Origin of the sequence: Nocardia elegans NBRC 108235, assembly GCF_001612845.1 — a bacterium.
Lineage (GTDB): Bacteria > Actinomycetota > Actinomycetes > Mycobacteriales > Mycobacteriaceae > Nocardia > Nocardia nova.
Genome location: NZ_BDBF01000018.1, coordinates 1 through 57,413, shown reverse-complemented (window position 1 = coordinate 57,413; position 57,413 = coordinate 1). Strand labels below are relative to the sequence as shown.

The window sequence follows — 57,413 nt, the reverse complement described above, 5'->3', positions numbered from 1 at the left end:
GCGGTCCAGCGAATCGCCTCCGGCAGCCGTTCCGGGCCGAGAATCACCAGCGCGGCGACCACCAGGATCACCATCTCGGGCCAGCCGATGTTGAACATAAGACCAGGCTACTGGGGTGCTTGCGGGGCGTTCTTATCGGATTCCAGCGTCACCGGCACATCGACCTGACGGCCGTCGCGGATCAGTTGGAAATTCACCGTCTCGCCGATCTGGTGGGACTGGACGGCGACGGTGAGTTCGGCCGGTTCGGTGACCTGCCGATCACCCACCTTGACGATTACGTCGCCCTCGGCGATACCCGCCTTGGCGGCCGGGCTGTTGCCGACCACATCGGCCACCGCGGCGCCGCTCATGACGTCGTTCTCGACCTGCTTGGTCTTCGCGCTCACGCCGAGCCACGGGTGGTACATCACACCGTCGCGGATCAGCGTCTGCGACACCCGCTGCACCAGATCCACCGGAATCGCGAAGCCGAGGCCGACCGATCCGCCGCTTTCGCTGCGGATGGCGGTGTTGATCCCGATCAGCCGGCCCTCGCCGTCGACCAGGGCGCCGCCGGAGTTGCCGTGGTTGATCGCGGCATCGGTCTGCACGGCGTCGAAGGCGCCGGCGGTGTCGTCGCCGGCCTCCGGGCTCTCCTGGATCGCGCGATGCAACGCGCTGACGATGCCGGAGGTGACGGTCTTGCTCAGGCCCAGCGGCGAGCCGATGGCCAGCACGTCGTCACCGACCTGCACATCGCTCGACTTCCCGAGCCGGGCCACGGTGAGGTTCTTGACGTCGACCTTCAGGACCGCGAGGTCGGTCTTCGGGTCGCGGCCGACCAGCTGGGCCGGAGCCCTGGTGCCGTCGGAGAAGGTGGCCTGGATCTTGGCGCGCCCGGATTTGTCCTGTGCCGCCATCGAGATGACGTGATTGTTGGTGACGATATAGCCGTTGCCGTCGATGACCACGCCCGAACCGAGGGCGCCGTTGTCGCCGACGGTCTCGCGGATCGAGACGACCGAGGGCAGTACCGCGTCGGCCACCTTGGCGACCTGACTGTGCGGTTTGTCGGTGTTGCTCTCCTGCTGCAGCGCGATCTTGCGCGAGGTCAGCGCCCCGGTGTTCTCGGCCGTGAACCGGCCCACCAGGCCGCCGAGCACGCCGATGATCAGGGCGACCACACCCAGGACGGCCAACGCCTTGGGCGCCACCCTGCCGCCGAACAGCACCTCGCGGGCGCCGAGTTTGGTACCCGGCGGCAGCGGCTGCGGGGCGGGGGTGTGGATGGCGGGATCACCGAGTCGGGCCGCGGCGGCGGGATCGCGCCAGGGGTCGACCGGTGCGCCGCTATCGGGCGTGTCGGTTGCGGCGTCCGGATCGCGCTGCAGGCGCTCGTCCGAACCCGCGGGCCGTCCGAAGGCCTCGGCCAGCACCGCGTCCGGCGGGCGATTGACCAATTCGGGACTGTCGTGGCGCGGCGCGGACGCGGCCTGGGTGTGCGGTGCGAAGGATCCGGCCTGCCCCTCGGGGCGGCGGAAAGCGCGGGCGGTGTGTTTATCGATATCCGGGCGGTACACCGGGCGCGGCCCCAGCACGGGCGCGTCCGACGGCCTCAGGTTCCCCCTGGCCGCCGAATCCGATGAAGCGGACGGCGTCGATTCGGTGGTCACGTTCGCAAACTCTACTTGCGCCACCATCCCGTCCACCGCCTGCTCTCGAATCCCATTTCTCGATTCGAGGAGGAAGCGAAACGGAACGAATCCGCCCGCAGCCCGAGGAAACTCGCGCCGCGCGATATATCTTCGGTGCTACGTCCGGTCAGGTCGGCCAGCGGAATTCTGCTCAGCGTGTCCTGCAGGTCGGTCGGCGCGGAAATCTGCATTTGTGCCGCCCGGCGCAATGCCACCCGGGCCTGCTGCTGCGCCTCGACCTCGGCGGCGCATTCGGGGCAGCGGGACAGATGTTCGGCCGCGCGCAGATAGGCGTTCATTCTCAGCTCGCCGTCGACATATGCGACGACGGCCTCATTGGCCAGGTGTTCGGTGGGGGCGAAACGACCCTCGCCGGTCATACGGATGCACACCCTTCCGACGGACTACAGCTTCGCCGGGCACGGCCGCGGCGCTGCACCGCTGTTTACCCGACTTTCTCCTCAGCGGCGAACCGCTGCTGAGAACCATTATGCGCAAGGTATTCCCGCAGTGCCTGACGGCCGCGGTGGATCCGGCTGCGCACGGTACCCAACTTCACACCGAGGGTAGCGCCGATCTCCTCGTAGGACAGACCTTCGATATCGCACAGCACGACGGCCGCGCGGAATTCCGGCGCCAGCGCGTCGAGCGCCCGCTGCAGGTCCGGATCCAGCCGGGCATCGTGATAGACCTGCTCGGGCCCGGGACCTTCGGACGGCACCCGGTCGTAGTCCTCGGGCAGTGCCTCCATCCGGATGCGGTTGCGCCGGCGGACCATGTCGAGGAACAGATTCGTGGTGATCCGGTGCAGCCAGCCCTCGAACGTGCCGGGCTGGTAGTTCTGCAGCGAGCGGAAGACCCGGATGAACGTCTCCTGGGTGAGATCCTCGGCATCCTGCGGGTCACCGGTCAGGCGGTAGGCCAGCCGGTACACCCGGTCGGCGTGCTCGCGGACCAGTTCGTCCCAGGTAGGCATCATGGTGCGGTCGCCGGTGGCGTCGAAGGCGGCGGTACCGCTGAGCGCGTCGTCGTCCGCGGCCTCGCCCGCGACGGATTCGGTATCGTCGAAGTCGGCGCCGTTCGCGACGACGGCCCGGGCGTCGAGACCGACTTCGGCTTCCGGACGAACTTCGACTTCGGTACGGATATCGTTACGAGCGGCAGCGGGCAGCTCGTAATCGGCCGAGACGCCGATCGGCAGACTCGACTCGGGCAGGGTGGCGTACTCGCGCGCCGCATCGACCTTGTGGATGGGGTGACCTCCTACTCGGGACCGTGGAAGGCGCACGACGACTGGTGGTCGTCGCGTACCGGATACAACCCCGGACCCGAGTCCGGTGTTCCCGGGCGCCTTCCGGCGGTCGGCCGGCCCTTGCTTGGTCAATACTCTGGCGGTTCCCGATGTGCCGGTGGTATGGGGAGGCTGAGGGACACCTGAGAAAAACACCGGCCGTCGTCGCGCCCCCGGACAGCCACGCCGTTAGCCTCATATTCGTGAGCCACATCCCAGCGGCATCGGCCCTGCAGCGCAACCTCGCCTACGTGGAGGAATCCGTGGTCGAGGACGAGATCCTCATCGCCGCGCGGGAGCGGGCCACCGAACTGGGCGCCGCGCCGGTGCCGCCGTCGGTGGGAGCGCTGCTCAGCATGTACGCCCAGCTGCTCGGCGCCCGAGCGGTGGTCGAGGTCGGCACCGGCGCCGGAATCAGCGGCCTGTGGCTGCTCGACGGCATGCGCGAGGACGGCACGCTGACCACGATCGACTCCGAGCCGGAACATCAGCGTGCGGCCAAGGACGCCTTCCGCGCGGCCGATATCGCGCCCGCGCGCACCCGGCTGATCAACGGCCGCGCTCTGGACGTGCTGCCCCGGCTCGCCGACGGCGCCTACGACCTGGTGTTCATCGACGCGGCCCCGCTCGAGCATCCGCAATACGTCGAGCAGGCCGTACGTTTGCTGCGCGAGGGCGGGGCGGTGCTGATGTACAACGCGCTGCTGGGCGGGCGGGTGCCCGATCCGGCGCAGCGTGACGCCGCGACCCAGGCGGTGCGGGCGGCGACCCGGGCCGTGGCCGAGGACCCTGCCCTGACCAGCGTGCTGATCCCGGTCGGAGATGGGCTGCTCTGCGCCTCGCGCGGCTAGTCGCCGCTCCCGGTTCTCCGGCGGTTCGATCGAGCCGGTTCCGGAAATAGCTCGCTGAAAGCTGTCTACCTGCGCGTTCGGCTTCCGAAATTTGTCACGGACCGAGTCTTGCGTGCGGATTGAACGAGTGTTTAGTATATTGAACATGTGTTTAAGGGAGCAGCCGTACCGGAAGGATCCGCCTCGGATCTGAGCACGCCCGCCCGGATCCGGGACGCGGCGATCGTCGTCTTCGGCGAAGAGGGATTCGGGGTCGGGGTGCGGGCCATCGCCAAGGCGGCGGGGGTTTCGCCCGGCCTCGTCAATCACCACTTCGGTTCCAAGGACGGCCTGCGCGAGGCGTGTGATGAGCACGTACGTGCCGTCATCCGGGCCGCGAAGACGGAATACGTCCAACAGCCCTCGCCGAATTCGACCCTGAAGGCCCTCGCCGAAATCGAGGAGTTCGCGCCCTACACCGCGTATCTGATGCGCAGCTTCCAGGCCGGCGGAACGCTGATGACCTCGCTGTTCGATCAGATGCGCGCGGACGTGGAGTCCTACCTCGAGGTCGGTATCGAGGCCGGCACCCTGCGCCGGCCCAGGGACGTATCGGCGACGGCGAACTATCTGGCGGTGCAGAACGGCGGCGGATTCTTCTTCTTCCTGCAGCTCTACGCCGCCCGCCACGAAGGAAAGCTCGACTTTCGAAAAGCGTTGCGCGAGTACGCCGACCAGATGATGCTGCCGGCGGTCGAGGCCAACACCCACGGCCTGTTCGCCGATTCCTCGGTGCTCGACTCGTTGCTCGCCGAAATGTGAACCCTTATCTCACAAGGAGATTAGATGTCATCGGCAATCGAGGTCCGGAAGCTGCACAAGCATTTCGGATCGGTACGCGCCCTGGACGGCCTCGACCTCGAGGTCGCCGAGGGAGAGGTGCACGGCTTCCTCGGGCCCAACGGGGCCGGCAAGTCGACCACCATCCGCATTCTGCTCGGCATTCTGGCGCGTACCTCGGGGCAGGCCCGGGTGCTCGGGCGCGATCCGTGGACCGATGCGGTCGAGTTGCATCGCGATATCGCCTACGTCCCGGGCGATGTCACGCTGTGGCCGTCGCTGTCGGGCGGGGAGACGATCGATCTGCTGGCGCGGATGCGCGGCGGCATCGATACCGCGCGCCGCGCCGAGATGATCGAGCGCTTCGAACTCGATCCGCGCAAGAAGGCGCGCGCATACTCCAAGGGCAACCGGCAGAAGGTGGCACTCGTCTCCGCGTTCTCCTCGAACGCGCGACTGCTGTTGCTCGACGAACCGACCTCGGGTCTGGATCCGTTGATGGAACAGGTCTTTCGCGAATGTGCGCGAGAGGCGGCCGAGCGCGGTGCCACCGTGCTGCTGTCGAGCCACATCCTCTCCGAGGTGGAGGCGCTGTGCGATCGGGTCACGATCATCCGCGCCGGTAAGACCGTCGAGAGCGGCACCTTGGCCGAGATGCGTCATCTCAGCCGCACGTCCATCAAGGCCGAACTCATCGGCGACCCGGGCGATATCGGCGCCATCGCGGGCGTCGAGGACGTCACGATCGAGGACCACACCCTGCACTGCCAGGTCGACAGCGAACATCTCGGCGAACTGATCCGGGTGCTCGGCGACGCCGGAGTGCGCAGCCTCGTCAGTCAGCCGCCGACGCTGGAAGAGCTGTTCCTGCGCCACTATTCGCTCGACGGCGACGCGCCGGCCGATGCCCGGCGACCCGCGCACACGTCCGGGTCGCGGGACGAGCAGGCATTGAGCGAGGCGACGAAATGACCACCGCGACCCTCGACCGCCCGCATGGCGGATTCGCCGAACGCTCCACTCGGTCCTCGGATCTCACCGGCACCGGGCAGCTACTGCGCCTGTATCTGCGGCGGGACCGCATCGTATTGCCGCTGTGGGTGCTGCTGCTCTCGGCGCCGCTGGGCAGCGTCTACGTCTCCAGCGTGAAGAATCTGTACTCGTCGCCGGCCGATCTGCAGAATTTCGCGCACACCATCCTGTCCAGCCCGGCGCAGCTGGCGTTGTACGGCCCGATCTACAACACCAGCATCGGTGCGGCCGGCGTGTGGAAGGCAGGGGCGTTCTACACCCTGATCGGCATCGCCACGATTCTCACCGTCATCCGGCACACACGCGCCGAGGAGGAGACCGGACGCGAGGAGCTGCTCGCCTCGACCCGGGTGGGCCGCTTCGCCGCCCTGACGGCGACCCTGTTGCTGACCTGCGCCGCCTGCGTGGCGGTCGGAATCGTCGCGACGCTGAGCATCGCCTCGGCGGGAGTGCCGTTCGACGGTTCGCTGGCCTTCGGCGCGGCGCTGGCGGCCTCGGGCATCGTCTTCGCGGCCGTCGCCGCGGTCGCCGCGCAACTGAGTGCGAGTGCCCGGCTGGCCCGCGGCATCGCGCTGGCGGTGCTCGCGGCGACCTTCACCCTGCGCGCCATCGGTGACGCGCGGGCCGGAGACGGTCCGACCGACATCTTGACCTGGCTGTCGCCGCAGGGCTGGTCACTGCAGGTCCGTCCCTTCGCCGGCGATCGCTGGTGGGTGCTGTTGCTGCATGTGGTGACCACCGTCGTGCTGGTCGCGGTCGCCTACACGCTGCTGCGGCGGCGCGACATGGGGGCCGGACTGATCGCCGACCGGCCCGGTCCCACCGCCGGATCGGCGCTGCTGAGCGGGCCGTTCGGGCTGGCCTGGCGGTTGCAGCGCGGCACCCTGGCGGCGTGGATCGTCGGGCTCGCGCTCTACGGCCTGATCATCGGCAGCGTGGTTCACGGCATCGGCGACGAGATCGGCTCCAGTCAGACGGTCCGCGACATCATCGCCCGGCTCGGCGGTTCGCAGGGGGTGGAACAGGCCTTCCTGAACACCGCCTTCTCGATGGTCGGCCTGGGCGCGGCGGCCTTCTCGATCTCGGCCGCGCTGCGGATGTACGCGGAGGAGAGCGACGATCGCGCCGAAACCGTCCTCACCGGCGCCGTCGGCCGAATTCGCTGGGCCGCAAGCCATCTGATCTTCGCATTCGGCGGTCCGGTGGTGGCGCTGTTCGCCTCCGGTGTGATCGGCGGCCTGTCCTACGGGATCGCCGCGTCGGATATGGGCGGCAAGTTCCCGCAGGCGCTGGAAGCGGCGATGATCCAGATTCCCGCGGTGTGGGTGTTCACCGCGATCACCGTGCTGCTGTTCGGACTGCTGCCGCGCTGGACTCCGGTGGCGTGGGGTGTGTTCACCGCGGGGGTGGCGATCTATCTGCTCGGCTCGATCTCCGGTATGCCGCAATGGGTTCTGGACCTCAACCCCTTCGGTCATCTGCCGAAACTGCCGGCGGAGGACTTCCGCGCGATGCCGGTGATCGTGCTGCTGCTGCTCGCCTTGGTGATCACCGCGATCGGACTCGCGGGCTGGCGCCGACGCGATCTGCGCTGATCCGCAAGGCATTTCGCCGCCCGGTCGCTCCCCTCCCGGAGCGCCGGGCGGCACTTTCCGTGGCCGGGACCACCGGACTGCCGATACCATTGGCACAGTGGGTAATTCGGCGGTACCGGGAGGCGGGGAGTGTACGAGCGCGGAATCCTGATCGAGGTCGCGCCTCGCGGGTGGCTGGTCCTGGCTCTCGTCAGCCTCGGCGCGGCGGTCTTCGTGGCACTGCTGGTGATGCTGCTGGTCAGTGACGACAAGTTCGACGATCCGTCGAGATATCCGAGAGTGCCGCACGGTACCTGTGCGCCGTTCTGCTACACGCCGGAAAGTCCGGGAGTCACCGAACCGGCCCCGCCGCCGCAGTATCCGATGCCGGGCCGCTGAGCGGGCTGCTCACCCCGACATCGGGGGCTCAGACCCAGACGCCCTTGCCGACGGTGACCACGCCGCCGTTGCTCACCGCGAACCGCTCGCGGTCGCGGTCCAGATCGACGCCGATGATCTCGCCCTCGCCGACCATGACGTTCTTGTCCAGGATCGCGCGCCGCACCACCGCACCGCGGCCGATCCGCACTCCGGGCATCAGCACACTGCCCTCCACGGTCGCCCCGTCCTCGATGAACACATTCGAGCTCAGCACCGAATTGCGCACCGTCGCCGCGGACAGGATGCTGCCCGCGCCCACGATGCACTCCTGGGCGAGCCCGCCCTGCGCGAATTTCGCCGGTGCCAGATTCTCGGCCGTGCCTCGAATGGGCCAGTGCTTGTTGTAGAGATTGAAGATCGGGTGCACCGAGACCAGATCCATATGGGCTGCGTAGAAGGCGTCGATCGTCCCGACGTCGCGCCAGTAGCCGCGGTCGCGGTCGGTGGAACCCGGAACGTCGTTGCGCGCGAAATCGTAGACACCGGCCTGCCCCTGGGAGACCAGCGCCGGGATGATGTCGCCACCCATGTCGTGATCGGAATCGACATCGTCGGCATCGGCACGGATCGCGTCGACGAGAACCTTCGTGGTGAAGACGTAATTGCCCATCGAGGCGAAGGTCATATTCGGATCGTCGGGTGTGCCGGGCGGATGGACCGGTTTCTCCAGAAATTGCGTGATGCGGCCCGATTCGTCGGAATCGATGCACCCGAAGGCACTGGCCTCGCTGCGCGGCACCCGGATTCCGGCCACGGTCACCCCCGCACCGGAATCGATGTGATGGGCGACCATCTGTTCGGGATCCATGCGATAGACGTGGTCGGCGCCGAACACCACGATGTAGTCGGGATCCTCGTCGTAGATCAGATTCAGCGACTGCATGATCGCGTCGGCGCTGCCGGTATACCAGCGCGGTCCCAGCCGCTGCTGGGCCGGGACCGGAGTGATGTATTCGCCGCCGAAGCCGGACAGCCGCCAGGTTTGGGAGATGTGCCGGTCCAGGGAATGCGATTTGTACTGGGTCAGCACACAGATGCGCAGATAACCGGCGTTGACGAGGTTGGAGAGGACGAAGTCGATCAGGCGGTACGCGCCCCCGAACGGGACCGCCGGCTTGGCGCGGTCCTTGGTGAGGGGAAAGAGTCGTTTGCCCTCACCACCGGCTAGCACTACTCCGAGTACGTGCGGCTGGCTCCTCACGGAATTCAACCTACCGTCCCAGGCCACGGCGTGTCCGATGCCGGTTCACTCCGGCGTGGCCGGGCAGGTGTGGTGGGGCGGGGGCGTACCGATTAGGTTGGACCGGTGAGTTTCGCGGATGGCGGCCGCGAGCCGATATCGCCTGCCGACCCCGACCGGCTCCGGGTCGCGATGTTGACCCGCGAATATCCCCCCGAGGTGTACGGCGGGGCCGGCGTACACGTGACCGAACTGGTCCCGCAGTTGCGTCGGCTGTGCGACGTGACGGTGCACTGCATGGGCGCCGAACGCGGTGATGCGGTGGTCCATCAGCCCGATCCGATGCTCTACGCCGCCAATTCCGCCCTGCAGATGATGTCGGCGCAGTTGCGCATGGCCGATGCCGTCGGCGCGGTCGACGTCGTTCACTCCCACACCTGGTACACCGGGCTCGGGGGACATCTGGCCGCGAGTCTGTACGGCATCCCGCACGTCCTCACCGCGCATTCGCTGGAACCGCGCCGGCCGTGGAAGGCCGAACAACTGGGCGGCGGTTACCGGTTGTCGTCGTGGTCGGAGCGCACCGCGATGGAGAATGCCGACGCGGTGATCGCGGTCAGCGAGGGCATGCGCCACGATGTGCTCGATGCCTACCCGACCGTGGACCCCGGGCGAGTACACGTCGTGCACAACGGAATCGACACGCGGGCCTGGTTCCCGGGCGGGCCGGTGCCCGAGGCCCGCGATGTCCTCGCCGAACTGGGGATACGCGACGATGCGCCGATCGCGGCGTTCGTCGGCCGCATCACCCGGCAGAAGGGGGTCGCCCACCTGCTCGCCGCGGCGCGCGATATCGACCCGGGGATTCAGCTGGTGCTGTGTGCCGGCGCACCGGATACGCCGCAGCTGGAGGCCGAGGCGGCCGCGGCGGTGCGCGAACTCGCGGCGACACGCGGCGGCGTGTTCTGGGTCCGCGATATGTTGCCGACCGAGCAGGTGCGCCAGATCCTCTCCGCCGCAAGCGTTTTCATCTGCCCCTCGGTGTACGAGCCGCTCGGGATCGTGAATCTGGAGGCGATGGCCTGCGGTACCGCGGTGGTCGCCTCGGACGTCGGCGGGATTCCGGAAGTGGTTCTCGACGGGCAGACCGGACGACTGGCGCATTACGACCCGCAGGCGCCGCGCGACTTCGAACGAGACCTCGCCGACCTGGTCAACGACCTCGCGGGGGACGCGGAGACCGCGGCGCGGTTCGGGGCGGCCGGCCGGGCACGCGCGACGGCCGAATTCAGCTGGGCGCAGGTCGCCGCCCGCACCACCGACCTCTACGACCGCATCCGCAAGGGCTGACGGCCGGGCAGGCAACGGTCGGCGGGCCGTAGCGCCCAGGACGTGACGGTCAGCGCGGTCATGACGCTCAAAATCCCGACTTCCGCGCGGGCGTACCCGGTGACCAGATGTGAGGCGATCGCGCCGGTGTAGACGAAAAACGTTCCGGCATAAGCCCATTCCTTGCACAGGGGGAGCCGGGGAGCGGCCAGCACGATCGCGGCCGGGATCTTCCACACGCCGAGCAACACCAGGAAATAGCGTGGATACCCGAGCTGGGTGACCACATCGGTCACGAACGGGATGCGGGCGAGATCCCAGATGCCGCCCACCCCGGCCTCGGCGACAATGGCCGCGGTGGCGACCCGATAACCGACGGTGCGGTAGCGGCCGTCGGCGATCGCGAGCACGGGTGAGCGGTCGCGGCGGGCAAGGTGTCCGATGGTGCCGGCCGACGTGGTCGTACCGGCCGGCGCGGAGCGGGAAAGACTGCGCATGGCTGCCTCCTGGCTGATGATGGTGAGTGGTCGCACTGATACGGCCACACTTGATACGGCGTAGCGCGTGGCGAGGATGTGACCGGCGTGAGCGAGCGCGACCAGGCCCTGCAACGGCTGCACGACCAGCGACCGCGATTACGGGCGCTCGCGCACCGCATGCTCGGCTCGGCGACCGATGCCGAGGATGCCGTCCAGGAGACCTGGCTGCGCGTGCATCGCAGCCCGCCCCGCGCGGTCGGCAACCTCGATGCCTGGCTCACCACGGCTGTGGCGCACACCTGCCTGGATCTGTTGCGCACCCGACGGTCTCGGCCCGAACACCCGAGCGGCACCCAGCTGCCGGATCCGCTGCTCGTCGCCGCCGACGGTCCCGCGGCGCCGGAAGAGCAAGTGCTGCTGGCGGATTCGGTCGGCCTGGCGATGCAGATGGTGCTGTCACAGCTGGATCCGGCCGAACGTATCGCCTTCGTTCTGCACGACAGCTTCGCGGTGCCGTTCGATCACATCGCCGCACTGTTGGACCGGACCCCGGCCGCCGCCCGCCAATTGGCCAGTCGCGCTCGTCGCCGGCTGCGGGCCGCGCCGACACGCGACGGGGACCTCGCCGACCAGCGCGCGGTGGTGGAGGCGTTCTTCGCCGCCGCCCGCCGTGGCGACTTCGAGGCTCTGGTGGCGCAGCTGGCCCCGGAGATCGTGCTGCGCGCCGACGCCGGTGCGGGAGTCGGTTGGGAAATTCACGGCCCGCGCGACACCGCCACCCGCGCCCTGCTGTTCGCCCGGCCGACCTCGGATGTGCGGCCGCTGCTGGTGAACGGCGCCGCCGGTGCGGTGATCATGTTCGACGGGCAGCCCGGGGTGCTGCTCGCCTTCACGGTGACGAACGGACGTATCGCGGAGATCTACGTCTATGCCGACCGGGAGCGGGTTGCGGCCTTCTTCCGGTGAGCAGGGTGGTCGCCGGTCAGCGGTGGTAGGCCGCGACGGTGACCGAGGCCGTCACCGGCATCGCTTCGGGGAGACCGGCGATCAGGTCGTCGCGGGATGCGGCGGCGTGATGAGCCGACGGACCCATGCCGACCACATTCGCGATCGCGGCGTGATCGAGGGTCATCTCGTATTCGACCGTGACGCGTCCGGCAGGCCGGAAATCCGTGGCCAGCGCGTCGGTCAGGCGTGAGTCCTTGTCCGTCTGCACGCCCACCATGTCCAGCGGGGCGATGAGTTCGGCCAAGTGGCGCGGCGTGGGTGTGACGACGACGAAGGCGCCGCCGGGGCGCAGCACCCGCGCGACCTCGGCCGGATTGCGCGGGGCGAAGACGCACAGCACCCGGTCGAGCGCACGATCCCGGATCGGCAGCCCCCGCCAGACGTCGGCGAGGATCGATGCCGCACGCGAATGGGCGCGAGCGGCCCGGCGCGCCGCCGGTTTCGAGACGTCGAGTGCGATGCCGTGCGCGGCGGGCGCCGCCTCCAGCCCGGCGGCCAGGTAGTAACCGGTGCCGGCGCCGATTTCGAGGATCGTGCCGGTCGGTGCGCCGTCCGCGACGACGTCGGCCGTCGCGCGCGCGATCGGGTCGAAATGGCCCGCGCTCTGGAATCGTGCCCGGGCGTCCAGCATGTCGGCGGTATCGCCGGTCATCTTGGTCGCGGCGCCGGTCAGCAGGCTGACATAACCCTGTTTGGCGATGTCGAAGCTGTGGCCCGACTCGCACACCAGGCGACGATCCCGGAGCTCGACGCCCGCACGACATTCCGGGCAGGCCACCGCGGATGCGATCGCGGCCAAGGGCGAGGCGTGGTCTGTGGGCGGCTCCGGCGTCGTGCCCTGTGCCGCCTGCCGTGTTCCGCGGTTCGGTCCGGTCATGCGATCCGCCGGGCATTCTCGGCCGCCCGGTCGAGGAGGCCGACGCGACGGGCGCAGATCCAGCCGGTGACCCGGCCGGATCTGCGCGCGCGGGTTCGCGCCGGCAATTTCATCACCGGTGTATTTCGTTGGGTCGAGCGGCTAGCTGGTGACCGCGGTGAGCTCTTTACCGAGAGCTGCCGCTTCCTCCGGCGTGAGCTCGACGACCAAACGCCCGCCACCCTCGAGTGGAACCCGCATGACGATTCCACGCCCTTCCTTGGTTGCCTCGAGGGGACCGTCCCCGGTGCGGGGCTTCATGGCCGCCATCCTCTGCTCCCTCCAGATCCGCGCGGTCTGCTGCGCACTTCTCGGAACTAATGTGTTGTCACCAACAGGCAGCCGCCGGACGCGACAGGCATGTCCGGTTGGGCTGCACCACGCCTATTCTTCCTTATCAGCGAACCGGCCGGGTACCTGAGTTCGAAAACCGACCGGCGTGGCGCGCGATCAACGCCGCAGATCGACCCAGCAATCGGCCAGATGGTCATCGACCATTCCGGTCGCCTGCATCAATGCGTACGCCGTGGTCGGACCTACGAACCGGAACCCGCGCTTCTTGAGTTCTCTTGCGAGAGCGACGGATTCGGGTGTGACGGCGGGCACGTCGGACAGTTCGCGCGGGCGCGGGCGAGCGGGCGGCGCGAACGACCAGAGCAGCTCGTCCAGCCCGGGGCTCAACTCCCGTGCAACCCGGGCATTGGCGACACAAGCAAGGATTTTGGCGCGATTGCGCACGATGCCTGGATCGGCCAGGAGCCGCTCCACATCGTCATCCCCGAATTCGGCCACCCGGTCGATGGCGAATCCGGCGAAGGCCACGCGGAACGCCGGCCGCTTGCGCAGGATCGTGATCCAGGACAGCCCAGACTGGAACGCCTCGAGACACATCCGCTCGAACAGCGCGTCGTCGCCGTGCAGCGGCCGGCCCCACTCGGTGTCGTGATAGTCCCGGTAGAGCCGCGAGGACTGCGACCAGCCGCAGCGCACCTTCCCGTCGTCCACCACCGCCTCGACGCTCATCGAAGCCCTCCGGCGGCCGGAGGGGGGTCTCCCGGTAACGGCGGCGGCGCCCAGCCGGTCGCGGGTGTCTCCGTCGCCGGGGCGAATCCGGTCGTCGAGTCCGGCCCGGAGGGAGCGATGTAACCGGTGGTTCCTGCCACTCCCGCTTCGCTCGTGTGCTCCGACTCGGGGCGGACGGTCGTCGACCGGTCGGTCGGCGCCACACCGTCGTGCCCGTCGGAAGCCTGCGGGGTGGTGCCCTGCTCGACGGAGCCCGATGCCGGTGCCTGCGCGGTGGCGTCGGTCGGTGAAGCGACACCGACCGTGCCCGGGGCCTGCCCGATGCTGCCCGGCCCACCGACAGCGGACCCGGTGGGCGTGGCGGTGTGGGGGCCCGCGACGGTCGGGGCGGTGCCGGTAGCCGGTGCGTATCCGTTCGCCGGGTAGCCGGTTCCGGGGAAGGCGGTGCCGGGGAGGGCGGTGCCGGGGAGGGCGGTGCCGGTGGGCATTCCCGACCCGGCGGGCAGGCTGCCGAAACCACCACCGGGGGCGAAACTCGCGCCGGGGGTGAAGCCGGTGCGGGAGCTATCGGCAGGACTCTGACCGGTCGCACCGCCGACAGCCGGGGTGCCTGGACCGGTCGAAGCCGGTCCACCTAGATCGTTGGGAGTCGCGATGCCGGGACCGGCCAAGGTGGCGCCGCCGGGACCGGCGAAGGTGGCGCCACCGAAGGAGGTTCCGGTGCTGAAGTTGGTGGTCGTACTGTTGCCGGCGGCCGGGGGCGTGTCCGTGGGAGGGAGCATGCTTCCCGTATTCGGTTGCGCCGGTCGGGTTTCCGGTTCTCCGGCGGCGGATAGGGAGGTGCTGCGGCTGCGCTCGAGTAGCATTTCCAGCTCGTCGATCCGGGCGGCCAATCGACTCAGCGCCCAGTCGACCTCGCCCGCCTTGTACCCCCGGAACACCTGCTGGAACCGCAACGCGCGCACATCCGAGCCGCGAATCCCCGCGGCGGGCAGCACCGTCACCGTCGTCCCCTCCGGCAGCGGCCCCAATTCCTCCCCGCGCCCGAACACCGCACTGGCCACCAGGAACAGCAACGCGGCCACCAAGCCGACGATGAGCACGTACAACAGCAGCGTGAGCATAGGTCGAGCTTAGGTGGCGACACCGACAGCGATCTCGGCAGCTGTGGCGGGCCGGTACCGCCCTACAGGTGACGGGTGGTGTCGATGCCCAGCGACATGCCCGCCAGCCCGCGGCGGCGCACCGCCAATTTATCGGCGATCCCGAGAAGGGCTTGTGCCGCGGGGTTTTCCGGGTCACTCAGCACGATCGGGGTGCCCTCGTCACCGGCCTCGCGCAATTCCTGGGTGATCGGGATCTGGCCGAGCAGCGGCACCTCGGCGCCGACCGCGCGGGTGAGCCGGTCGGCGACGGCCTGGCCGCCGCCCGAACCGTAGAGCTCCATGCGGGATCCGTCGGGCAGATCCAGCCACGACATGTTCTCCACCACACCGGCGATGCGCTGGCGGGTCTGCAGGGCGATGGCCCCGGCCCGTTCGGCGACCTCGGCGGCGGCCGGCTGCGGCGTGGTCACCACCAGGATCTCGGCGTTGGGAATCAGCTGAGCGATGGAGATCGCGACGTCACCGGTGCCGGGCGGCAGGTCCAGCAGCAGCACGTCCAGATCGCCCCAGAACACGTCGGCCAGGAACTGCTGCAGCGCCCGGTGCAGCATCGGGCCGCGCCACACCACGGGGGTGTTGCCCTGGGTGAACATGGCGATCGAGATGACCTTCACGTCGTGGGCGACCGGCGGCATGATCATCCGCTCGACCTGCGTGGGCCGCTGGTCCGTGCCGAGCATGCGCGGTACGGAATGGCCGTAGATATCGGCGTCCAGCACGCCGACCGACAGACCTCGCGCGGCGAGCGCGGCCGCGAGATTGACCGTGACGCTCGACTTTCCGACGCCGCCCTTACCGGAGGCGACCGCGTACACGCGGGTCAGCGATCCGGGCTGGGCGAACGGGATCACCGGGTCGGCGGAATCGCCGCGCAGCTGCTTGCGCAGTTCGGTGCGCTGCTCGTCGCTCATCACATCGAGGTCGACGGTCACGGCACCGACGCCGGCGACGTCGGCCACCGCCTTGGTGACCATCTCGGTGAGCTTGGTGCGCAGCGGGCAGGCCGCGGTCGTCAGATAGATCTCGACGTGCACACTGCTGTCGTCGCGGACCGAGACGCTCTTGACCATGCCGAGTTCGGTGATCGGCTTGCGGATCTCCGGGTCGTCCACCTTTGCGAGCGCGCCCCGCACATCCGTTTCCGTAACCACTGGCATAGCCGTGAGTCTAGCGACCGGAGCGACGAGGCCGGAGGCGGCAGCCTGCGTAACCCCGGAGGCCGCCGCGTAGGTCGCCATAGACACAGCGACCGGAGCGACGAGGCCGGAGGCGGCAGCCTGGGCCCGTCACCGTCCGGCTCAGATACGCGGCAGCTGGCTGGGCTTGGGCGCCACACCCGTGCGGTACGCGACCTCCCACGCCATCACATTGGCGACGTAGGCCATCGAGTTGTTGTAGCGCATGATCGCCTTGGACTGCTGCGACAGATCCGTCATGTCCAGCCCGCCCGAGCAGAGGTAGTTGCCCGCGGTCAGGGCGGCGTCGAACAGGTTCTGCGGATCGGCGATGCCGTCGCCGTCGCCGTCTCCGGCGAATTTGCGCCACGTCTCGGGCAGGAACTGCATCGGGCCGACCGCCCGGGTGAAGCCCTGCATGCCGCCGTCGAGGTCGTCGCCGTTCGCGTGCACGACGTTGTTGCCCGCCAGGCTGCCGTCGAGGACGGGCCCGTAGATCGGGTCGAGCGCGACACCCTTGGAATCGGCCTTGCCGTAGGCGTGATGCGATTCGACCTGTCCGATACCCGCAAGCACCGACCACGGCATGTGGCAGTCCGGTTCCTCCTGGGCCAGAATGCGTTCCGCGTTCTGGTACGCCGCGTAGGCGATGCCGGGCATACCGTTGGGCCCCGGCGGCAGATCGGCGGCGACCCGGCCTTCCGGCTGCGCAACGGTTTTCACGATCGGCGGGCCGGGATGCTTTGCGGCGCGCATCATTTCGTCCGGCGCGGCCTGCTGGTCGACGGCCTGCTGGGCGTCCGGAGTGTGTTGCGGCAGAGCCACAGCGGTGAATTCGCCGGTGTTGACCTCGGCGGCAGAGGCGCCGACGGCGACGAGTCCCGCGGGGACGAGTCCGGTCAGAGCGATAACGGATCCGCGCCGGACAGGGGTGGCCGGCTGCTTACGGTGACGTCCCACGATGTGGTGACCCTCCAATGCTCGCTGTGAGCTTTTCGTGACACAACGAGATCAGATTACCGCATCCGAGACCTTTTCGTTACTGCTTCGTGACCGCCTGTCCCGTTTACGTCGAAACCCCCGCCTCAGCGGGGGTTTCGGATCGCAGCGGGGGTATCGAGCGACTACTGCGGCGGCGCCGGCGGACCCGGCAGGACGGGCAGCGGGACGACGATTCCGAACGGCAGCGTGATTCCCGGCTGCTGGGTCGGGCTCGGCGGCGCCGCCGGTGCGGGCGCGGCAGCCTCCGGGCCGGGTTCCGGTGTCTTGGAAGGCGTTTGCGACTGCTGCTCGGGCGCGGCCGGTGCCGGTGCCCCGTCCGGCTGTGCCGGTGCCCCGGGTTGGCTGCCGGGCGCCGGCTGGCCCTGTGGCTGCGTGCACGCCGGGGCCGCCGGCTTCGGTGCGTTCGGATCGGCCGGGGCCGCATTCTGATTCGCGGGCTGATTCGCGGGCGCGTTCGGATCGACGGGCTTGCCCTCGGCGGCCTGCGGATCGAACGGGCGCACCGGGTCGCCCGCCGCCCAGCGCTGAGTCTGCGCGGGTGCGGCCGGTTGTGCGGGTTGCCCGGGTTGCGGCATCGGCGCCGGCACCACGGCCGGATCGCACGGATTCGGCTTCGGCGGCGGGCAGAAGATGCCGCACGGAATCGGCGGCAGCCCCGGAATATTGATCATCACCTGGGTCGGCTGCTGCGGCGTCGGCACGGTGGTGGTGGCCTGCGACGGCGGCGCGGTGGTGGTCGGAATGCTGCCGTTGGCGGCGAGGATGTCCGGGCCCGCGGGCGGGGCCTGCATCGTGCCCGGCGGAATCAGATCGGGCGAGATCTGCACCTGGGTCGGCGCGCCGCCGGTCTTGTAGGCATTGGCCCAGCTCAGCACGTTGGCGGCGTAGGCCATGGAGTTGTTGTAGCGCAGGACCGCGCGCAGTTCCTGCTGCGGGTCACGCAGATTCAGCCCGCCCGAGCACAGGTACTTGCCCGCGGCCAGCGACGCGTCGAAGACGTTGTTCGGATCCGCGACGCCGTCGCCGTTACCGTCGGACGCGTACAGCGACCAGGTGCCGGGCAGGAACTGCATCGGGCCGACCGCCCGCACGAAATTGCCGTCGGCGGCCTTGATGACCTCGTTACCCGGCAGCGTGCCGTCCAGCGACGGTCCGTAGATGGTGCCGATGGTCGTGCCCGCGGCGTCGGTGCGGCCGTGCCCGGCGTGATTGGACTCGATGCGCCCGATCCCGGCGAGCAGGCTCCAACTCAGACCGCAGTTCGGCTCCGAGGACTGCAGTGTCAGTTCGGCATTGCGATAGGCGGCGAGCACGATCTCCGGAATTCCGAAGGCTCCGCTACCGCCCGGCAACGCGATGTCCCGCAGCGGCACGGTACCGCCGAACAACGGCGCCCCATCCGCGGGCGCCGTCATAGCTCTGAGTTTGCGAGGAGGTTCGGGAGCGGCCGGTACCAGCCCCACCGCCTCGGGGTCGGAGTTGCCGGCGTCGGTGGGGGAGCTTGCTGCCGCCAAGCGCGCCTCGGCCGTCTTGGGCGCACTGGTTCGCGCGGTCGTGTGCGCCGCCGAACCTGTAGCCATCAAACCCGCAACCACCAGCGCCGATACGGTAATCGGTCCAGATATTCGCATCGGCACAACCAATCCCCTCGTAGTCGTTGAGCGACCTGATTCGCGCGGGGCCGCCACGGACAACGTGATCCAGGTTACCTGTCGGTCAGCACCTTGTTATCGATAATTGCGGTCAGCCGCCATCTATTTGAGGCGAAATCGGTACTCGACCCCTCTTTCGATCGGTACTTTTCTTGGTCTTCGCCGTCTCGACAGCATCTTCGTCGTCCAGGGGCGTGTGTAGTTGGAGCCGCGCCAGAGCGTCCTTGATGTCTTCGAGTTCGCGGCGCAGATAGTCGCGTGTGGCCACCTCGCCCACCGCGATCCGCAGCGCCGCCAGCTCCCGTGCCAGGAATTCGGTGTCGGCCTTGGTTTGTGCCGCGCGGCGGCGATCCTCCTCCAGAGATACCTTGTCGCGGTTGTCCTGCCGGTTCTGGGCCAGCAGGATGAGCGGTGCGGCATATGCGGCCTGGGTGGAGAAGGCCAGGTTGAGCAGGATGAACGGATACGGATCCCACTGCAGGCTGACCGCGAAGACATTGAGCCCGATCCAGACCACGACCACGACGGACTGCAACAGCAGATATCGGCCGGTTCCCAGGAACCGGGCCACCGTCTCACTGCCCCGCGCCACCGCTTCGGCGTCGATCTCGAACCGGAACCGCGATTCGACCGGGGTCTCCAGGCGCTGCCGCGCGATCGGCTTGTCCGGACGGGCAGCGCGTTCGCTGCGCTCACTCATGCTTTCGCCTTTCCGGCCGCCGCTTGCCCTGCCTCCGCCGCGCGGCCCGCCGCCGCGATCGAATGAATGGTGCTCGCCGGCTCGGAGGCGTCCTCATCCTGTTCGCGCCAGTCCTCGGGCAGCAGATGATCCAGCACGTCGTCGACGCTCACCGCGCCGAGCAGGTGATTCTCCTCGTCCACCACCGGCCCGCAGACCAGGTTGTAGGTCGCGAAATAGCGGGTGACCGCGGTGAGCGCGGCATCGGGATGCAACTGGGTCAGATCGCTGTCGACCAGGCCGCCCACCAGCGTCGCGGGCGGCTCCCGTAGCAGCGCCTGAGTGTGCACGCAGCCCAGGTAGCGCCCGGTCGGCGTGGCCGTCGGCGGGCGCACGACGAACACCATCGAGGCCAGCGCCGGTGTCAGATCGGGATCGCGGATGCGGGCCAGCGCTTCCGCGACGGTCGCCGCGGGGGTGAGGACCACTGGGCGCGGCGTCATCATGCCGCCCGCGGTATAGGGCGAATATTCGAGCAGGCGTCGCACCGGCTCCGATTCCTCCGGATCCATCAGCGCCAGCAGCGCCTCGGCCTCGCCGGTGGGCAGCTCGCCGAGCAGGTCGGCGGCGTCGTCGGGGTCCATCGCCTCGAGTAGATCGGCCGCGCGTTCGACACCCAGGTTCTGCAGCACGTCGACCTGGTCGTTCTCCGGAAGTTCCTGCACGACGTCGGCGAGTCGTTCGTCGTCGAGGGCCCGGGCCAGTTCGATCCGGCGCTTCTCGGGCAGTTCGCGCAGCAGATGCGCCACGTCGGCCGGGCGCAGGCCCTCGAACTGGCCGAGCAGCTGGGTGACGTCCTGACCGGGCAGATTCAGTTCGTGCTGGGTCAGCCCGCGCACATCCGACCACTCGACCACGTGCACCTCGCGCCGCCGGCCCAGGCGCCGATGTCCGCGCACCGCCACCCGTGAGAGCACCCAGTCGCGGGTGCGGCTCTGTTCGATGCCGAGGTCGACGACGAAGACGTCCACCCCTTCCAGGTCCGGCAGTTCGGGGTCGACGACGCGCACCTTGGAGTCGAGCACCTGCGCCAACGCCAGCATTTCGCCGGGCCGCTGTTCGAAGCGGCGCAGGCTCACGGTGCCGGTGTTGAGGTTGACCGAGTTCGGCTCGATCGCGTTGACCCGCAGCATCGGGACGAAAATACGTTTGCGCGTGGGTAATTCGACCAGCAGTCCCAGCACCCGGGGTTGCTGGCGGTCGTAGCGGATGGAGATCACCACGTCCCGCAGACGGCCGATAGACTCGCCGTCCGGACCCAGTACCACCAGGCCCGCCAGCCTGGCGGCGAAAACTTTCGTTGCTGCCATAAGTGCAAGGCTATGTGGTGCCGCCCCGCGAGACGATTCAGGAGCCGCCCATGTCAACGCGTCGATCGGTGCTAGCCGTACCCGGCAGTAATCTTCGGATGATCGACAAGGCCAAGGGTTTGCCCGCCGACGAGATCTTTCTCGACCTCGAGGATGCCGTCGCTCCGCCCGCCAAGGCCGCCGCCCGCGCCAATATCGTCGCCGCGCTGAACTCCCCCGGCTGGGGCAATCAGATCAAGGTGGTGCGGGTCAACGACTGGACGACGGAATGGACCTACGCCGACGTCATTTCGGTGGTCGAGGGCGCAGGCCGCGATCTGGACGCGATTCTGCTGCCCAAGGTGCTCGACGGCGCCCAGGTGCGCGCGCTCGATCTGCTGCTGACCCAGCTGGAGAAGGCCAACGGCCTCGAGGTGGGCCGCATCGGCATCGAGCCACAGATCGAGAACGCGCAGGGACTGCGCAACATCGACGAGATCGCCACCGCCAGTCCGCGCGTGCAGACCCTGGTCTTCGGTCCCGCCGACTTCATGGCCAGTATCAATATGCGCACCCTGGTGGTCGGTGAACAGCCCGAGGGCTACGCGCCCGGCGACGCCTACCACCACATTCTGATGACCATCCTGCTCGCCGCCCGGGCCCACGGCCTGCAGGCCATCGACGGTCCCTATCTGCAGATCCGCGATCTCGACGGCTTCCGCCGCGCCGCATCCCGCACCGCGGCCCTCGGTTTCGACGGCAAATGGGTGCTGCACCCCACACAGGTCGAGGCGTGCAACGAGATCTTCAGCCCGCGCCAGGCCGATTACGACCGCGCCGAGGAAATCCTCGACGCCTACGCGTATCACACCTCGACCGCCGGCGGCGCCCGCGGCGCGGTCATGCTCGGCGACGAGATGATCGACGAGGCCAGCGCGAAGATGGCGCAGGTCGTCGCGGAGAAGGGCCGGGCCGCGGGGATGGCCCGCACCACGAGTTTCGTCCCGCCGCAGGCATAGCGACAACTCACAATCGGCCCGCCCGCGTGTCGTGAAACCTTCTGAAAGGTAGGCGGATCCGGCGACCGGTGGCTCCGGCGTGCATACGCTCCAGCGCAGCCGAGCGTTGAGGAGTGGGGCTTGTCCGAGCTAACCGTGGATGTGGCGGCATACACGCGGTCCCTGGTGGGATATGCCTACCGTGCCGAGGACTACTACGAGGTCGGGCGGGAGAAGATTCGCGAGTACGCCCGGGCGGTGCAGGATCACGGCCCGGTGCACTGGCGAGAGGCGGCCGCGGCGGAGTACGGCTACGGCGCGGTGGTCGCGCCGCCCACGTTCCTGTCGATTCCCGCGATGCTGGCCAATCGCCGGCTGTTCGAACGCGTCATCACCGGCTACGACGTGTACGTGCAGACCGATCAGGTCTTCGAGTTCCATCGGCCGGTGGTCTCCGGTGACCGTCTGATGAGCGACGTCGAGGTCGCCGCGGTGCGCACCATCGCCGGAAAGGATCTGATCACCGTCACCAACACCTTCACCGATCAGTTCGACGAGGTCGTCCACGTGATGCACACGACCGCGGTCGGTGTCGCCGGCGACGACATCGACGCGGGTATCGGCGGTGCGATCGAACGGGTGATCATGCACGGTGTCGGGGCGCCGTCGGCGGCGCAGGGGCTTTCCGAGGCGGAAGTGCTGGAAGCCGCCGTCGCGCCCCGCCGCGACCACCGTTTCTGCGAGGTGTCGCGAAAGCGCGTACTGCACAATGCCATTCGCTTCGAAGAGGTCGCGGTGGGCGACGAGCTCCCGCCGCGCACCGCGCGGGTCACACGCGGTGATCTGGTGAACTACGCGGGTGTCTCGGGTGACGCCAATCCGATCCACTGGCACGACGGCGTCGCCGCGCTCGCGGGCCTGCCCGACGTCATCGCGCACGGCATGCTCACGATGGGGCTCGGCGCGGGCTTCGTCACCGGATGGCTCGGCGACCCCGGAGCGCTGACCCGATACGCGGTGCGGCTGTCGAACTACACGATCGTGGATGCTCGGTCCGCGGGCGTCGTCGAATTCACCGGCCGGATCAAATCCCTCGATCCGCAGACCCGCACCGCCGTCGTGGTGGTCGTCGCGAAGTCGGCGGGCCGCAAGATATTCGGTCTGGCCACCGCCGAGGTCCGCTTGGCGTGAGGCGGGCTCGTCCGGGGCGATGCATGCGGTCCACCCGGTGTGATCCTCGGCGGCGCGATGTCCGATGTGCTGCCCTTCGGCGGTAAAATCGGACACGCGGTGCGCCGCTGAGTCGTCGCATCCAGCCGCAGCGGCGATATCGACCTAGGATCGTGGAGTTATGACCAATCCGTTGGGTAGTCCGAATCGCAATCGGCCCGGCTTGCCGACGCCGCCGTCGGGGTGGCCGGTCGCCTCCTATCCGACCTACGCCGAGGCACAGCGGGCGGTCGACTATCTGGCCGACAACCAGTTCCCGGTGGAGAACATGACCATCGTGGGTGTCGATCTGATGCAGGTCGAACGAGTGCTGGGCCGGCTGACCTGGGGCAAAGTCATTGGCGGCGGGATGGTTTCGGGCGCCTGGCTGGGCCTGTTCCTGGGGTTGCTGCTGAGCCTGTTCACCACGGGCGGCGTGATCGGGCCGCTGGTGGTCGGCCTGGTCGGCGGCATCATCTTCGGGCTCATCTCGGCGGTGATCCCGTACGCCGCCACCCGCGGCACCCGCGACTTCGCCTCCACCATGCAGCTGGTCGCCGGCCGCTACGACGTGCTGTGCGACCCGAAGGTGGCCGAGCAGGCGCGGGATATGCTGGCGCGCCTGGCGCTGTAGGGCTCTGGCACGCTCTAGGGCTATGGAACTCGATCAGGTGCGGTCCGCGGTACTGACGCATTTCGGCATCCCCCGGACGGGGTCGGGATTCGACGACACCCGCTTCGACTCCGCGTCGGTGACCTTCCTCGGCCTGGAGCCGATCGACATCCTGCGCATCCCCGACGGCGAGTTCGTGCACTACGTCACCCTCGGCGGCTCCCGGCATCCGATGACCGATTCCGCGGCGGCGCTGGCCGACCCCGTGCGCGGCCCGCGCGCCGAACTGGTGCTGACGCTGCGCGGCGGAGCCGGTGCCCAGGCGGGCCTGCCGCGCGGACTCGGCGTGCTGATCGCCGCGCCCGCGGTGGAAGGCGTTGTGCTGCAACCGGATGCGCTGCTCGACCTCGGAGAACCGTTGTGGCACAACGCTCCTTTCACCGCAGTCCTGCTGGGTGAGGCCGATATCGCCGAGGTGGCACTGCCGGAACCCGCCGATCCGGTGCGATTCCTGTCGGTCGCGCCGATCACCGCCACCGAGGCGGCGTGGGTGCGGGTGCGCGGGGCCGCGGCGCTACGGGACGCATGGGCCGAAGCGGGGATCGACATCCGGGATCCGCACCGGGCCGCCGCGAATCTGTAAGACCGCGCGGGCACCCGGCGGCGAAACGTCCCGCCTCACAACCACTTGTTGCGCCGCAGCGCGACGAACAGCGCACCGCAGATGACAAGGATCACGATCCACACCATCCCGTATCCGTAGGTCCACGACAACTCCGGCATATGGGTGAAGTTCATGCCGTAGATGCCGGCGATCATGGTCGGCACCGCGGCCATCGCGGCCCAGGCCGAGATCTTGCGCATATCGGTGTTCTGCTGCACGCTGACCTTCGCCAGCGCCGCGTTGATCAGCGCGCTGAGCGCCTCGTCGAAATCGCTGATCCGCTCGGCGACCGCGGTGTGGTGGTCGGCGACGTCACGCAGATAGCGTCGGATCTCCTTCGGCATCGGCAGTTCCGAACTGCGGCTGAGCACCTGCAGCGGCAGCGCCAGCGGGTTGACCGCCCGCCGCAACTCGACCACCTCGCGCTTGAGCTGATAGATGGCCTCGATGGTGAGCCGGCTGCGCGGGGTGAAGACCTCTTCCTCCATGCCCTCGACATCGTCTTCGACCGACTGAGTCACCAGGAGATACGTATCCACCACATGGTCGGCCACGGCGTGCAGGACCGCGCCCGGTCCCAGCGCCAGGCGTTCGGGATGCTTCTCCATCTCCTCGCGCACCACCCTCAGCGCGGTGTGCTCGCCGTGGCGGACGGTAACCACGAAATCCGCGCCGATGAAGATCATGATCTCGCCGGTCTGCACGATCTCGCTGACCGAGTTGGGGTCGTGTTCGAGGTATTTCACGGTGCGCAACACCAGGAACAGGGTGTCGTCGTAGCGTTCCAGTTTGGGGCGCTGATGGGCGTGCACGGCGTCTTCGACCGCGAGTTCGTGCAGGCCGAAGATCTCGCCCACCTCGGCCATCTGGTCGGCATCGGGAGCGTGCATGCCTACCCAGACGAAGCCGTCGCCGCGCTCGCGCACCTGTGCCAGCGCGGCCGCCGGGGTCACATGTCCGGACTGGCGGCGGCCGTCGACATAGACGCCGCAGTCGACGATCGCGCGGGCGGTGGGAACCGGAATTCGGGGCAGCTGCGGCCCGCGCCGCGACCTCCCGGAGCCACGGAACGGGGGAAACGGCGGTATCGAGGGCACGCCCCGGATGCTAGTTGGGCAAGATGGAACGCGTGCGTATCGACCTCCACACCCATTCGACCGCATCCGACGGCACCGACACTCCCGGCGATCTGATGCGCGCGGCCGCGGCGGCGGGGCTGGACGTGGTGGCGATCACCGATCACGACACCACCTCCGGATGGGACGAGGCGGTCGCCGCGCTGCCGGCGGGGCTGCGTTTGGTGCGCGGGATGGAGATGTCCTGCGTCGGCATGGGTGAGGACGGCTGGCCGGTGCCGGTGCATCTGCTGGCCTACCTGTTCGATCCGGCCGATGCCGCCTTCGCCGCCGAACGCGAGCGGTTGCGCACCGAGCGCGTCTCGCGAGTGCGCGCGATGGCCGATCTCATGGTGGCCGATGGCCTGCCGATCGACCCGGACGCGGTACTCGCCGCAGCGGGTCCGGCAGCAGGACGCCCACATCTGGCGCGAGCGCTGGTCGAGGCCGGCGTGGTCCCGACCGTCGGCGCGGCCTTCGACGATCTGCTCGCGCCGCGCGGCCGCTATTACGTCGAGAAGGCCGACACGCCGTTGCGGCAGGCGGTGGAGATGGTGGCCGCGGCCGGCGGGGTGACCGTGGTCGCGCACGCGCGCGCCCGCACCCGGGGGCGGCTGCTGGCGCTCGACGACATCCGCGATCTGGCCGAGCACGGGCTGGGCGGACTCGAGATCGATCACCCCGACCACAATCCCGCCGACCGGGCGGTGCTGCGCGAGCTGGCGCGCGAGCTGGACCTCATCGGTACCGGATCCTCGGATTACCACGGCGCCGACAAACCCGTGGGCCTGGGCGAATGCCTCACGGACGCAGAGCAATTCGAGCGTCTGGCCGAGAAGGCGAGCGGCGTCGCGGTGGCCGCCTCGTGAGAGTCGTGCGGGCGCTCAGCGGAACGGTGGCCGCCGGACTGGTGGTGCTGGCGGCGGTCGTCGTCGGCGCGGCGGTCCTGGGGGTGCGGCGCGGATTTCCCGGACCGGGTGCGAGCAGTGTCGGCTGGCATATCGGAATGGCGGTGCTGGCGCTCGGCGCGCAAATTTTTTCCGACCGACGTCGGGGAATTCCGGCGTTTTTCGGATCTCTGGTCGTCTTTGTGGCGGCGGGTTACCTATTGGTTACGCAATGGTGGAATTGATCTCCGCGTAACAGTTGCGGCCGGATGAATTGTGGCCGAATATTTTCCTTTGTGAGCGTGCGTAGCCGGTCCACTATTCGCGCGGAATCCGAGTTCGCGGCGGAGGCGTCCGCCGATGTGCTGGTGGTGGGTGGCGGCCCGGCGGGCGCCTGGGCGGCGTTGACGGCGGCGACGGCCGGAGCGCGCGTGATCCTGGTCGACAAGGGGCGTTGCGGTGAATGCGGTCCGACGTCGAAAGGCGTTGTCGCACTGTGGGATATCCCGCCCGGGCCGGAGCGGGAGCGAGCGCTGGCGCACAGTCTCTCGCGCGGCGGTGACCTCGGTGACCCCGAGTGGATGGACCGGGTGCTCGGCGAGACCCATCACCGCATCGCCCACTTGCTGCGCTGGGGATACCGCCAGGCCGGAGACGGGCCGTCGACACGCGTCCACCTCGAGGGCCGGCGGTATCTGGCGGCGCTGCGGCGCACGCTGTTCCGATTGGGTGTCCAGGTCGTCGATCATCATCCGGCGCTGTATCTGCTGGTCGACGCCGACGGCGTGGTGTGCGGGGCCGGTGGGCTCGCCGGTGACGACCGATACCGCGGCTGGACGATCCGCGCGGGTGCGGTGGTGCTCGCGACGGGTGGGTGCGCGTTTCTGGCCGGTGGCGCGGGAACCGATGTCGATACCGGTGAGGGTCTGCTGATGGCGGCGGAGGCGGGCACCGAATTGTCGGGGATGGAGTTCTCCGGCGCCTACGGTCTCGCGACGATGAGCGATCTGCGTGAGCCCCGGTTCGCCTCGCTGTACGACGAATCGGGGGCTCGCATCGACGGGGACGACTTCACCGTCCGGTCCGCGGCCCTCACCGCACTGGCGGAGGGGAGGGCGGTCTACGCCGACATTCCGCCGGAGTCCGCGGTCCGGTACGGCCCCGCGTCGGCGGCGCCATCGGGAACCACGGCGGTGCCCGCGAGCACCGGCGCCGACGCGTCGCCGTCGGCCGGCCGGGTGCGTCTGCGTCCGGTCCTGCAGGGCACCGTGCGTGGTTCCGGTGGGATCAAGCTGACCGGATTCGATTGCGCCACAACGGTCCCCGGACTGTATGCCGCGGGGGACGTGGCATCGCGGGAACCGATCACCGGTGCGGTCGGCGGGTTCGACGGGCACGGCGGCGGGTGGGCGATCTCGTCCGGAATGTGGGCCGGATCGGGCGCGGCGAGGTTCGCTCGCCACCGAGGCCGCGTCGGCGACGCGCGGCCGGTTCCGGGGGCCGGGCTGAATTCCCATCCCGGCGACGATCCGCGCGCGGACATCGATCCCCGTGCGGTGATCGGGCTGGTGCAGGAACATACGTTGCCGCTGCGGCGCAGCTATTGGCGCAGTGCGGGCAGCCTGCGCGACAGCATCGCCGAACTCGACGCGATGTGGCCGGTCACCGAGTACGGGCTCGGCGGCACCGGCGCCGACCAGGTGCGGGCCCGGCAGGCCGCGGCCTTGCTCGCGGTGGCCCGCTGGACGAAGTACAGCGCCTTGGCGCGCACCGAGACCCGGGGCCTGCATCGGCGCACCGATCACCCCGGCCCGGCCCGCAACTGGCGGCGCCGCCTGCTGACCGGCGGCGTGAACGAGATCTGGGTGCGCCCGGCGTAGCGGACAGTCCCGGAGGCGGCAGCCTGCGTCACCCTGAGCTCACATCGGCGTTCCGGGTGGCGGTGGGACTGTTCACCGCTGCTTCCCAGCAGGGGCGAGTTTCCCCTTACGCGCAGGTAATTCGGGGGCCCTACCCTCGGAAGATGGCAGTAGACACCCGCCCTCGGGCCGGCCCCGCATCGCGGGGATCGTGCCCCGGTCGAGGAGCGATTTTGCAACTCCCTGTCGGTACTGGCAGAATGTTGCGGATTCCCGGCCGACGCCACCGCCCGGTCCGGGACGGTTGGTGACCTTCGGTTCGTGACGCACGGCTCCGATCCGCGGATCACCCCGCAGCCTTGCCCGGACCACCCGTCCGGTTCTCGCTCGACGGATCGTGCGCGGCCAGATCGCAAAGAAGCAAGCCCGCAAAGGCGCGAACGCGCGTATGCCGTACCAGCCGGTACCCCCACGGCATGCCGCGATGTAATCACCGAACGGTTTTGCGCGGCCACGTGAACGCGCGGTCGGCGCACATCGTTCGAATTTCGAAGACCTTTTATACGAAAACCCGGCGGTAACCGTGAGCCGGTTCAGCCCGGACCGAGCAGGAGTGAAATCGTGTCATCTGTGACTGACGCACCGAATGCCACTACAGCGAGCCGTGAAACCGATACGACCGATCTGTCCGCTATCACGCACGAGGAAATTTTCGCCGGCCATCTCGGTGGCAAGCTTTCGGTGGAATTGTCCGCACCGCTGGAGACCCAGCGTGATCTGTCCATCGCGTACACGCCGGGCGTCGCGCAGGTGAGTCGCGCCATCCACAAGGACGAGGCGCTGGCCAAGCGCTACACGTGGACCGACCGTCTGGTGGTCGTGGTCAGCGACGGCACCGCGGTCCTCGGCCTGGGTGACATCGGTCCGCGGGCGTCGCTGCCGGTCATGGAGGGCAAGGCCGCGCTGTTCAAGAAGTTCGCCGGGCTGGACTCGATTCCGATCGTGCTCGACACCAAGGATGTCGACGAGATCGTGGAAACCCTGGTGCGCCTGCGTCCGAGCTTCGGTGCGGTGAACCTGGAGGACATCTCCGCCCCGCGCTGCTTCGAGATCGAGAAGCGCGTCGTCGAGGCGCTGGACTGCCCGGTCATGCACGACGACCAGCACGGCACCGCCATCGTGGTGCTGGCGGCGCTCAACGGCGCGGCCAAGGTGCAGGGGCGCGATATCGCCGACCTGAAAGTGGTCGTCTCCGGCGCCGGTGCCGCGGGTGTGGCCTGCTCGAACATCCTGCTGGCCGCCGGCGTGTCGGATGTGGTGGTGCTCGACTCGAAGGGCATCGTCAGCCGGGACCGCGCGGACCTCAACGAGGTGAAGGCCGATCTGGCCGCCCGCACCAACCCGCGTGGCGTCACCGGCGGTGCGGCCGAGGCGCTGGCCGGTGCGGATGTGTTCCTGGGCCTGTCGGCCGGGACCATCGCCGAGGAATTGATCGCCTCGATGGCGCCGGAGTCCATCGTGTTCGCCATGTCGAACCCGGATCCGGAGATCCACCCGGAGGTCGCGCACCGCTACGCCGCCATCGTGGCGACCGGCCGCAGCGACTTCCCGAACCAGATCAACAACGTGCTCGCCTTCCCGGGCGTGTTCAAGGGTGCGCTGGATGCCGGTGCGCGCCGGATCACCGAGGGCATGAAGGTGGCCGCCGCCAACGCCATCTTCGGTGTGGTGGCCGACGAACTCTCGGTCGACAAGATCATCCCGAGCCCGCTCGATCCCCGGGTCGCTCCGGCGGTCGCCGAGGCCGTGGCCGCGGCCGCGCGCGCGGAAGGCGTTGCGTAACAACAGGTTCGATCACGGCGAGGGCGCCCCGGGAACTCCCGGGGCGCCCTCGCCGTATTCGGATGCCGACGCGCGGCTGCTACTTCTTGTGGCAGGCCTTGCGGTAGTCGATCATCGGCTGCCGCACCCCGCGGAAGTCCTTCAGCTCCTGCTGGTGGCCCTGGCGGTAGGCCTGCATCTCGGCCTTGCGCTGATCCTTCGGCATACCCTTCACCTTGGCCAGCTCGGCGGCCAGATCCGGGTGGCCCGCCAGGAATGCCGCGACCTGCGGGGCGGTCTGGGCCTGGACCTGGGCGCGTGCCTGCGGGCTGCACTGCGGGGCGTCGGCCGAGGCGACGCCGGGCACGGCGACGGCGAGGGCGGCGATTCCGGCGGTGCCGGCCAGCAGGGCGGCGACAGTGCGCTTCATACCGGTAACTCCATTCGTGACGGGAACGTGTCGGGTCCGAATCTGCGCGCCGAATCTGAAAGGACCCTGAAAACGCCGAGTGGGCCGGACGGATCTTCAGCCGAACTTCAGAAAGGCGGGCGGCCTTCGGCGCTCACCGCGCGGCCGGTGTGACCATCGGGAGAGGGCGGAGCCGGCGGAAGCGTCAGTACGAATACCGCGCCGGCGGTTCCGGGCGGCGGCTCGACGCAGCGGAGGTCACCCCCGTGGGCCCGGGCGATCCCGCGCGCGATGGCCAGGCCCATACCCGCGCCGTCGCGGCGCCGGTCGCGGGCGGCGTCGAGGCGGACCAGGCGGTCGAAGATGTGCTCGCGTTCCGAGGCGGGCACGCCCGGACCCGTATCGGCGACATGGATTTCGGCCCTGGGGGGCAGGGTGTCCGGCCGGTCGCCGGGCGTGCCGGGCTCGACGACGGTGACACTCACCGTTCCGTCCTGTCCCATGGCCTGGCAGGCGTTGGCCAGGAGGTTGACCAGGATCTGGCCGATGCGTTCGGGGTCGGCGACCGCCCGCACCGAGGGGCCGGTGAGCCGGAAAGCTATGCCGGGATGCAGGACTCGCATCCGGTCCAGCTGGGTTCGGGCCAGTTCGTGCAGGTCGACCGGCTGCGGGTGCAGGGTGAGCCCGGCGTCGATGCGCGCCATGTCCAGCAGATCCTCCACCAGGCGGCCGGCCCGCTGCGCCTCGCGCACCAGCAGCAGGTACATGCGCTCACGCTCTTCGGTGTCGATATCGGCGGGTTGATGCAGCACCGCTTCGGCCATGGCCTTGATCCCCGCGATCGGGGTGCGCAGTTCGTGCGCGGCGTCGCCGACGAAGGCGCGCATCTGCTGTTCGGAGGCCCGGGCCCGGGCCTCCGCGCCCTCCAGGGCGTCCAGCATTTCGTCGAATGCGCTCGCCGCGCGGCCCAATTCGGTATCCGTACGGGCGGGGGAGAGGCGGCGCCCACGGCGGCCGCGGGCGATGTCGCGGGCCAGCCGGGTCATCGAATCCAAGGGCGCCAGCGCTCGGCGCAGTCCCCACCACAGCGCCGCGGTGATCACGACGAGGGCGGTCGCGGTCACCCCGATCAGGACCAGGCCCAGGCGCGACCGCAGCTTGGTCAGCAGCGGGGTGTCGACCTGCAGGGTGAGCCGGGCGCGGTCCACCGTGCCGCCGCCGCCCAGGGTGATGGTTCTGGTCCGGATACCGCTGTCGCCGGCGTGCCGGGGCGAGAGACTGCCGTAGGCGGTGCCGTCGGCCAGGACCAGCCGCGCCCGGACCGAGCGATTGTCCACGCGGGCGATCAATTCCGCGGGCGGAGTGTTCTGCTGCGCGAGTTGCCGGGCCAGCTGCGCCCGATCGGTGAGCACAGTGTTCTCGCTGCGCGCCACCACGATGCCGAACAGACTGTGCACCGCCAGCGCCACCACGACCAGTGCGAGCCCGGAAACCGTTGCCGCCGTGAAGGTTACCCGGCGGCGCAGCGATATCGTCGGCAACGCGTGCGGTCCGGATTCGCCGGCGTCGCCGGAGAGATCGGACGGTGGGGGCGCGCGGTGGCCGGGATCGCCGCTCATCGCGGATTCGCCCGTAACGCGTAGCCCATACCGCGCACCGTGTGCAGCAGTCGCGGTCCGTGTTCCTCCAGTTTGCGGCGCACCGCGCTGACGTAGACCTCCACGAGGTTCGGGTCGTAGTCCTCGTAACCCCAGACCGCGGTGAGGATTTGGGTTTTGGTGACGACTCGGTCGCGGTGCGCGGCGAGGTAGGCGAGGAGTTTGAATTCGGTGGCGGTGAGGCTGATCGGTTCGCGGCCACGCAGCACCACGCCGGAGTCGGTTTCCAGCACCAGATCGTCGATGGCGATGCGACTGTGCATACGCCCCATCCGCCGCAGCAGCGCCTCGATCCGTGCCACCAGTTCGGCCAGGTCGAAGGGTTTCACCACGTAGTCGTCGGAACCGGATCGCAGTCCGCGCACCCGGTCCTCCACACCGTCGCGCGCGGTCAGCATCACCACTCCGGCACTGCTGCGGGCGCGCACCACCTCGAGCAGGCCGAAACCGTCGCGACCCGGCAGCATCACGTCGAGCACGACGACATCGGGACGGAATCGCTCCAGGTCGGGCTCGAGCCGGTCGCCGTGTTCGCGGGCCAGGACCTCGTGCCCGGCGGCGTGCACGGCCGCCGCGACCGCCGTGCGAATGGCGTCGGCGTCTTCGATCAGGAGAATGCGTCCCGGCTGCACCCGCACATTATTCGTCGCCCCGGCTGAGACCCGGCTGAATACTGCTCGAGAGTCCGGTTCGCGGTCGCCGCGGGAGCCGCTACTTGTCGGTGGGCGGGCGTAGAATGACCGGTAACAGGACAGCGTAACAGGTTGGTGCACTTGAGAATTCGTAGATTCATCGAACGGGTGACGGGGCGTCGCGCTACTGGCGACGGCACTTCGGACAAGCGGCAGCGGAGCAGGCGTGCGGCGCGCGAGATCGCCTCGCTGCGCCGCGCGAACGAACGTTCCCGGCCGCGGGAGGGCAACCCGTACGGGGAATCGGGTACAGCGGGGATCGCGGGCTGACCCGGCAGGCGCGGTCGGCTGGGCGGTGCGGGTCGCCCGCCCGGACGCGGCCCACCTACGATTCCTGTGCCGGGGCCGCCCCGGCCGCCGGATGTGGTTGTCGCTGACTATCGGGAGTGGGTGTCGCCGGATGGGATTGGCCGGATCGGTGCGAGTGACGGCCCGGGTTCTGGTCGCCGTCACCGCCGCCACGCTGGCGGTGGCATGTGCCAACGAGGACGGCGAAGCGACGATCACCGTCGGCGCCGGCGATTCGGCGCAGTCGGAGGTGCTCGCCGAAATCTACGCGCAGGCGCTCGCGCGCGCCGGCACGCCGACGACTGTGAAGAAGCATCTCGGACAACGTGCGGACTATCTGGCGGCCCTGGACGCGGGCACGATCACTCTGGTCGGCGATACCAGCGGCGATCTCCTGACCACCTTCGACTCCTCGTCCTCGGCGACCGCGCCGGACCGGGCGACGGCCGAGAGCGTCGCGGCACACCATGCCCCCGGCCCGGCGGTCGACACGACGGCGGGGTCGCCGGTCACGCTCGAGGCGCGCTATGTCGGCTCGGTCGCCGACGACTTGAGCCGGGCCGTTCCGGAGGGACTGGCGGTGTCCGATCTCGCCGACGCCACGGACCTGCGCCCGCAACTGGCGCTCGGCGCCGCCGCAGCCGCGCGCTATCCGGCGAATGCCGCCGATCTGGCACCGCATTGCGGTGAGCTGACCGTCGGCATCGCCGGCGGACGCGAACTCGACCCGCTGCGGCCGCCGCCGGACCCGCAGCGCGACGTCGTGACGCCGCTGCGCACGGTCTACGGCTGCGATATCACCCGTCACGTCGAATTTCCCGGCGATGCCGAACTACGAAAGGCATTGCGCGACGGAACCGTCGACGCGGGCGTGTTCACCTCGGCCGTCGCACTGCTGCCGGGTGGCCCCGGCGATTCGGTCGCCCGCACGGATCCGGCCGTGGTCACGGATCCGGCGTATGCCTTCCGCGCCCAGAACGTCGTCCCGCTGCTGCGTCAGGGCGCCTTGGACCAGCGGCAGATCAAGAAACTCAACTACGTCGCCGGCGAGCTCACCACGGCCGAGTTCGCGACCATGATCCGCCGCGTGCGTGACGAACACGCCTCGGTGGCCGACCTCGCCCGCACCTGGCTCGACGAACACGCCCTCTGAGCACCCCGCTCGTCCGCCGTTCCCGCTCATCGTTCATGATCAGGTTCGACACGGATTCGGGCGTACAGTGCGAATAGATCACCTGAGCGGAGTTCCGCATGGTCCTGGTCATTGCGTTGGGGGTGCTGGCCGCATTCCTGTTCGCCGCGGCCGGTTATCTGCAACAGCGCGCGGCACGCACCGTGGTCGCCGAACAACCCCGGGCGGCCCGGGTCTTCGGTATGACCACACTCATGCACCGTCTGCTGCGCAGTGGCACATGGCTGCGCGGCTGGATCACGAATCTCGCGGGTTTCCTCACTCAGGCGGCGGCGCTGCATCTGGGTTCGGTGGCGGCCGTGCAGCCGCTGATGTCGACGCAGCTGTTGTTCGCGGTTCCGCTCGAGGCATTCGGACGCCGGCGTCGCCCGCGCGGGCGCGACATCTGGTTCGCGCTGCTGGTCTGCGCCGGGCTGGGAGTGCTGTTCGGCGTCGGCGGCGTGGCGCCGCTGGAGGGCGACTCGGATCGCGGCCGCGTACTGCTGGCCACCTTCTCCGCCGCGGGGCTGGTGGCGTTGCTCGCCCTGATCAGCATCCGCTGCCCGATCTGGGTGGCGGCGAATCTGGTCGCGGTGGCCGCCGGCGTCTGTTTCGCGATGAGCGCGGTCTTCATGAAGCTGACCACCGAGGATCTGATCTATCGCGGCATTCCCGCCACCGCCGGCGACTGGCCCGGCTATCTGCTCGCCGTTTCCACCCTCAGCGGGCTGGTATTGGAGCAGACCGCCTTCGCCGCCGGGCCGCTGCCATGGGCGATCGCGGCCATGAGCGTGACGAATCCGATCGTCAGTTACGTGGTCGGCGTGCTGGCCTTCAAGGTCGCGCTACCGCACACCGCCGGGTCGCTGGCCGGGGTCGCGGTCGCCGGAGCGCTGATCGCCGCCGGTATCGGCGGACTCGCCCATTCGCCACTGGCCCGCGCCTTCTACGCCGGTAACAAGGAGATAACCGACGAATCGCCCAGCTTGATGTCGTAAAAGCTTGCGACACATGTGTTATGACGGTTGTGTGGGCAATCCGTCGCGTCCGGTGCTGTGGCGGGACTGTGTGGTCGGGCTCGCGGTATTCGGGCTGTACCTGGCGGTCGACGCGCTGCACACCCCGGCCCGCCGCGAACTGGCCGATCGCAACGCCCATCGCATCTTCGATCTCGAGCAGTGGCTCGCCATCGACTTCGAGCGTCCACTCAACCGCTGGCTGGAGTCGCGCGTGCTGCTCGCGACTCTGGCCAACTACGAGTACGCGTTCACCTACATCGTCAGCGCCTTCGCGCTGCTGTTCTGGATGTATTTTCGCCGCCGCGCCGACTACGCCCGCGCCCGCGACTCCTTCCTGCTGCTGAACATCCTGGCCATCGCGTGTTTCGCGCTCTTCCCGGTCACCCCGCCGCGGCTGCTGCCCGAGCTGGGCTTCACCGACACCGTCGTCGACGGCCATACCTGGGGATCCTGGGGTTCGTCGCTGGTGTCGGGGGCGAATCAACTCGCGGCGGTGCCCTCGCTGCACGTCGGCTGGGCACTGTGGGTGAGCGTGGTGCTGGCCCGCGTCTCCGGCGGCTGGGTGGTGCAGGTGCTCAGCGCCTTCCACGTCGGGCTGACCACCTATGTGATCGTCGCGACCGCGAACCACTTCGTCCTCGACGCGGTGATCGCGGTGGCCTTCGTCGCGGCGAGTATCCAGCTGGTCGATCGCTGGTACGCGCGACCGCCCGTGGTGCCTCCCGCCGACGCGTTCTTCCTGCACATCGAGAAGTCCGGCATTCCGCAGCAGGTGGGCGGCATGGTCGTGTTCCGGCCGCGGGCCGACGGCGGGCCCGGCCTCGACGCGGTGCGGGAACTGGTCCAGGGCGAGCTGGCCCATCTGCCGCGGTTCCAGCAGCGCCTGGACCAGCCGGCGCGGTGGCGCCGGGCACGCTGGGTGGACAGCCCGGTCGACTGGGACTGGCACGTCACCGAGCGCACGATTCCGGGCACCGATCCGGATGCCCTCGGCGAACCGGATGGTCGAGAGGCGGGGTCCGGGGCGGCCCTCAGCGCAGTGCTCACCACCGGTATCGCCGTCGGCCCGGCAGCCGGCAACGGGGAGTCCGCGGCGGTGGAATCACGTAGCGCGGCGACGGCCGAAATGACCATGACGCCGAGCGAGGTGGCGCGGCGAGTGGACGGAATCGGCCGGGTGGTGACGGATCTGGCCGCCGAGGTGCTGCCCAAGGACCGGCCGTTGTGGCGCCTCGTTCTGGTGCGCGACCCGGAGGCCGGCGCGATCGGCGTGGTCCTGCTGCTGCATCATGTGGTCGCCGACGGCATCGGCACCGTGGTGCAGGCGCTGCGCCTGCTGCGACCGACCATCGATCTGCCGGTGGCCGAGCGTAAACCGCCGAGCTGGGGCACCCTCGTCGCCGGTACCGCGGTTGGTCTGGCGCAGTTGGCCGCCGACGCGCAGCCGAAGGGAACACTGCCCGACGATTGTGTGCGACGCGTGTTCACCGTCTGCTCGCTGGACCTGGAAACCGTTCGGGCCGTGGGTCGTTCGCACGGCGCCCGGGTGACCGACGTGCTGCTGAGCGTCACCGTCACCGCGCTGCACCGTCTGCGCCCCGACCTGGACGAGCGACTGCGCGGGCAGATCCGGGTGGCGGTGCCGTTGATGGTGCGCGACCCCACGTCGGGAGCGGAGGGCAATTCGACCGCCGCCGTAATGATCGATATCCCGCTGACGGCGGCGACCCCGGCGCAGCGACTGGCCGAGATCCGCACCCGCAGCGACCGGCTGCATTCCGGAACCCGGGCGCTCGCCTCACATTTCGTGATGGATCGGGTGCTCCGGCTGTTTCCCGAACCGGCGGTGGGGGCCTTCGCGCGGTCGGTGTACGGCGGGCGGTACTTCCACGCGATCGTCTCCAATATGGCCGGCCCCGATATGGCGATGACTTTCGCGAATATGCCGATCACCCAGGTGTTTCCGATTCTGCCGTCGGCGCCGGGAGTGCCGCTGGTCGCCGGGGTGCTGAGCTGGAACGGCGAATTGGGGATCGGGCTTTCCGTGGATCCGGCGATCCTCGATGCCCGGGCGGTCGCCGCCGAGTTGCCCGACGTACTGGCCGAACTCGCCGACACCGCATTCGTGGCCGATAACCGTCCGTAGCCCCGGTCCGGCGAGTAGTCTTCGAGCGAGTTGATCACCGAGCCTACCGTCACCGAGGGAGGCCGCATTATGTTCGATCGTGGGATCGCGGCGAAAATGCTTGCGGCATGCGCACTTACCGCGCTGGTGACCGTGGCGGCCGCCTGCGGCAGCGATGATTCCGGCAGCAAATCCGCCGAATCGTCCAGTAGCGGGACCCCGACGGTGGCCCAGGCGGTCAGCCGGAACTTCGAGCGCTTCTTCGACGGATCCACCTCCGCCGACCAGAAGATCGCTCTCCTGGAGAACGGGCCCGCATTCGCCGCCGCGATCAAGGCACAGGCCGATTCGCCGATGGCCAAATCCGCCTCGGCCAAGGTCACCAATGTCGCGAGCACCAGCACCGACCACGCCGACGTCACCTTCGACGTGCTGTTCAACGGCACCCCGGCCCTGTCCGGGCAGCAGGGCGGCGCGGTGCAGATCGAGGGCACCTGGAAGGTGACGGCCGCGACCTTCTGCGCGCTGCTCACCCTGGAGGGCGCGGCCCCGCCGGTCTGCGGTACGGCCTCGGGCACCCCGAGTCCGGGTGCGACGCCGGCCCCCGGCGCGACACCTGGGAACCCCACCATCCTTCCCGCGCCGACCAGTTGAGATCGCGATGACGTCGTCGGACCCGTCGGACCGCCGCGGCGCCGGATCGGGTCGCCCGCTGCACCGCGAGGCATCGGCCGCCGCGGCTGCCGGGGCGGGCTCCGAATCCGCTGTGCCCGGTACCGGCCCCGCCGCGAGTGCGCGGGCCGAGACCGCGGCGGCGAGCGGTGCGGGTTCGGCGGGTTCCGTTGCGGCGCAACCTGTGTCGGCCGGCGCCGAGCGTCCCTATGTGGCGCTCGCGGTGGTCACCGCCGTCCTGTTCGTCACCTTCCTCGATACCACGATCGTCAGCGTCACCCTCGGCGCCGTCCAGTCCGACCTGCATGCCGGTGTGGTGTCGCTGCAGTGGGTGGTGAACGCCTACACGCTGGTGTTCGCGAGTCTGATGCTCACCGCGGGCACTCTCGGCGACCGGTGGGGCCGCAAACGCGTCATGGTCGGCGGGCTGGTGGTGTTCGCCCTCGGCTCGGTGTTGTCCGCGGTGGCCGGCAGTGTCTCGATTCTGATCGCCGGCCGCGCGGTGATGGGTGTCGGTGCGGCAGCCTCCGAACCGGGCACGCTGTCGGTGATCCGGCACATCTTCCCCGATCGCGGCGCCCGCGCGAAGGCGCTGGGCGCGTGGGCGGCGGTCTCCGGGTTGGCGCTGGCGCTGGGGCCGGTGATCGGCGGCCTGCTGGTCGGGGCGTTCGGCTGGCGCTCGATCTTCTGGTTCAACCTGATCGTCGGCGTGGTGGTGCTGGCGGCGGCGCTGAAATTCGTCCCGGAAAGCGCCGATCCGCAGCCTGGGCCGGTCGACTGGGCCGGATTCGTCCTGGGCGCGACCTTTCTCGGCTGCGTGATCTACGCGGCCATCTCCGGTGAGCAGGTGGGTTATTCGGCCGCCTCGGTGATCACGCTGTTCGTGATCGGAGCGATCGCCTTCGTCGCCTTCCTGGTGGTCGAGTCGCGCGCGGCCAATCCGATGTTCGACTTCCACTACCTGGAGCGCCCGCTGGTGCGCAGTGCGCTGGTGGTCGCCTTCGCGGTCTACTTCGGGATCTTCTCGATCTTCTTCTTCACCGCGCTGTATCTGCAAGAGGTGGTCGACTATTCGGGCTGGCGAACCGCCGCGGTCTTCGGCCCGATGGCCGTGGCCATCATCGTCGGCTCGCTGATCTCCGGATTCTGGGTGGCACTGCGCGGCTCCCGCACGCCGATGATCGCCGGCTGTGTGCTCGGCGCCGCGGGTATTCTGCTCACTCGCCAGTTCCTCGGCGTCACAGTCGAATTCACGCCCCTGGCACTGGCCCTGACACTGGCGGGCCTCGGCTTCGGGATCGCGGTGGTGCCGCTGACCTCCGCCGTTCTGTCCGGGGTTCCGGCCGAACATTCCGGCATGGCCGCCGCGGCCACCAACACCATGCGTCAGGTCGGCGCGGTGGTGGGGGTGGCCGCGCTGGGGTCGCTGGTCAACTCCTTCCTGAACTCCGACCTGCGAGATCGGTTGCAGCAGATCGGCGTTCCGGCGAATTTCCAGGCGATCGTCATCGACGCCATCGAGACCGGCAACGTTCCGGCCGGGGGTGACGCGGCGGCCTCGGCCGCCTACGGGCCGATCGTGAACCGGGTTATCCATGCCACCTACGAGGCCTTCCACCGCGGACTTGAGGTGGCGCTGCTGGTGTCGGCGATCATGATCCTGGTGGCCGCTGTGGTCACCGCGCTCTGGTTACCCCGGCGCGGCGATCGCGCCGGATACGTGCCCGAGGACTGAGATCACACGGGCGGCACGCTGCCGGGATCACGCGGGCAGGACATTGCCGTCGGCCGACCCGGCCAGCCATTCGGTGAGCACGGGATGCATGGCGAGCGCGGGCAGTGCGCCGACCAGGGTGTCGATCAACTGGGTACGGCCGATCTGCTCCTCCCGCAACCAGATCAGCGTCGTCTCCTCGACGAACGCGATCCAGCCTCGGAAGACCAGGCGCAGTCGCGGCAGTTCGGGATCGTCTGCCGTCAGCGGGGTTTCGGTGAGGATACGGTCCACCATGGCATCGCGGGTGGCGTCGGCGAGGGCCATCAGTTCGGGGCTGCCGCTGGCGGGTCCGCGCAGCAGGCCCTGATAGGAGATTCGGTTCTCGCTGACGTAATCGATGTAGCGTTCGACCGCGTCGCGCAGCATGCTGTACAGATCGAGGCTGCGGTCGGGCATGGTGCGAGCGAGTAGTTCCTCGTTGGCGCGGCGCACGATGGCGCGCTGAAAATCCTGTTTCGAGGCGAAATAGTGGAAGAGCAGGCCGCGCGAGATTCCCGCCTGCCGCGCGATCTCCCCGATGGAAATGTCCTCCAGCGTGCGGTCGCGCAGCATCTTCACGCCCAGGGACACCAGCTGTTCGCGGCGTTCGTCCGGGCTCAGCCGCACCCGTTTGGTGCCGGGACCGTTGTCACTCACGGTTGCCATCCTACTGAACGGTAGTCAATACTGTTGACTCCTGCTCAATAGGATCGTAGGGTTTGATACATGAGTCGTAGGGTTACAGACAACGGCCGTAGCGACGCGCTCGGAGGCGGTAGCTTGCGTGACCACGGAGAGCGCCGCGAAGGCCGTGATGGGCGGAGCCGCAGTGCAGCGGGGGCGCGTCATGTGCATACGTTGATCGTCGGCAGTGGATTCTCGGGCCTGGGCCTGGCCATCCGTTTGAGCCAGCAGGGTCGCGACGACTACCTGGTGCTCGAGCGCGGCAACGACGTCGGCGGTACCTGGCGCGACAACACCTACCCCGGCGCCGCCTGCGATGTGCCGTCGCAGCTGTACTCCTACTCGTTCGCGCTCAATCCGAACTGGTCGCGCTCGTTCTCCAAGCAGCCGGAGATCCAGTCCTACATCCAGGGCGTGGCCGACCGTCACGGCGTGCGGGACAAGCACGTCTTCGACTGCGAGATGACCGGCGCCCGGTGGAACGAGGAGCAAGCCCGCTGGGAGGTGCAGACCAGCAAGGGCGCGTTCACCGCCGATATCCTGGTCTCCGCCGTCGGCGCGCTGTGCGAGCCGAATCTTCCGGATATCAAGGGCATCAACGATTTCCGGGGCCGCATCTTCCACTCCGCGCGCTGGGATCACGACGCGGATCTGACCGGCAAGCGGGTCGCGGTGATCGGCACCGGCGCCTCCGCCATCCAGATCGTGCCGTCGATCGCGCCGAAGGTGGCCCATCTCGACGTCTACCAGCGCACCGCGCCGTGGCTGCTGCCGCGGATCGACCGCCCGTACACCCTGCCCGAGCGCCTGGCCTTCAAATACGTTCCGGGCGTGCAGAAGTTGTCGCGCGCGGCCATCTACGCCGCCCGCGAAACGCAGGTCGTCGGCCTGGCGAAATTCCCGCCGGCCATGCTCGCGCTGGAGGGCCTGGCCCGGCTGAAGCTGCGGCTCGAGGTGCCGGACGCGCAGCTGCGGGAGAAGGTCACGCCGAACTTCCGCATCGGCTGCAAGCGCATGCTGATCTCCAACGAGTACTACCCGGCGCTCGGCCGCGACAACGTCGACGTGGTCACCGACGGCATCCGTGAGATCCGCGCGAATTCCATCGTCACGGCCGACGGCACCGAACGCGAGATCGACGCGCTCATCGTGGCGACCGGATTCCACGTCACCGATTCGCCGGTGTACGAGACGATCTCCGGTCGCGACGGCCGCACGCTCACCGAACTGTTCGACGAGATCGGGCAGCAGGGCTACAAGGGTGCGGCGATCCACAACTTCCCGAACATGTTCTTCCTGCTCGGCCCGAACGTCGGCCTCGGCCACACCTCGATGGTGTACATGATCGAATCGCAGATCAACTACATCGCCGACGCGATCGCCACCTTCGACCAGCGCGGCCTGCGTACGGTCGAGGTGAGGAAAGACGTGCAGGACAGCTACAACCGCGATCTGCAGGATCGCATGTCCAACAGCGTCTGGCTCAACGGTGGTTGTGCCAGCTGGTATCTGGACAAGCACGGCAACAACACCACGCTGTGGCCCGATTTCACGTTCCGCTTCCGCAAGCTGACCGAGAAATTCGACGTCGCGGCATACGACACGACCCGATCGACCGACGGGGCCGCGGGTCCCGATCTGAAAGTGGTAGCAGCACAGTGAGCAATGACGCTTATTTCACGGGCAAGGTATGTGTGATCACGGGCGCCGGCTCGGGTATCGGCCGTGCGCTGGCCGAGAATCTGGCCCGCCGGGGCGCGAAACTAGCCCTCTCCGACATCGATACCGAGGGCCTGGCCGAAACCGTCCGCCGCGTCGAGGCGCTGGGTGCGCAGGTGAAGTCCGATCGGCTCAACGTGGCCGAGCGTGAAGCGGTGCTGCTCTACGCCGACGAGGTGAAAAAGCACTTCGGCGTGGTGCACCAGATCTACAACAACGCCGGTATCGCCTTCCACGGCGAGGTGATCGACTCCCAGTTCAAAGACATCGAGCGCATCATGGATGTCGATTTCTGGGGCGTCGTCAACGGCACCAAGGCGTTCCTGCCGGCCCTCATCGAATCCGGCGACGGGCACGTGATCAACGTGTCCAGTCTGTTCGGCCTGATCGCGGTGCCGGGCCAGAGTGCGTACAACGCGGCCAAATTCGCGGTGCGCGGCTTCACCGAATCGCTGCGCCAGGAGATGATGGCGCGCAAGCATCCGGTCAAGGTGACCTGCGTCCATCCCGGCGGTATCAAGACCGCCGTGGCGCGCAACGCCACCTACGCCGAGGGGATCGACGCCCAGAAGTTCTCCTCGTTCTTCGACAAGCAGCTCGCGCTGCACACCCCGGAGATGGCCGCGCAGACCATCACCGAGGCCGTGCGCAAGGGCCACGGCCGCGTGCTGATCGGCTGGGAGGCGAAGGCGCTCGATCTGTTCGTGCGCACCACCGCGTCCTACTATCAGCGCATCGCGAACGTCGTCAACAGCCGGTTCCTGCCCTGATTCGCGACGGGAATTCACTGTGATGCCTGGTTTTTCGAAATCCGTGGCCCTGCCGCTGCCCGTCGCGCGGGCCGTCGTCGGGCCGATCTTCCGGTTCGTTATGCACAGCCGGCTGCCGTGGGCGGCACAGCGCCACGTGCTCGACGCCGGTTCGGTGCTGCAGACGCTGCCCGCCGGTACCCGGGTGCATCGGATGCGGCTCGGCGGCCGTCCCGCCGAGCGGGTGACCGCCGGCGCGGCCGAGGGCCCGGGTGCGGTGCTGTACCTGCACGGTGGTGGGTACACCATCGGGTCGCCGGCGACCCATCGGTCGCTGGCGGCGCATCTGGCGCGCGAAATCGGTTGTCCGGTCTATGTTCCGGACTATCGGCTGGCGCCGGAACATCCGTATCCGGCCGCGCTCGACGATGCCGAGGCGGCCTTCCTGGAGCTGGTGTCCACCGGGCTCGCGCCGCAGCAGATCGCGGTCGCGGGCGATTCCGCCGGCGGCGGCCTGTCGCTCGCGCTGGCGTTGCGGTTGCGTGACCGGCACGGAATGCGGCCCGCCGCACTGGGTTTGATCGCCCCGTGGGCCGATCCGAACGAGCTGCCGGCGCGCGAGCGGGATCTGGTGGTCAACAGGGCGTGGTCGCGGTTGTGCGCCGCCGCCTATCTGGGCGACGGCGATCCGCTGGATCCCGGCTACGCGCCACTGCTGGGGTCCCTGGGTGGGCTGCCCGCGACCTACGTCCAGGTCGACGAGGGCGAGCTGCTACATTCGCAGTGTGTGCGCCTGGCGGCGGCGCTGCGGGCCGCGGAGGTGCCGATGCAGTTCTCGGTGACGCGCGGGCTCTGGCACGTCTCGCAGTTGCAGGCGTCGCTGGTGGCGCCGGCCGCGCTCGCCGCGCGCGAACTGGCGGGATTCCTCGGTCAATCGCTGCAACCAGCGCAAACCGGATCCATAGGATAGAAGCCGTAGGACAGGTTCCGCCCGGCCGCACCCACGTCGAAAATCCTCGACCGGGCGGCCGGGCGGAACCTGCCGTTGCGGCTGGCGTAAATTACTGGCGAGTAGACCACGTGGAAGGGCACCGATGCGAGAGTTCGAAGTCCCGGCTACCTACACCATCCCCGAAGACGCCAATATGTCCGATGGCGCCTTCCGGCACGCCGAGCGCACGCCCGGCCTGGTGGTGTTCAACAGGCCGGACGGCAAGGGCGGTTGGACAGATGTCACCGCGGCGGAGTTCGCGAAGCACGTCACCGCGGTGGCCAAGGGACTGATCGCCTCGGGCATCGAACTCGGCGACCGGGTCGCCATCCTGGCCTCCACCCGGTACGAGTGGGTCGTGCTGGACTTCGCCATCTGGGCGGCCGGCGGCTGCACCGTCGCGATCTTCGACAGCTCCTCCGCCGAACAGGCGCGCTGGATCCTCTCGGATTCGGGCACCAAGCTGATCGTGGTCGAGAACGCCCGGCACCGGGCCACCATCGCCGAGATCGAGGACGGTCTGCCCGAATTGGGCGAGCCGCTGGTGATCGACGACGGCGCGATCGACACCCTGGTCGCCCGCGGCAAGGACCTCGGCGACGAGGTCGTGCACGAGCGCCGCAAGCAGGTCGAGGCCGCCTCGCCGGCGTCGCTGATCTACACCTCGGGCACCACCGGCCGGCCCAAGGGCGTCATGCTCTCGCATGCCAACCTCTACGCCGAATCGGCTGCCGACCGCGCCGCGATGCCGCAGTTCCTCAAGCCGGGCCACCGGTCGCTGCTGTTCCTGCCGCTGGCCCACGTCTTCGCCCGCGCGGTCGCGCTGGCGGCCTTCGACGCCGGTGTCACCGTCGCGCACACGGCCGACTGGTCGACGCTTGTCGAGCAGTTCGGCGAGTACAAGCCGGACTTCATCCTCTCGGTGCCGCGGGTGTTCGAGAAGGTGTTCAACGGCGCCAAGCAGAAGGCGCACGACGGCGGCAAGGGCAAGATCTTCGATCTGGCCGCCGACACCGCCGTGGAGTACAGCCAGGCGCTGGACAACGGCGGCCCGGGGCTGGTGCTCAAGGTCAAGCACACCGTGTTCGACAAGCTGGTCTACGGCAAGCTGCGCGAGGCCATGGGCGGGCGCTGCAAGTCCGCCGTCTCCGGCGGCGGCCCCCTCGGCGCGCGGCTGGGCCACTTCTTCCGCGGCATCGGCGTCACGATCTACGAGGGCTACGGCCTGACCGAGAGCACCGCCGCTGTTTCGGTGAACACCCCCGAGCACTTGAAGGTCGGCTCGGTGGGCCGCCCGCTCGGTGGTCACGCCGCCAAGGTGGCCGACGACGGCGAGTTGCTGCTGCGCGGCCCGGTCGTCTTCGCCGGGTACTGGAACAACCCGACCGCCACCGAGGACGCCTTCGACGACGGCTGGTTCAAGACCGGCGATCTCGGTGCGATCGACGAGCAGGGCTTCATCACGATCACCGGCCGCAAGAAGGAAATCATCGTCACCGCCGGCGGTAAGAACGTCTCCCCGGCGATGCTCGAGGATTCCCTGCGCTCGCATCCGCTGATCAGCCAGGTGATGGTGGTGGGCGACGGCAAGCCGTTCGTCGGCGCGCTGATCACCCTCGACCCGGAGGCGCTGCCCGGCTGGAAGACCCGCAACAACGTGCCCGAGGACACCCCGATCGAGAAGCTGATCGAGCTGCCCGAACTGACCGCCGAGATCGACAAGGCGGTCAAGGACACCAACAAGCTGGTCTCGCACGCGGAGGCGATCAAGAAGACCCGCATCCTGCCGGTCGACTGGACCGAGGAGAGCGGTGAGCTGACGCCGAAGATGTCGCTCAAGCGCAACGTGGTGATGAAGAACTACGCGGACGAGGTCGAGGCTATCTACGGCTGAGCCCGCCCGAACGCCGAACGGCCCGCCTTCTCGAAGGCGGGCCGTTCGGCGTTTCGACGTGCGACGATGGGCGCGATAGGCCCGTATCCATTTCGGAGGAGGCAATCGTGAAGTCGGCTACCGCATATCTGTTGTTCGACGGTGATGCCGAGGAGGCATTCACCTTCTATCAGTCGGTATTGGGCGGGGAACTGCAGATGGTCCGCTATCGCGACATGGGTGACGGCGGTGGCGGGAACCTGCCCGAAGAGGTGGGCAAGCGAATCGCCAACGCCGCGTTGACCTGGCGGGAGGATCAGCTGCTGATGGGGTCGGACTGTCCGCCCGATCAGCAGATCAACCACGACAACGTGCCGTTCAGCGTCTGCCTGGATGTGGACGACGAGGCCGAGGCCGGACGGATCTTCACCGGGTTGTCCGCGGGCGGACAGGTCACCATGCCGCTGGGCAAAACCGAGTGGGCGAAGCAGTTCGGCATGGTCACCGACAAATTCTCGGTGCCGTGGATGATCAATCTGTACGGCGGCGAATAGATTTCGACCGCCCGCCGTGACCCGCCGGGCGGCGTCGGTTGTGGGGAGCTAGCTGTAGGGAATGGGCTCGTTGGCGCGCGCCCACGCCTGTTCGGCCTCGCTACCGGCGTCCGGTGGGAACAGTCCGTCGATCATCCACAGATCGCGCGGGGATTCGTAGGTGTGGAATTCCCAGTGCAATCCACGCGCGCCGGTGTAGGGCTCCATGATCGAGTTGAGCCGCTGCGTCGATCGCTTGCGCATCTGCGGGTCGTCCAGATGGCGGGCGAGATGTTCCACGACGATTCGCACCGTGTTGTTCGACGGCTTCCCGCCGACGAAGAAGGACGTCTCCTCGATTTCCTGGAACAGTACGACGACGTAGAACTCCGGCAAGCCGAAGGAGGCGTACAGCGCGGTGATGTCCCGGGCGAAATCCTGTTTGTCGGCGTCGGAATAGGTGTCGGCGGGGTGGTGGACATGCCACAGTGGCATCGGTGATTCCCTTCGAAAGATGATGTGCGGTAACGGGTTCAGCGGGAGATGGTCAGTGCGAGGCCCTCGACGGGGCCGGACAGTGCCGCCTTCACGCCGCGCGTGACGTCGTCGACCAGCACTTCGGTATCGCCGCGCAGTACGCCGTCGAAGACGGCCTCGGCCACCACGTTCGGTGCGAGCTTGTCGCCCGGGAGGCGCCGCACCATCTCGGTATCGGCGAATCCCAGATGGACGCCGACCACCTGCGTGCGCTGTGCGGCCAGCTCCAGCCGCAGCGAATTGGTCAGCGACCACAGCGCCGCCTTCGACGCACCGTAGGCCGCCGCGCCCGCGGCCCACGACAGCACCGAATGGATGTCGATGAGGACGCCGCCGCCGTTGTCCGCCAGAATCGGCGCGAATGCCTGAGCTACCCGCAGCGGGCCGAAGACGTTGGTGTCGAACGTGGTGACGATGTCGGCCATATCGGCGGTCAGCAGCGGTGCGGGGAGGAGAACGCCGGCATTGTTCACCACGATTTCGACGTCGCGGGCCCGCGATGCCGCGGCGGCGACCGAATCGGCGTCGGTGACGTCCAGGGCGAGCGGCTCGACGCGGGGGTCGTGGGCGGCCTTCGGGGCGCGGGCGGTGGTGTAGACCTTGGCGGCGCCGCGCCTGAGCAGCTCGTCGGTGAAGGCTCTGCCGAGCCCCCGCTGCCCGCCCGTCACCAGTGCGACCGCGCCTTCGATTCCGGCCATCTCTCGTCCTTTCGGATCGTTCGGGGCGACTGCCCACCCTCTGGATAACGATCTCGTTAGTTAGATGACAGCACAGCTCGCTGAGTAACGCAAGCGTTAGGTAACATGGTCTCGTGTCGATGATGTTCGAGCCGCGACTGAGCGACCGGGACGCCTGGTCGATCGGTGACCGATGTTCGGCCGGACGGGTGCTCGAGTTGCTCAGCACGCGGACGGTATTCCTCGTCGTGCGCGAATGTTTCTACGGGACAACCCGATTCGAGGACTTCACGACCCGGATCGGAACGTCGGCGCCGGCGGTGTCGCGTGCGCTCAAACAGCTCGAATCGGCGGGCGTCGTCGAACGGGTGCCGTATCGCGAACCCGGCCGGCGCGAACGCGCGGAATACCGCCTGACCGGGGCCGGTGAGGATCTGCTGCCGATATTCCTGTCGCTGATGCAGTGGGGCGACAAATATCTGCAGGACGGAAAGCCACCGCTGTCGTTCGTCGACCGGGAATCCGGGGCGGTGGTCGGGGTGCGGGTCACGCCTGAGCCCGTACCGGACACGAAGGCCGATGAGATCGAGATCCGGCTGAACTCGTCGGGTCAGCCCACGGGACCCTGGGCGAGCGACGCCTGACCGGACTCGCTCTGTCCGGAGCGGTCCACCCAGGTGAGTGTGACGGTATCGCCCGGGTGATGCTGATCCATCGTGTTCGTCATGGTGGTCGCCGAATCGATGCCGTGACCGTCCAGCCCGGTGATCACATCGCCCGGGGCCAGGCCCGCGGCCTGTGCCGGACCGCCACTCACGATATTGCGGACCAGCGCACCGGAACCGTTGGCATCGCTCATCGTGATACCGAGGAACGCGGAATCGCCGATGTGCACGCGGTCCGAACTCTTCCCCGCCCGGATCTGCGCGGCGATCGTCTTCGCCTTGTCGATGGGAATCGCGAAGCCCTGACCACCGCTCGCGCCGAGCTGGAAGCCCTGGGACGCGGCGGTATTCACGCCGACCACCTGGCCGGAGCTGTTGATGAGCGGACCGCCGGAATCACCCGGCTGAATGTTCGCGGCCACCTCGATGAGACCGGTCAGCTGCTCGGCGGCGCCGGCCGATTCGTCGCTGGCGGTGATGGAGCGATCCAGTGCGGTGACGCGTCCGCCCGCCGCGGTCGGGGAGCCGGTGCCGCCCGCGTTGCCGACACCCACAATGGCGTCGCCGACCTTCACCTGATCCGAATCGCCCAGTGGCGCCGTCTGCAGGCCGGAGGCGCCCTGCAACTTCACCACGGCCAGATCGTCCTGACGGTCGAATCCGGTGACGCTGCCGCGGTAGGTGCGGCCGTTGCCGAGATCGGTGGCCGAGATGTCGGTGGCGCCCTCCACGACGTGGTTGTTGGTGAGGATGGTGCCGTCCGATCCGAGCACGATGCCGGTTCCGGCGCCCGCGCCGTTCTGCATCCCGAGTTCGGTGTTGATCACGACGATGCCCGGCACCACCGCGTTCGCCGCCTGTTCCAGCGCCGCGGACTGCGGTTGGGAATCGACCGGCTGCACCACCGAGCCCTGGCCGTGGCCGAACGGGGCCGCCTGGCCGGGGCCGTGGGCGTCGATGCGGGAGCCGACCAGGGCGATGGTGAGCGCCACCACCGCGACCAGGGCCGCCAGCATTCCGAAGGTCAGGCCGTGCCGTGGCGCGCGTCCTCGCGGCGGATACTGCTGCGGGTAGGGATACTGCCCCGGGAAGGGTGGCTGACCCGGATACCCGTGCGGGCCGTACGCCCCCGACCGTGGTTCGTACGGTCCGGGCTGGTGCGGCCGATTGCCCTCGTTCGGATACACGCTCATCACGTCCTGTTCGGTCACATCCTGTGTGTCGGCTCGGACCCGGGCCCCGACGCATTCGGATCCTCTATCAATTAAGCGCGCGATTCCTGAGAAGGGGCTGGGTGCTTGCCGTGGAACCGCCGACATGGGCCGGATCACGTCCGGCTTCGAGTTCTGACGAATCTGTGACGCTGTGGTCGATGCGCTCGTTCGGGCGGGTTCACCGTGGGGAATCCGCAGTACGCTCGCCGTTATGGCCGGATCGGGACTGCGCGCGGCCTGCGGAATCGTGTCCGCGGGGCTGGCGCTGGGCGTCGCGGAGTTGGTGTCGGTGCCGGTGGGGGCGGGGAGCGCGCCGTTGGCGGCGATCGGGGCGACGGTGGTCGACCACACGCCCGACGGGGTGCGGGAATGGGCGATCGACTCCTTCGGCACCGACGACAAAATGATGCTGTATCTGCTGATGGGCGTGGTGGCGCTGATCGTCGCGGCGCTCGTCGGGGTGGTCGAGCGAACCGTGCGGCCGATCGGATCGGTGGTGCTCGGCGTCTTCGGCATCGGGGCGGCGTGGGCTGCGCTCGAACGCCCGGCCGCCAACTGGACCTGGGCGCTGCCGTCGGTCGTGGGGGTGGCGCTGGCAATCGTGTCGCTGCGGTGGTTGATTCGGCGATACGAGGCATTCGGTGCGCCGGCGATGGTGCGGGGTGGTGGCGGAGCCGCGGCGCCCGATTCGGCGAAAGCCTCCGCGGTGCAAGAGGACCGGGCCCACGCGGCGGAAATTCGGATCGAGCGTGGAGCAGCCGAGGCGAGCTCGGGTGGCGGTGCTGGTGCGGGCAGGGGAGTTGGGGCCGGTGCGGAAACGGGTGCGCAAGACCCGGTGGGCGGTGAGCGCAAGGCTATGTCGGCGCCCTTCGAGGGAGACGACGCCCGCCTGAGTGCGCGCGGAGCCGCCTGGCCGCGCGTGGTGAAACCCGATGCGGCGCAGGTCGATCGGCGGCAGGTGATGCGGGGGATCGTCGGGGTGGGAGTACTGGCGGTGGCGGCCGGTATCGCCGGACGCGTACTCGGGGCGAGCGCGCGCAGTGTGGCGGGGGAACGGGCGGCGGTGCGGTTGCCGCCACCGAATGTGCCTGTGCCCCCGGTGGATCCGGCCGCGGATCTGCGAGTACCGGGACTGGCGTCGTATCTCACCCCCAATTCCGACTTCTACCGAATCGACACCGCGCTGACCGTTCCGCAGGTCAGCAAGGAGACGTGGTCACTGCGGATCCACGGCATGGTGGACCGCGAAATCCGGCTCGACTACGCCGATCTGGCGCGTCGGCCGTCGGTGGAACGCTTGGTGACGCTGACCTGCGTCTCGAATCCGGTCGGCGGCGATCTGATCGGCAACGCGAGCTGGCTGGGTTATCGGCTCGACGCGTTGATCGCCGAGGCCGGGCCGCATCCGGACGCCGATATGGTGTTGTCGCGCAGTGCCGACGGCTTCACCGCCGGAAGTCCGCTCGCCGCGCTCACCGATGGTCGCGACGCCCTGCTCGCGGTCGGCATGAACGGCGAGCCGTTGCCCGTGGAACACGGATACCCGGCCCGGTTGGTCGTGCCCGGACTCTACGGTTACGTCTCGGCCACCAAATGGGTCACCGAACTCGAGATCACGAGATTCGATCGCGCCCAGGCCTATTGGACGCGGCGCGGCTGGTCCGAACGCGGGCCCATCAAGACCGGCACCCGTATCGACACCCCGCGCGGTGCCGTCCGGGCCGGGAAGGTGACCATCGCCGGTGTGGCCTGGGCGCAACATCGCGGTATCGACGCCGTCGAGGTCCAGATCGACAACGGCCCGTGGCAACCCGCCCGTCTGGCCGCCGAACCGTCGGTCGACACGTGGCGGCAATGGAGTTACGACTGGGAGGCCTCCGCGGGGACGCATACGGTCCGCGCCCGCGCCATCGACGGCACCGGAACGGTTCAGACCGCGGAGGTGGCCGACGTCATTCCGGACGGGGCGAGCGGCTACCCCTCGCGGACGATCCGAGTCGGGTAGACGCGTGACCTCCGCCGGCGCGGCCGGGCGGGGATATGCGGCCCGGCGCTGATCGGCTACGCGCACCGCAGTGAATACGGCGAGGTCCGCGTGGCAGCACTGCCACGCGGACCTCGTATCGCGCTGTCGCGCACCCTGTTCGGCGCGTCGACCGGGCTCAGCCGGGGATGCCTGCCTTCTCCGGTTCGGTACCCGCCCCGGCCTCCCCCTGCTGCTTCTTCGCCGAGTTGCCGACGAACAGGGCCGAAGCCACCACGCCGATCAGCAGGATCGCGCCGGGCAGGATCATCGCCTGGCCCAGGGCCGTGCTGAATTTGTCGAGGATCTGCTCGGGGATGTGGCCCATCCCGGTGCCGCCACCCTCGCCGAACTGGCCGCTGCCCAGCCCCTGAGCGGACATGCGGGCCGAGACCAGCGCGCTGATCGCGGCGCTACCGAGCACCGAACCGACCTGACGGGTGGTGTTGTAGACACCCGCACCGGCGCCCGCCTGATGAATCGGCAGATTGCGGGTGGCGGTGGAAGCCAGCGGAGCCCAGATGCAGGAGTTCGACAGACCGGCGACGGCCGCGACCACCAGGAATACCGCGATGGAGCTGTCCGGCTTCATCAGCGCCGCGAAGCCGAAGACGGTCAGGGCGAACACCAGGAATCCGATGGTGGGCAGGATGCGTGGCGGCATACGGTCGGAGATCTTGCCGATGAACGGCGCGGTCAGGCCGGTGACGATCGCCATCGGCGCGAAGACCAGCGCGGCCCGGGTCGGGGTGTACTCGCGCACCGCCTCCAGGTAGAAGTACGCCGGCACCATGAGCGAGGTGACCGCGGCGCCCATCGCGGCGATCGCGACGCTCGACATCGAGAAGTTGCGGTCGCGGAACAGGCTCAGCGGCACCAGTGGCTCGTCCTTGTTGCGGGCCTGGTTCACCACGAACAGACCCAGCACCACCAGGCCCGCGATGATCATCGCCCAAATCCAGGCGTCCCAATCCCGGGTATTGCCCTCCTGGATGCCGAAGACCAGCAGGAACATGCCGATACCGCTGAGCACCACGCCCACGAAATCGAACTTGTGCTGGTGGGTTTCCAGATTCGGAACCAGCCACACCGCCAGCGCGAACGCCGCCACGCCGATCGGCACGTTGATGTAGAAGATCCAGTTCCAGCCCTGCCAGTCGACCAGCACGCCGCCGAGGATCGGGCCGACCAGTGTGGCGAGGCCGGCGACGCCGCCCCACAGCCCCATAGCCGCACCGCGCTTGTCCGGCGGGAAGGTGCGGGTGATGACGGCCATGGTCTGCGGCGTCATCAACGCCGCGCCCAGGCCCTGCACCGCGCGGGCCGCGATCAGCATCTCCACATTGGCCGATACCGCGCACCACAGCGAGGCCAGCGTGAAGACCGCCAGACCGGCCAGGTAGATGTTCTTCGGTCCGAAGCGATCGCCGAGGCGGCCGGTGACCAGCAGCGGTACCGCGTAGGTGAGCAGATAGGCGCTGGTCACCCAGATGACTTTGTTGATGTCGGTATGCAGATCCTGCATGATCGCCGGATTGGCCACCGCGACGATGGTCATATCCAGCAGGATCATGAAGAACCCGACGACCAGCGCGGTCAGCGCCAGCCACGGATTTCTTTGCGATGTCATAGATTTCGTTCCTGTTCCCGGCATCGATCGACGACGACGACCGATGGGTGGTTCGTATGAAGGTCTCGGGGCGCGTCGCGTACCAGCGCCCGATCAGTGCTCGGCAGCGGTCGCACCACCTTTCCGCAGCTCGGCGAGTACGTCGTCGGTCAGGGCCGCACCCCAGTCGTGACCGAGGTCACCGGTTCTGTTGGGGCAACGGGTTCCGCCCTCGTCGAATTCCAGCCACGGCAGCGAGCCGTCACGCAACTCCTCTGTGAGACCGCGCAGCCACGTGACCTCGTGTTGTGCGACACCTCGCAGATAGTCGATCACCATCCAGTACCGCCGGGGTACCTCGCGCGAGCGCGCCCATTCGCGGATGGCGTCGAGTTCGGTGATGTCGTTGTCCAGCCAGCCGATCCGCTCGGTGATCAGGGCGATCACCTCCTCGACCGGAAGATTGTGTGCCTCCGCCAAGCCGATGGGAAAGATCGGATACTCACGAGTCGGCTGCCGGACGATATCGGCGATCCGGGTACGCAGCGCCGCGGTACCCGCTTCGGTGATGCAGTAGGTGGTGCGTTCCGGCCGGTTACCCGAACGCTCGGTACCCTCCGCCTGGACCAGTCCTTGTTCGGCCAGCCGGGTCACCGTGTGATAGAGCGAGCCGGGGCGAATCTTGAGCAGATTGTCCTTCCGGCGTTTGAGCAGCAATTGGTACATCTCGTACGGATGCATGCGGTCTTCTTCCAGCAGCGCCAGTACCGAGATCGCCAACGGCGTCAACGTGGCACCCGGCTGCTTGGACATTGGTCTCGACTCCCTTCGTCGCTGCCGCCGCACACTACGCGGGCGGACCGACATGTTCCGGCTCAAATATTCCACGCCGAATATACGATGCGGAAGTAGGTCGGCACAAGGCTGTTTCACTCATTACGACGATCGAGGACCCCCGAATGTGACGCGGCCGGGTGTGCTGCGCCGCTCGTGCCCGGATACGACGAACGCCGGGCCGGACCGCTCGGCAGAGCGATCCGACCCGGCGTCCGGGCGATACGACCTAGTCGGTGGGGGCGAACGCCTCGTCGACGATCTCCTGCTGCTCCACCGCGTGCACCTTCGACGAACCCGAGGACGGGGCCGACATGGCGCGGCGAGAGATGCGGCGCAGCTTGTTGAACCGGTCCGGCAGGATCTCCGGCAGGTTCAGCCCGAAGAACGGCCAGGCGCCCTGGTTGGCCGGCTCCTCCTGCACCCACGCCAGATCCGTGGCGTTGGGGTAGGTCGCGAGCTTCTCGTTGAGCCGGTAGGACGGGATCGGGTACAGCTGTTCGATGCGCACGATCGCGACGTCGTCACGGTTCTTCTTGGCCTTCTCGGCGACCAGTTCGTAGTAGAGCTTGCCGCTGGTCAGCAGGATCCGCTTGACCTTCGACCGGTCGCCGTCGCCGCTCTCGTAGGTCGGCTCCTCGAGCACCGAGCGGAACTTCGCGTCGGTGAAGTCCTCGACGTTGGAGACCACGGCCTTGTTGCGCAGCATCGACTTCGGGGTGAAGACGATCAGCGGGCGGCGGATGCCGTCGAGCGCGTGCCGGCGCAGCAGGTGGAAGTAGTTCGACGGAGTGGAGGGGACCGCCACCGTCATCGAACCCTCGGCGCACAGCTGCAGGAACCGCTCGATGCGGCCGGAGGTGTGGTCGGGACCCTGACCCTCGTGACCGTGCGGCAGCAGCAGCACGACCTCCGACAGCTGACCCCACTTGGCCTCACCGGAGGAGATGAACTCGTCGATGATCGACTGCGCGCCGTTGACGAAGTCGCCGAACTGCGCCTCCCACAGGACCAGCGCGTCCGGGTTGCCCAGCGAGTAGCCGTATTCGAAACCGACGGCCGCGAACTCGCTCAGCGCCGAGTCGTGCACCGCGAACCAGCCCGGATTCTCGCTGCCGATGTTGTGCAGCGGGGTGTACTCCGCACCGGACTTGCGATCGATGATCACCGAATGCCGCTGGGTGAAGGTGCCGCGCCGGGAGTCCTGACCGGTCAAGCGCACCGCGCGGCCCTCGTCGATCAGGGTGCCGAAGGCGAGCAACTCGGCGAAGGCCCAGTCGATCTTGCCCTCGTAGGCCATCTCCCGGCGGCGCTCCAGCACCGGCTTGACGCGCGGATGCACGTTGAAGCCGTCCGGCACGCCGAGGAAGGCGTCGCCGATGCGCTGCAGCACCGACTTGTCCACGGCGGTGACGACGGTGCCCGGAACGGTCTGCTCCTGCTCGACCGATTCACTCGGCTCCGGCGGGTACTTCTCCAGCTCGCGGACCTCGTTGAACACCCGCTCCAGCTGACCCTGGTAGTCCCGCAGGGCGTCCTCGGCCTCTTTCATCGAGATGTCACCGCGGCCGATCAGGGCCTCGGTGTAGGACTTGCGGACGCTGCGCTTGGTGTCGATGACGTCGTACATGTACGGCTGGGTCATCGACGGGTCGTCGCCCTCGTTGTGGCCGCGACGGCGGTAGCAGATGAGGTCGATGACCACGTCCTTGTGGAACTTCTCGCGGAAGTCGGTCGCCAGGCGCGCCACCCAGGTGCAGGCCTCGGGATCGTCGCCGTTGACGTGGAAGATCGGCGCGCCGATCGACTTGGCGATATCGGTCGAGTACTCGGTGGAGCGGCTGTTCTCCGGTGCGGTGGTGAAACCGATCTGGTTGTTCACCACGATGTGCACGGTGCCGCCGACGCGGTAGCCGCGCAGGCCCGACATGTTCAGCGTCTCGGCGACCACACCCTGGCCGGCGAAGGCCGCGTCACCGTGCAGCATCAGCGGCACGACCGAGAAGGTGCGCGCCTCCTCGCCCTTGGTGACCAGGTCTTCCTTGGTGAGCAGATCCTGCTTCGCGCGGACCAGACCCTCGAGCACCGGGTCGACGGCCTCGAGGTGCGACGGGTTGGCCGTCAGCGAGACCTCGATGTCGTTGTCGCCGAACATCTGGATGTAGGTGCCGTGCGCGCCGAGGTGGTACTTCACATCGCCCGAGCCGTGGGTGGCGGCCGGGTTCATGTTGCCCTCGAACTCGGTGAAGATCTGCGAGTACGGCTTGCCGACGATATTGGCCAGCACGTTCAGGCGACCGCGGTGCGGCATGCCGATGACGACCTCGTCGAGCCCGTGCTCGGCGCACTGGTCGATGACGGCGTCCATCATCGGGATGGTCGACTCGGCGCCCTCCAGCGAGAAGCGCTTCTGGCCGACGTACTTGGTCTGCAGGAAGGTCTCGAACGCCTCGGCCGCGTTCAGCCGCGACAGGATGTACTTCTGCTGCGCGACGGTCGGCTTCTCGTGCTTCTGCTCGACCCGCTGCTGAATCCATTGCAGCTGTTCGGTTTCCAGGATGTGGGTGTACTCCACACCGACGTGGCGGCAGTACGCGTCGCGCAGCACCGACAGTACGTCGCGCAGCTTCATCCGCTCCTGGCCGTGGAAGCCCGCGACGTTGAATTCACGGTCGAGGTCCCACAGGGTCAGGCCGTGCTGGGTGACGTCGAGGTCGGGGTGGCTGCGGAACTTGTCCTTCACCAGCCGCAGCGGATCGGTGTCGGCCATCAGGTGGCCGCGACTGCGATACGCCGCGATCAGCTCCTGGACGCGCACGCTCTTGTCGACACCGCGCTCTTTGATGTCCTTACGCCAGCGGACCGGCTCGTAGGGCACACCCATGCCGTGGAAGATCTCGTCGAAGAACTCGTCGGAGATCAGCAGGTTGTGGATGGTGCGCAGGAAATCGCCCGACTCCGCGCCCTGGATGATGCGGTGGTCGTAGGTGGAGGTCAGCGTCATCAGCTTGCCGATGCCGATCTCGGCGAGCTGCTGGTCACTCATGCCCTGGAACTCGGCCGGGTACTCCATGGCGCCCGCGCCGATGATCGCGCCCTGACCCGGCATCAGCCGCGGCACCGAGTGGTTGGTGCCGATGGTGCCCGGGTTGGTCAGCGAGATGGTGACGCCGGTGAAGTCCTCGGTGGTGAGCTTGCCGTCGCGCGCGCGGCGCACGATGTCCTCGTAGGCGCTGTGGAACTGCGCGAACGACATCGTCTCGGTGTTCTTGATCGCCGCGACGACGAGAGTGCGGCTGCCGTCCTTGCCCGGCAGGTCGATCGCCAGGCCGAGGTTGGTGTGCGCGGGGGTGACCGCGTTCGGCTTACCGTCGACCTCGGCGAAGTGGCGGTTCATGTTCGGGAACGCCTTGACCGCCTGGACGATCGCGTAGCCGAGCAGGTGGGTGAACGAGATCTTGCCGCCGCGGGTGCGGGCGAGGTGGTTGTTGATGACCAGCCGGTTGTCGATCATCAGCTTCGCCGGGATGGCGCGCACGCTGGTCGCGGTCGGGATGGTCAGCGACGACGACATGTTCTTGACGATCGCCGCGGCCGGTCCGCGCAGCACCTTCGACTCGTCGGCGGCCGGTTCGGCCGGGGCGGTCTTGGTGGCGGCGGCGTTGGAGGTCGGCGCCGGGGTGGTGCTGGCCTGTGGCTTGCTGCCG

The 57,413-nt window shown here is 68.5% G+C and carries 52 protein-coding genes and 1 pseudogene (1 of these 53 running past the window's edge); 27 read left to right on the top strand and 26 right to left on the bottom strand.

Annotated elements, in window-relative coordinates; genetic code table 11:
* The 4 genes from tatB to sigE all read right to left on the bottom strand — a co-directional run.
* On the bottom strand, positions 1-98 hold the beginning of the coding sequence (gene tatB, locus NE2_RS14990; RefSeq protein ID WP_063026597.1) for a Sec-independent protein translocase protein TatB. 367 nt of this gene lie to the left of the window's left edge; the window shows 98 of its 465 coding nt (coding positions 1-98); it begins with the start codon at positions 96-98; the stop codon falls past the left edge of the window.
* Between the two features lie 9 nt (positions 99-107).
* Positions 108-1,682: a trypsin-like peptidase domain-containing protein gene (locus NE2_RS14985; RefSeq protein WP_063026595.1), complete on the bottom strand. Its 1,575-nt coding sequence runs from the start codon at positions 1,680-1,682 to the stop codon at positions 108-110.
* Complete coding sequence (locus tag NE2_RS14980; RefSeq protein ID WP_063026593.1) at positions 1,667-2,056, bottom strand: anti-sigma factor; 390 nt, start codon at positions 2,054-2,056, stop codon at positions 1,667-1,669. Before NE2_RS14980 ends, NE2_RS14985 begins: the two co-directional genes overlap by 16 nt.
* A 65-nt stretch (positions 2,057-2,121) precedes the next feature.
* A complete protein-coding gene (sigE, locus tag NE2_RS14975; RefSeq protein ID WP_063026591.1) occupies positions 2,122-2,964 on the bottom strand; it encodes an RNA polymerase sigma factor SigE in 843 nt (280 codons plus the stop codon).
* A gap of 215 nt (positions 2,965-3,179) precedes the next feature.
* Between sigE and NE2_RS14970 the strand changes: the two genes are divergently transcribed.
* The 5 genes from NE2_RS14970 (at position 3,180) to NE2_RS14950 (ending at position 7,642) form a co-directional block, all read left to right on the top strand.
* Positions 3,180-3,818 (top strand): O-methyltransferase, encoded by a 639-nt coding sequence (locus NE2_RS14970; protein WP_104392717.1) that lies wholly within the window; start codon positions 3,180-3,182, stop codon positions 3,816-3,818.
* Between the two features lie 147 nt (positions 3,819-3,965).
* Positions 3,966-4,619, top strand: a complete 654-nt coding sequence (locus tag NE2_RS14965) for a TetR/AcrR family transcriptional regulator (RefSeq protein ID WP_030514896.1) — start codon at positions 3,966-3,968, stop codon at positions 4,617-4,619.
* Between the two features lie 24 nt (positions 4,620-4,643).
* On the top strand, positions 4,644-5,609 hold the full coding sequence (locus tag NE2_RS14960) for an ABC transporter ATP-binding protein (protein ID WP_063026589.1): 966 nt from the start codon (positions 4,644-4,646) through the stop codon (positions 5,607-5,609).
* Positions 5,606-7,264 carry an ABC transporter permease gene (locus NE2_RS14955; RefSeq protein WP_063026587.1) on the top strand — a complete coding sequence of 553 codons (1,659 nt, stop codon included), beginning with the start codon at positions 5,606-5,608 and terminating at the stop codon, positions 7,262-7,264. The genes NE2_RS14960 and NE2_RS14955 overlap by 4 nt, the downstream gene beginning before the upstream one ends.
* Positions 7,265-7,393: 129 nt before the next feature.
* Positions 7,394-7,642, top strand: a complete 249-nt coding sequence (locus NE2_RS14950) for a hypothetical protein (protein WP_030514899.1) — start codon at positions 7,394-7,396, stop codon at positions 7,640-7,642.
* Positions 7,643-7,670: 28 nt separating this feature from the next.
* Here the strand turns inward: NE2_RS14950 and glgC are convergent, their stop codons facing one another.
* Complete coding sequence (gene glgC, locus NE2_RS14945; protein WP_030514900.1) at positions 7,671-8,885, bottom strand: glucose-1-phosphate adenylyltransferase; 1,215 nt, start codon at positions 8,883-8,885, stop codon at positions 7,671-7,673.
* A gap of 171 nt (positions 8,886-9,056) precedes the next feature.
* Between glgC and glgA the strand changes: the two genes are divergently transcribed.
* Positions 9,057-10,214, top strand: a complete 1,158-nt coding sequence (gene glgA, locus NE2_RS14940; protein ID WP_063026763.1) for a glycogen synthase — start codon at positions 9,057-9,059, stop codon at positions 10,212-10,214.
* Here the strand turns inward: glgA and NE2_RS14935 are convergent.
* Complete coding sequence (locus NE2_RS14935) at positions 10,190-10,690, bottom strand: DoxX family protein (protein ID WP_084494064.1); 501 nt, start codon at positions 10,688-10,690, stop codon at positions 10,190-10,192. The genes glgA and NE2_RS14935 overlap by 25 nt on opposite strands.
* 87 nt (positions 10,691-10,777) lie before the next feature.
* Between NE2_RS14935 and NE2_RS14930 the strand changes: the two genes are divergently transcribed.
* Positions 10,778-11,638 carry a sigma-70 family RNA polymerase sigma factor gene (locus NE2_RS14930; RefSeq protein ID WP_063026761.1) on the top strand — a complete coding sequence of 287 codons (861 nt, stop codon included), beginning with the start codon at positions 10,778-10,780 and terminating at the stop codon, positions 11,636-11,638.
* Positions 11,639-11,654: 16 nt separating this feature from the next.
* Here the strand turns inward: NE2_RS14930 and NE2_RS14925 are convergent, their stop codons facing one another.
* From NE2_RS14925 to NE2_RS14890, 9 genes and pseudogenes are all read right to left on the bottom strand, one after another.
* Positions 11,655-12,557, bottom strand: a complete 903-nt coding sequence (locus NE2_RS14925; RefSeq protein WP_084494049.1) for a putative RNA methyltransferase — start codon at positions 12,555-12,557, stop codon at positions 11,655-11,657.
* 141 nt (positions 12,558-12,698) lie between these two features.
* Positions 12,699-12,866, bottom strand: coding sequence for a DUF3117 domain-containing protein (locus NE2_RS34965; protein ID WP_064902036.1), 168 nt, complete (start codon positions 12,864-12,866; stop codon positions 12,699-12,701).
* Between the two features lie 180 nt (positions 12,867-13,046).
* Positions 13,047-13,619 carry a DNA-3-methyladenine glycosylase I gene (locus NE2_RS14920; protein ID WP_106958511.1) on the bottom strand — a complete coding sequence of 191 codons (573 nt, stop codon included), beginning with the start codon at positions 13,617-13,619 and terminating at the stop codon, positions 13,047-13,049.
* An 803-nt stretch (positions 13,620-14,422) separates the two neighbouring features.
* Positions 14,423-14,743, bottom strand: a pseudogene (locus NE2_RS14915) (DivIVA domain-containing protein); the annotation flags it as partial.
* A 62-nt stretch (positions 14,744-14,805) separates the two neighbouring features.
* Entirely contained in the window at positions 14,806-15,942 is a 1,137-nt protein-coding gene (locus NE2_RS14910; RefSeq protein ID WP_063026583.1) for an Mrp/NBP35 family ATP-binding protein, read from the bottom strand.
* 141 nt (positions 15,943-16,083) lie between these two features.
* Positions 16,084-16,920: a lytic transglycosylase domain-containing protein gene (locus NE2_RS14905; RefSeq protein ID WP_063026755.1), complete on the bottom strand. Its 837-nt coding sequence runs from the start codon at positions 16,918-16,920 to the stop codon at positions 16,084-16,086.
* Between the two features lie 164 nt (positions 16,921-17,084).
* Positions 17,085-18,542, bottom strand: a complete 1,458-nt coding sequence (locus tag NE2_RS14900; RefSeq protein WP_228817290.1) for a lytic transglycosylase domain-containing protein — start codon at positions 18,540-18,542, stop codon at positions 17,085-17,087.
* A gap of 163 nt (positions 18,543-18,705) precedes the next feature.
* Complete coding sequence (locus NE2_RS14895; protein WP_063026579.1) at positions 18,706-19,314, bottom strand: DUF1003 domain-containing protein; 609 nt, start codon at positions 19,312-19,314, stop codon at positions 18,706-18,708.
* Positions 19,311-20,663, bottom strand: a complete 1,353-nt coding sequence (locus tag NE2_RS14890) for a magnesium transporter MgtE N-terminal domain-containing protein (protein WP_083871196.1) — start codon at positions 20,661-20,663, stop codon at positions 19,311-19,313. The genes NE2_RS14895 and NE2_RS14890 overlap by 4 nt, the downstream gene beginning before the upstream one ends.
* Positions 20,664-20,713: 50 nt before the next feature.
* On the opposite strand from NE2_RS14890, the gene NE2_RS14885 reads away from it, so the two are divergent.
* The 4 genes from NE2_RS14885 to NE2_RS14870 all read left to right on the top strand — a co-directional run bounded on the left by NE2_RS14885 (position 20,714) and on the right by NE2_RS14870 (position 24,105).
* A complete protein-coding gene (locus NE2_RS14885; RefSeq protein WP_063026753.1) occupies positions 20,714-21,661 on the top strand; it encodes an HpcH/HpaI aldolase/citrate lyase family protein in 948 nt (315 codons plus the stop codon).
* 120 nt (positions 21,662-21,781) lie between these two features.
* The gene (locus NE2_RS14880; RefSeq protein WP_084494048.1) at positions 21,782-22,831 is read left to right on the top strand and encodes a fused (3R)-hydroxyacyl-ACP dehydratase subunits HadA/HadB; all 1,050 of its coding nucleotides are present in this window, start codon (positions 21,782-21,784) and stop codon (positions 22,829-22,831) included.
* Positions 22,832-22,991: 160 nt separating this feature from the next.
* Complete coding sequence (locus NE2_RS14875) at positions 22,992-23,483, top strand: YflT domain-containing protein (RefSeq protein WP_030514914.1); 492 nt, start codon at positions 22,992-22,994, stop codon at positions 23,481-23,483.
* 22 nt (positions 23,484-23,505) lie between these two features.
* Positions 23,506-24,105, top strand: coding sequence for a suppressor of fused domain protein (locus NE2_RS14870; RefSeq protein WP_082856862.1), 600 nt, complete (start codon positions 23,506-23,508; stop codon positions 24,103-24,105).
* Between the two features lie 35 nt (positions 24,106-24,140).
* On the opposite strand, the gene NE2_RS14865 is transcribed toward NE2_RS14870, so the two are convergent.
* On the bottom strand, positions 24,141-25,223 hold the full coding sequence (locus NE2_RS14865) for a magnesium and cobalt transport protein CorA (RefSeq protein WP_063026574.1): 1,083 nt from the start codon (positions 25,221-25,223) through the stop codon (positions 24,141-24,143).
* A 32-nt stretch (positions 25,224-25,255) separates the two neighbouring features.
* Between NE2_RS14865 and NE2_RS14860 the strand changes: the two genes are divergently transcribed.
* The 4 genes from NE2_RS14860 to NE2_RS14845 all read left to right on the top strand — a co-directional run bounded on the left by NE2_RS14860 (position 25,256) and on the right by NE2_RS14845 (position 29,829).
* The gene (locus tag NE2_RS14860) at positions 25,256-26,110 is read left to right on the top strand and encodes a PHP domain-containing protein (protein ID WP_063026749.1); all 855 of its coding nucleotides are present in this window, start codon (positions 25,256-25,258) and stop codon (positions 26,108-26,110) included.
* 26 nt (positions 26,111-26,136) lie between these two features.
* Complete coding sequence (locus NE2_RS14855) at positions 26,137-26,373, top strand: hypothetical protein (protein ID WP_233429784.1); 237 nt, start codon at positions 26,137-26,139, stop codon at positions 26,371-26,373.
* A 51-nt stretch (positions 26,374-26,424) separates the two neighbouring features.
* Entirely contained in the window at positions 26,425-28,008 is a 1,584-nt protein-coding gene (locus tag NE2_RS14850) for an FAD-binding protein (RefSeq protein WP_373862250.1), read from the top strand.
* 600 nt (positions 28,009-28,608) lie between these two features.
* Positions 28,609-29,829 (top strand): NAD(P)-dependent malic enzyme, encoded by a 1,221-nt coding sequence (locus tag NE2_RS14845; protein WP_373862249.1) that lies wholly within the window; start codon positions 28,609-28,611, stop codon positions 29,827-29,829.
* A 79-nt stretch (positions 29,830-29,908) separates the two neighbouring features.
* Here NE2_RS14845 and NE2_RS14840 read toward each other — a convergent pair whose 3' ends face one another.
* The 3 genes from NE2_RS14840 to NE2_RS14830 form a co-directional block, all read right to left on the bottom strand.
* The gene (locus tag NE2_RS14840) at positions 29,909-30,238 is read right to left on the bottom strand and encodes a heme-binding protein (RefSeq protein WP_030514921.1); all 330 of its coding nucleotides are present in this window, start codon (positions 30,236-30,238) and stop codon (positions 29,909-29,911) included.
* A gap of 107 nt (positions 30,239-30,345) precedes the next feature.
* Complete coding sequence (locus NE2_RS14835; RefSeq protein WP_084494046.1) at positions 30,346-31,836, bottom strand: HAMP domain-containing sensor histidine kinase; 1,491 nt, start codon at positions 31,834-31,836, stop codon at positions 30,346-30,348.
* Positions 31,833-32,507 (bottom strand): response regulator transcription factor, encoded by a 675-nt coding sequence (locus NE2_RS14830; RefSeq protein ID WP_063026572.1) that lies wholly within the window; start codon positions 32,505-32,507, stop codon positions 31,833-31,835. Before NE2_RS14830 ends, NE2_RS14835 begins: the two co-directional genes overlap by 4 nt.
* A 460-nt stretch (positions 32,508-32,967) precedes the next feature.
* Here NE2_RS14830 and NE2_RS14825 point away from each other — a divergent pair, with 460 nt between their 5' ends.
* The 5 genes from NE2_RS14825 (at position 32,968) to NE2_RS14805 (ending at position 39,577) form a co-directional block, all read left to right on the top strand.
* On the top strand, positions 32,968-34,008 hold the full coding sequence (locus NE2_RS14825; protein ID WP_063026570.1) for a glycine betaine ABC transporter substrate-binding protein: 1,041 nt from the start codon (positions 32,968-32,970) through the stop codon (positions 34,006-34,008).
* Between the two features lie 98 nt (positions 34,009-34,106).
* Positions 34,107-35,024, top strand: coding sequence for a DMT family transporter (locus NE2_RS14820; protein WP_063026568.1), 918 nt, complete (start codon positions 34,107-34,109; stop codon positions 35,022-35,024).
* Between the two features lie 31 nt (positions 35,025-35,055).
* Complete coding sequence (locus NE2_RS14815) at positions 35,056-37,191, top strand: bifunctional phosphatase PAP2/O-acyltransferase family protein (protein WP_063026566.1); 2,136 nt, start codon at positions 35,056-35,058, stop codon at positions 37,189-37,191.
* Positions 37,192-37,260: 69 nt separating this feature from the next.
* The gene (locus tag NE2_RS14810; RefSeq protein ID WP_063026564.1) at positions 37,261-37,824 is read left to right on the top strand and encodes an MTB12 C-terminal domain-containing protein; all 564 of its coding nucleotides are present in this window, start codon (positions 37,261-37,263) and stop codon (positions 37,822-37,824) included.
* A gap of 7 nt (positions 37,825-37,831) precedes the next feature.
* Positions 37,832-39,577, top strand: a complete 1,746-nt coding sequence (locus tag NE2_RS14805) for an MFS transporter (protein ID WP_218018609.1) — start codon at positions 37,832-37,834, stop codon at positions 39,575-39,577.
* Positions 39,578-39,604: 27 nt separating this feature from the next.
* Here the strand turns inward: NE2_RS14805 and NE2_RS14800 are convergent, their stop codons facing one another.
* On the bottom strand, positions 39,605-40,264 hold the full coding sequence (locus tag NE2_RS14800) for a TetR/AcrR family transcriptional regulator (protein WP_063026562.1): 660 nt from the start codon (positions 40,262-40,264) through the stop codon (positions 39,605-39,607).
* Positions 40,265-40,324: 60 nt separating this feature from the next.
* Here NE2_RS14800 and NE2_RS14795 point away from each other — a divergent pair, with 60 nt between their 5' ends.
* The 5 genes from NE2_RS14795 to NE2_RS14775 all read left to right on the top strand — a co-directional run bounded on the left by NE2_RS14795 (position 40,325) and on the right by NE2_RS14775 (position 46,168).
* On the top strand, positions 40,325-41,944 hold the full coding sequence (locus NE2_RS14795) for a flavin-containing monooxygenase (protein WP_084494044.1): 1,620 nt from the start codon (positions 40,325-40,327) through the stop codon (positions 41,942-41,944).
* Positions 41,941-42,771 (top strand): SDR family NAD(P)-dependent oxidoreductase, encoded by an 831-nt coding sequence (locus tag NE2_RS14790; RefSeq protein ID WP_030514931.1) that lies wholly within the window; start codon positions 41,941-41,943, stop codon positions 42,769-42,771. The genes NE2_RS14795 and NE2_RS14790 overlap by 4 nt, the downstream gene beginning before the upstream one ends.
* Before the next feature lie 22 nt (positions 42,772-42,793).
* Positions 42,794-43,720, top strand: coding sequence for an alpha/beta hydrolase (locus tag NE2_RS14785; RefSeq protein ID WP_063026558.1), 927 nt, complete (start codon positions 42,794-42,796; stop codon positions 43,718-43,720).
* A 124-nt stretch (positions 43,721-43,844) separates the two neighbouring features.
* A complete protein-coding gene (locus tag NE2_RS14780; protein WP_063026556.1) occupies positions 43,845-45,635 on the top strand; it encodes an AMP-dependent synthetase/ligase in 1,791 nt (596 codons plus the stop codon).
* A 107-nt stretch (positions 45,636-45,742) separates the two neighbouring features.
* Positions 45,743-46,168, top strand: a complete 426-nt coding sequence (locus NE2_RS14775; protein WP_036504729.1) for a VOC family protein — start codon at positions 45,743-45,745, stop codon at positions 46,166-46,168.
* Between the two features lie 48 nt (positions 46,169-46,216).
* On the opposite strand, the gene NE2_RS14770 is transcribed toward NE2_RS14775, so the two are convergent.
* Positions 46,217-46,642: a tautomerase family protein gene (locus NE2_RS14770; RefSeq protein WP_063026554.1), complete on the bottom strand. Its 426-nt coding sequence runs from the start codon at positions 46,640-46,642 to the stop codon at positions 46,217-46,219.
* Between the two features lie 38 nt (positions 46,643-46,680).
* A complete protein-coding gene (locus tag NE2_RS14765; protein WP_063026552.1) occupies positions 46,681-47,382 on the bottom strand; it encodes an SDR family oxidoreductase in 702 nt (233 codons plus the stop codon).
* A gap of 119 nt (positions 47,383-47,501) precedes the next feature.
* On the opposite strand from NE2_RS14765, the gene NE2_RS14760 reads away from it, so the two are divergent.
* The gene (locus NE2_RS14760) at positions 47,502-48,005 is read left to right on the top strand and encodes a winged helix-turn-helix transcriptional regulator (RefSeq protein ID WP_063026549.1); all 504 of its coding nucleotides are present in this window, start codon (positions 47,502-47,504) and stop codon (positions 48,003-48,005) included.
* Here the strand turns inward: NE2_RS14760 and NE2_RS14755 are convergent.
* Positions 47,972-49,042, bottom strand: coding sequence for a S1C family serine protease (locus NE2_RS14755; RefSeq protein ID WP_063909395.1), 1,071 nt, complete (start codon positions 49,040-49,042; stop codon positions 47,972-47,974). The two genes, NE2_RS14760 and NE2_RS14755, sit on opposite strands and share 34 nt — an antisense overlap.
* Before the next feature lie 409 nt (positions 49,043-49,451).
* Between NE2_RS14755 and NE2_RS14750 the strand changes: the two genes are divergently transcribed.
* Positions 49,452-51,245 (top strand): molybdopterin-dependent oxidoreductase, encoded by a 1,794-nt coding sequence (locus tag NE2_RS14750; protein ID WP_063026736.1) that lies wholly within the window; start codon positions 49,452-49,454, stop codon positions 51,243-51,245.
* Between the two features lie 157 nt (positions 51,246-51,402).
* On the opposite strand, the gene NE2_RS14745 is transcribed toward NE2_RS14750, so the two are convergent.
* The 3 genes from NE2_RS14745 to NE2_RS14735 all read right to left on the bottom strand — a co-directional run.
* On the bottom strand, positions 51,403-52,893 hold the full coding sequence (locus tag NE2_RS14745; RefSeq protein ID WP_063026547.1) for a DHA2 family efflux MFS transporter permease subunit: 1,491 nt from the start codon (positions 52,891-52,893) through the stop codon (positions 51,403-51,405).
* Between the two features lie 93 nt (positions 52,894-52,986).
* Entirely contained in the window at positions 52,987-53,685 is a 699-nt protein-coding gene (locus tag NE2_RS14740; RefSeq protein ID WP_030514941.1) for a PadR family transcriptional regulator, read from the bottom strand.
* Positions 53,686-53,935: 250 nt separating this feature from the next.
* The coding region (locus tag NE2_RS14735; RefSeq protein WP_063026545.1) for a multifunctional oxoglutarate decarboxylase/oxoglutarate dehydrogenase thiamine pyrophosphate-binding subunit/dihydrolipoyllysine-residue succinyltransferase subunit at positions 53,936-57,413 on the bottom strand (3,478 nt) is incomplete at its 5' end.

What these genes read in the sequence shown, in the direction of transcription:
- NE2_RS14780 (WP_063026556.1), top strand. Translation starts at nt 43,845, where the DNA reads ATGCGAGAGTTCGAAGTCCCGGCTACCTACACCATCCCCGAAGACGCC.
- NE2_RS34965 (WP_064902036.1), bottom strand. Translation starts at nt 12,866, where the DNA reads ATGGCGGCCATGAAGCCCCGCACCGGGGACGGTCCCCTCGAGGCAACC.
- NE2_RS14910 (WP_063026583.1), bottom strand. Translation starts at nt 15,942, where the DNA reads ATGCCAGTGGTTACGGAAACGGATGTGCGGGGCGCGCTCGCAAAGGTG.
- NE2_RS14890 (WP_083871196.1), bottom strand. Translation starts at nt 20,663, where the DNA reads ATGGCAGCAACGAAAGTTTTCGCCGCCAGGCTGGCGGGCCTGGTGGTA.
- NE2_RS14960 (WP_063026589.1), top strand. Translation starts at nt 4,644, where the DNA reads ATGTCATCGGCAATCGAGGTCCGGAAGCTGCACAAGCATTTCGGATCG.
- NE2_RS14835 (WP_084494046.1), bottom strand. Translation starts at nt 31,836, where the DNA reads ATGAGCGGCGATCCCGGCCACCGCGCGCCCCCACCGTCCGATCTCTCC.
- NE2_RS14840 (WP_030514921.1), bottom strand. Translation starts at nt 30,238, where the DNA reads ATGAAGCGCACTGTCGCCGCCCTGCTGGCCGGCACCGCCGGAATCGCC.
- NE2_RS14900 (WP_228817290.1), bottom strand. Translation starts at nt 18,542, where the DNA reads ATGGCTACAGGTTCGGCGGCGCACACGACCGCGCGAACCAGTGCGCCC.
- NE2_RS14760 (WP_063026549.1), top strand. Translation starts at nt 47,502, where the DNA reads ATGATGTTCGAGCCGCGACTGAGCGACCGGGACGCCTGGTCGATCGGT.
- NE2_RS14795 (WP_084494044.1), top strand. Translation starts at nt 40,325, where the DNA reads ATGAGTCGTAGGGTTACAGACAACGGCCGTAGCGACGCGCTCGGAGGC.
- NE2_RS14875 (WP_030514914.1), top strand. Translation starts at nt 22,992, where the DNA reads ATGACCAATCCGTTGGGTAGTCCGAATCGCAATCGGCCCGGCTTGCCG.
- NE2_RS14820 (WP_063026568.1), top strand. Translation starts at nt 34,107, where the DNA reads ATGGTCCTGGTCATTGCGTTGGGGGTGCTGGCCGCATTCCTGTTCGCC.
- NE2_RS14745 (WP_063026547.1), bottom strand. Translation starts at nt 52,893, where the DNA reads ATGACATCGCAAAGAAATCCGTGGCTGGCGCTGACCGCGCTGGTCGTC.
- NE2_RS14805 (WP_218018609.1), top strand. Translation starts at nt 37,832, where the DNA reads ATGACGTCGTCGGACCCGTCGGACCGCCGCGGCGCCGGATCGGGTCGC.
- NE2_RS14955 (WP_063026587.1), top strand. Translation starts at nt 5,606, where the DNA reads ATGACCACCGCGACCCTCGACCGCCCGCATGGCGGATTCGCCGAACGC.
- NE2_RS14825 (WP_063026570.1), top strand. Translation starts at nt 32,968, where the DNA reads ATGGGATTGGCCGGATCGGTGCGAGTGACGGCCCGGGTTCTGGTCGCC.
- NE2_RS14800 (WP_063026562.1), bottom strand. Translation starts at nt 40,264, where the DNA reads ATGGCAACCGTGAGTGACAACGGTCCCGGCACCAAACGGGTGCGGCTG.
- NE2_RS14925 (WP_084494049.1), bottom strand. Translation starts at nt 12,557, where the DNA reads ATGACCGGACCGAACCGCGGAACACGGCAGGCGGCACAGGGCACGACG.
- NE2_RS14895 (WP_063026579.1), bottom strand. Translation starts at nt 19,314, where the DNA reads ATGAGTGAGCGCAGCGAACGCGCTGCCCGTCCGGACAAGCCGATCGCG.
- NE2_RS14770 (WP_063026554.1), bottom strand. Translation starts at nt 46,642, where the DNA reads ATGCCACTGTGGCATGTCCACCACCCCGCCGACACCTATTCCGACGCC.
- NE2_RS14785 (WP_063026558.1), top strand. Translation starts at nt 42,794, where the DNA reads ATGCCTGGTTTTTCGAAATCCGTGGCCCTGCCGCTGCCCGTCGCGCGG.
- NE2_RS14985 (WP_063026595.1), bottom strand. Translation starts at nt 1,682, where the DNA reads ATGGTGGCGCAAGTAGAGTTTGCGAACGTGACCACCGAATCGACGCCG.
- NE2_RS14980 (WP_063026593.1), bottom strand. Translation starts at nt 2,056, where the DNA reads ATGACCGGCGAGGGTCGTTTCGCCCCCACCGAACACCTGGCCAATGAG.
- NE2_RS14870 (WP_082856862.1), top strand. Translation starts at nt 23,506, where the DNA reads ATGGAACTCGATCAGGTGCGGTCCGCGGTACTGACGCATTTCGGCATC.
- NE2_RS14755 (WP_063909395.1), bottom strand. Translation starts at nt 49,042, where the DNA reads ATGCTGGCGGCCCTGGTCGCGGTGGTGGCGCTCACCATCGCCCTGGTC.
- NE2_RS14920 (WP_106958511.1), bottom strand. Translation starts at nt 13,619, where the DNA reads ATGAGCGTCGAGGCGGTGGTGGACGACGGGAAGGTGCGCTGCGGCTGG.
- NE2_RS14750 (WP_063026736.1), top strand. Translation starts at nt 49,452, where the DNA reads ATGGCCGGATCGGGACTGCGCGCGGCCTGCGGAATCGTGTCCGCGGGG.
- NE2_RS14935 (WP_084494064.1), bottom strand. Translation starts at nt 10,690, where the DNA reads ATGCGCAGTCTTTCCCGCTCCGCGCCGGCCGGTACGACCACGTCGGCC.
- NE2_RS14885 (WP_063026753.1), top strand. Translation starts at nt 20,714, where the DNA reads ATGTCAACGCGTCGATCGGTGCTAGCCGTACCCGGCAGTAATCTTCGG.
- glgA (WP_063026763.1), top strand. Translation starts at nt 9,057, where the DNA reads ATGTTGACCCGCGAATATCCCCCCGAGGTGTACGGCGGGGCCGGCGTA.
- NE2_RS14765 (WP_063026552.1), bottom strand. Translation starts at nt 47,382, where the DNA reads ATGGCCGGAATCGAAGGCGCGGTCGCACTGGTGACGGGCGGGCAGCGG.
- NE2_RS14740 (WP_030514941.1), bottom strand. Translation starts at nt 53,685, where the DNA reads ATGTCCAAGCAGCCGGGTGCCACGTTGACGCCGTTGGCGATCTCGGTA.
- NE2_RS14810 (WP_063026564.1), top strand. Translation starts at nt 37,261, where the DNA reads ATGTTCGATCGTGGGATCGCGGCGAAAATGCTTGCGGCATGCGCACTT.